55 protein-coding genes and 1 pseudogene (2 of these 56 only partly in view) are annotated in these 56,069 nt (G+C 62.7%); 29 read left to right on the top strand and 27 right to left on the bottom strand.

Annotated elements, in window-relative coordinates; genetic code table 11:
• The 10 genes from GTW25_RS08435 to GTW25_RS08390 all read right to left on the bottom strand — a co-directional run.
• A protein-coding gene (locus GTW25_RS08435; RefSeq protein WP_252911609.1) for a sensor histidine kinase crosses the window boundary here: on the bottom strand, window positions 1-1,666 show its 5' portion. Its footprint begins 224 nt before the window's first position; 1,666 of the gene's 1,890 nt are visible here — the first part of the coding sequence; the start codon lies at window positions 1,664-1,666; its stop codon lies off the left edge, out of view.
• A 38-nt stretch (window positions 1,667-1,704) separates the two neighbouring features.
• On the bottom strand, window positions 1,705-3,234 hold the full coding sequence (locus GTW25_RS08430; RefSeq protein ID WP_252911608.1) for a tripartite tricarboxylate transporter permease: 1,530 nt from the start codon (window positions 3,232-3,234) through the stop codon (window positions 1,705-1,707).
• Between the two features lie 12 nt (window positions 3,235-3,246).
• Window positions 3,247-3,696 carry a tripartite tricarboxylate transporter TctB family protein gene (locus GTW25_RS08425; RefSeq protein WP_252911607.1) on the bottom strand — a complete coding sequence of 150 codons (450 nt, stop codon included), beginning with the start codon at window positions 3,694-3,696 and terminating at the stop codon, window positions 3,247-3,249.
• Between the two features lie 66 nt (window positions 3,697-3,762).
• Window positions 3,763-4,740, bottom strand: coding sequence for a tripartite tricarboxylate transporter substrate-binding protein (locus tag GTW25_RS08420; RefSeq protein ID WP_252911606.1), 978 nt, complete (start codon window positions 4,738-4,740; stop codon window positions 3,763-3,765).
• Between the two features lie 208 nt (window positions 4,741-4,948).
• Window positions 4,949-6,292 (bottom strand): sigma-54-dependent transcriptional regulator, encoded by a 1,344-nt coding sequence (locus GTW25_RS08415; RefSeq protein ID WP_252911605.1) that lies wholly within the window; start codon window positions 6,290-6,292, stop codon window positions 4,949-4,951.
• Window positions 6,289-8,130: a sensor histidine kinase gene (locus GTW25_RS08410; RefSeq protein ID WP_252911604.1), complete on the bottom strand. Its 1,842-nt coding sequence runs from the start codon at window positions 8,128-8,130 to the stop codon at window positions 6,289-6,291. Before GTW25_RS08410 ends, GTW25_RS08415 begins: the two co-directional genes overlap by 4 nt.
• A gap of 94 nt (window positions 8,131-8,224) precedes the next feature.
• Window positions 8,225-9,076 (bottom strand): ABC transporter permease, encoded by an 852-nt coding sequence (locus GTW25_RS08405; RefSeq protein WP_252911603.1) that lies wholly within the window; start codon window positions 9,074-9,076, stop codon window positions 8,225-8,227.
• A complete protein-coding gene (locus GTW25_RS08400; protein ID WP_252911602.1) occupies window positions 9,073-9,954 on the bottom strand; it encodes an ABC transporter permease in 882 nt (293 codons plus the stop codon). The genes GTW25_RS08405 and GTW25_RS08400 overlap by 4 nt, the downstream gene beginning before the upstream one ends.
• 49 nt (window positions 9,955-10,003) lie before the next feature.
• On the bottom strand, window positions 10,004-10,726 hold the full coding sequence (locus tag GTW25_RS08395; RefSeq protein WP_252911601.1) for a transporter substrate-binding domain-containing protein: 723 nt from the start codon (window positions 10,724-10,726) through the stop codon (window positions 10,004-10,006).
• A 33-nt stretch (window positions 10,727-10,759) separates the two neighbouring features.
• Window positions 10,760-11,536 carry an ABC transporter ATP-binding protein gene (locus GTW25_RS08390; RefSeq protein ID WP_252911600.1) on the bottom strand — a complete coding sequence of 259 codons (777 nt, stop codon included), beginning with the start codon at window positions 11,534-11,536 and terminating at the stop codon, window positions 10,760-10,762.
• Between the two features lie 164 nt (window positions 11,537-11,700).
• On the opposite strand from GTW25_RS08390, the gene holA reads away from it, so the two are divergent.
• A complete protein-coding gene (gene holA / locus GTW25_RS08385; RefSeq protein ID WP_252911599.1) occupies window positions 11,701-12,735 on the top strand; it encodes a DNA polymerase III subunit delta in 1,035 nt (344 codons plus the stop codon).
• A 42-nt stretch (window positions 12,736-12,777) separates the two neighbouring features.
• Here holA and GTW25_RS08380 read toward each other — a convergent pair whose 3' ends face one another.
• The 8 genes from GTW25_RS08380 to hemE all read right to left on the bottom strand — a co-directional run bounded on the left by GTW25_RS08380 (window position 12,778) and on the right by hemE (window position 21,331).
• Entirely contained in the window at window positions 12,778-13,665 is an 888-nt protein-coding gene (locus GTW25_RS08380; RefSeq protein WP_252911598.1) for a ParB/RepB/Spo0J family partition protein, read from the bottom strand.
• A gap of 10 nt (window positions 13,666-13,675) precedes the next feature.
• Window positions 13,676-14,476: a ParA family protein gene (locus tag GTW25_RS08375; RefSeq protein WP_252912048.1), complete on the bottom strand. Its 801-nt coding sequence runs from the start codon at window positions 14,474-14,476 to the stop codon at window positions 13,676-13,678.
• The gene (gene rsmG / locus GTW25_RS08370) at window positions 14,476-15,111 is read right to left on the bottom strand and encodes a 16S rRNA (guanine(527)-N(7))-methyltransferase RsmG (protein ID WP_252911597.1); all 636 of its coding nucleotides are present in this window, start codon (window positions 15,109-15,111) and stop codon (window positions 14,476-14,478) included. Before rsmG ends, GTW25_RS08375 begins: the two co-directional genes overlap by 1 nt.
• On the bottom strand, window positions 15,108-16,982 hold the full coding sequence (mnmG, locus tag GTW25_RS08365) for a tRNA uridine-5-carboxymethylaminomethyl(34) synthesis enzyme MnmG (protein WP_252911596.1): 1,875 nt from the start codon (window positions 16,980-16,982) through the stop codon (window positions 15,108-15,110). The genes rsmG and mnmG overlap by 4 nt, the downstream gene beginning before the upstream one ends.
• Window positions 16,979-18,271, bottom strand: a complete 1,293-nt coding sequence (gene mnmE, locus GTW25_RS08360; protein ID WP_252911595.1) for a tRNA uridine-5-carboxymethylaminomethyl(34) synthesis GTPase MnmE — start codon at window positions 18,269-18,271, stop codon at window positions 16,979-16,981. Before mnmE ends, mnmG begins: the two co-directional genes overlap by 4 nt.
• An 83-nt stretch (window positions 18,272-18,354) precedes the next feature.
• A complete protein-coding gene (gene rho, locus GTW25_RS08355) occupies window positions 18,355-19,620 on the bottom strand; it encodes a transcription termination factor Rho (protein ID WP_252911594.1) in 1,266 nt (421 codons plus the stop codon).
• Window positions 19,621-19,772: 152 nt separating this feature from the next.
• Window positions 19,773-20,303, bottom strand: coding sequence for a protoporphyrinogen oxidase HemJ (gene hemJ, locus GTW25_RS08350; protein WP_252911593.1), 531 nt, complete (start codon window positions 20,301-20,303; stop codon window positions 19,773-19,775).
• Window positions 20,300-21,331, bottom strand: coding sequence for a uroporphyrinogen decarboxylase (hemE, locus tag GTW25_RS08345; RefSeq protein ID WP_252911592.1), 1,032 nt, complete (start codon window positions 21,329-21,331; stop codon window positions 20,300-20,302). The genes hemJ and hemE overlap by 4 nt, the downstream gene beginning before the upstream one ends.
• Window positions 21,332-21,736: 405 nt before the next feature.
• Between hemE and GTW25_RS08340 the strand changes: the two genes are divergently transcribed.
• Genes GTW25_RS08340 through dnaQ form a run of 5 tightly spaced genes read left to right on the top strand, consistent with a single transcriptional unit; the run spans window position 21,737 to window position 25,309 of the window.
• Window positions 21,737-22,570: a pyruvate, water dikinase regulatory protein gene (locus tag GTW25_RS08340; RefSeq protein WP_252911591.1), complete on the top strand. Its 834-nt coding sequence runs from the start codon at window positions 21,737-21,739 to the stop codon at window positions 22,568-22,570.
• On the top strand, window positions 22,567-23,166 hold the full coding sequence (locus GTW25_RS08335; RefSeq protein WP_252911590.1) for a Maf-like protein: 600 nt from the start codon (window positions 22,567-22,569) through the stop codon (window positions 23,164-23,166). The genes GTW25_RS08340 and GTW25_RS08335 overlap by 4 nt, the downstream gene beginning before the upstream one ends.
• Complete coding sequence (locus GTW25_RS08330; protein WP_252911589.1) at window positions 23,159-23,995, top strand: shikimate dehydrogenase; 837 nt, start codon at window positions 23,159-23,161, stop codon at window positions 23,993-23,995. Before GTW25_RS08335 ends, GTW25_RS08330 begins: the two co-directional genes overlap by 8 nt.
• Window positions 23,992-24,591, top strand: coding sequence for a dephospho-CoA kinase (gene coaE / locus GTW25_RS08325; protein ID WP_252911588.1), 600 nt, complete (start codon window positions 23,992-23,994; stop codon window positions 24,589-24,591). The genes GTW25_RS08330 and coaE overlap by 4 nt, the downstream gene beginning before the upstream one ends.
• Entirely contained in the window at window positions 24,584-25,309 is a 726-nt protein-coding gene (gene dnaQ / locus GTW25_RS08320; protein WP_252911587.1) for a DNA polymerase III subunit epsilon, read from the top strand. Before coaE ends, dnaQ begins: the two co-directional genes overlap by 8 nt.
• A gap of 51 nt (window positions 25,310-25,360) precedes the next feature.
• On the opposite strand, the gene secB is transcribed toward dnaQ, so the two are convergent.
• Together secB and GTW25_RS08310 are read right to left on the bottom strand one after the other, a co-directional pair.
• Window positions 25,361-25,894, bottom strand: a complete 534-nt coding sequence (secB, locus tag GTW25_RS08315) for a protein-export chaperone SecB (RefSeq protein ID WP_252911586.1) — start codon at window positions 25,892-25,894, stop codon at window positions 25,361-25,363.
• Window positions 25,895-26,018: 124 nt separating this feature from the next.
• Window positions 26,019-26,510, bottom strand: coding sequence for an FxsA family protein (locus tag GTW25_RS08310; RefSeq protein WP_252911585.1), 492 nt, complete (start codon window positions 26,508-26,510; stop codon window positions 26,019-26,021).
• Window positions 26,511-26,667: 157 nt separating this feature from the next.
• Between GTW25_RS08310 and GTW25_RS08305 the strand changes: the two genes are divergently transcribed.
• The 4 genes from GTW25_RS08305 to GTW25_RS08290 are packed head-to-tail and all read left to right on the top strand — an operon-like array spanning window position 26,668 to window position 29,365.
• Window positions 26,668-27,369, top strand: a complete 702-nt coding sequence (locus GTW25_RS08305; RefSeq protein WP_252911584.1) for a Tim44/TimA family putative adaptor protein — start codon at window positions 26,668-26,670, stop codon at window positions 27,367-27,369.
• 15 nt (window positions 27,370-27,384) lie between these two features.
• Window positions 27,385-28,449, top strand: a complete 1,065-nt coding sequence (gene mltA / locus GTW25_RS08300; protein ID WP_252911583.1) for a murein transglycosylase A — start codon at window positions 27,385-27,387, stop codon at window positions 28,447-28,449.
• A complete protein-coding gene (locus GTW25_RS08295) occupies window positions 28,446-29,000 on the top strand; it encodes a Smr/MutS family protein (RefSeq protein ID WP_252911582.1) in 555 nt (184 codons plus the stop codon). The genes mltA and GTW25_RS08295 overlap by 4 nt, the downstream gene beginning before the upstream one ends.
• Window positions 28,997-29,365 carry a helix-turn-helix domain-containing protein gene (locus GTW25_RS08290; RefSeq protein WP_252911581.1) on the top strand — a complete coding sequence of 123 codons (369 nt, stop codon included), beginning with the start codon at window positions 28,997-28,999 and terminating at the stop codon, window positions 29,363-29,365. Before GTW25_RS08295 ends, GTW25_RS08290 begins: the two co-directional genes overlap by 4 nt.
• Here the strand turns inward: GTW25_RS08290 and GTW25_RS08285 are convergent.
• The 4 genes from GTW25_RS08285 to hslV all read right to left on the bottom strand — a co-directional run bounded on the left by GTW25_RS08285 (window position 29,362) and on the right by hslV (window position 32,795).
• Window positions 29,362-30,324 carry a DUF1402 family protein gene (locus tag GTW25_RS08285; protein ID WP_372493096.1) on the bottom strand — a complete coding sequence of 321 codons (963 nt, stop codon included), beginning with the start codon at window positions 30,322-30,324 and terminating at the stop codon, window positions 29,362-29,364. The two genes, GTW25_RS08290 and GTW25_RS08285, sit on opposite strands and share 4 nt — an antisense overlap.
• Before the next feature lie 122 nt (window positions 30,325-30,446).
• On the bottom strand, window positions 30,447-31,745 hold the full coding sequence (hslU, locus tag GTW25_RS08280) for an ATP-dependent protease ATPase subunit HslU (RefSeq protein WP_252911580.1): 1,299 nt from the start codon (window positions 31,743-31,745) through the stop codon (window positions 30,447-30,449).
• Window positions 31,742-32,257, bottom strand: a complete 516-nt coding sequence (locus GTW25_RS08275; RefSeq protein WP_252911579.1) for a GNAT family N-acetyltransferase — start codon at window positions 32,255-32,257, stop codon at window positions 31,742-31,744. Before GTW25_RS08275 ends, hslU begins: the two co-directional genes overlap by 4 nt.
• Window positions 32,247-32,795: an ATP-dependent protease subunit HslV gene (hslV, locus tag GTW25_RS08270; protein ID WP_252911578.1), complete on the bottom strand. Its 549-nt coding sequence runs from the start codon at window positions 32,793-32,795 to the stop codon at window positions 32,247-32,249. The genes GTW25_RS08275 and hslV overlap by 11 nt, the downstream gene beginning before the upstream one ends.
• 144 nt (window positions 32,796-32,939) lie before the next feature.
• On the opposite strand from hslV, the gene hisB reads away from it, so the two are divergent.
• The 8 genes and pseudogenes from hisB (at window position 32,940) to GTW25_RS08230 (ending at window position 37,934) form a co-directional block, all read left to right on the top strand.
• A complete protein-coding gene (gene hisB / locus GTW25_RS08265; protein ID WP_252911577.1) occupies window positions 32,940-33,551 on the top strand; it encodes an imidazoleglycerol-phosphate dehydratase HisB in 612 nt (203 codons plus the stop codon).
• Window positions 33,552-33,557: 6 nt separating this feature from the next.
• Window positions 33,558-34,031 (top strand): DUF2628 domain-containing protein, encoded by a 474-nt coding sequence (locus GTW25_RS08260; RefSeq protein ID WP_252911576.1) that lies wholly within the window; start codon window positions 33,558-33,560, stop codon window positions 34,029-34,031.
• Window positions 34,031-34,681: an imidazole glycerol phosphate synthase subunit HisH gene (gene hisH / locus GTW25_RS08255; RefSeq protein WP_252911575.1), complete on the top strand. Its 651-nt coding sequence runs from the start codon at window positions 34,031-34,033 to the stop codon at window positions 34,679-34,681. The genes GTW25_RS08260 and hisH overlap by 1 nt, the downstream gene beginning before the upstream one ends.
• Complete coding sequence (gene hisA / locus GTW25_RS08250) at window positions 34,678-35,445, top strand: 1-(5-phosphoribosyl)-5-[(5-phosphoribosylamino)methylideneamino]imidazole-4-carboxamide isomerase (RefSeq protein WP_252911574.1); 768 nt, start codon at window positions 34,678-34,680, stop codon at window positions 35,443-35,445. Before hisH ends, hisA begins: the two co-directional genes overlap by 4 nt.
• Window positions 35,442-36,227, top strand: coding sequence for an imidazole glycerol phosphate synthase subunit HisF (gene hisF / locus GTW25_RS08245; RefSeq protein ID WP_252911573.1), 786 nt, complete (start codon window positions 35,442-35,444; stop codon window positions 36,225-36,227). Before hisA ends, hisF begins: the two co-directional genes overlap by 4 nt.
• A gap of 69 nt (window positions 36,228-36,296) precedes the next feature.
• Window positions 36,297-36,617 (top strand): phosphoribosyl-ATP diphosphatase, encoded by a 321-nt coding sequence (locus GTW25_RS08240; protein ID WP_252911572.1) that lies wholly within the window; start codon window positions 36,297-36,299, stop codon window positions 36,615-36,617.
• The gene (gene coaA, locus GTW25_RS08235) at window positions 36,614-37,615 is read left to right on the top strand and encodes a type I pantothenate kinase (protein ID WP_252911571.1); all 1,002 of its coding nucleotides are present in this window, start codon (window positions 36,614-36,616) and stop codon (window positions 37,613-37,615) included. Before GTW25_RS08240 ends, coaA begins: the two co-directional genes overlap by 4 nt.
• Window positions 37,612-37,934, top strand: a pseudogene (locus GTW25_RS08230) (YnfA family protein). Before coaA ends, GTW25_RS08230 begins: the two are co-directional and overlap by 4 nt.
• On the opposite strand, the gene GTW25_RS08225 reads toward GTW25_RS08230, so the two are convergent.
• The 3 genes from GTW25_RS08225 to GTW25_RS08215 form a co-directional block, all read right to left on the bottom strand.
• Entirely contained in the window at window positions 37,931-38,548 is a 618-nt protein-coding gene (locus GTW25_RS08225; RefSeq protein ID WP_252911570.1) for an alpha-ketoglutarate-dependent dioxygenase AlkB family protein, read from the bottom strand. The pseudogene GTW25_RS08230 and the gene GTW25_RS08225 sit on opposite strands and share 4 nt — an antisense overlap.
• Complete coding sequence (gene arfB, locus GTW25_RS08220; RefSeq protein ID WP_252912046.1) at window positions 38,548-38,985, bottom strand: alternative ribosome rescue aminoacyl-tRNA hydrolase ArfB; 438 nt, start codon at window positions 38,983-38,985, stop codon at window positions 38,548-38,550. Before arfB ends, GTW25_RS08225 begins: the two co-directional genes overlap by 1 nt.
• Before the next feature lie 79 nt (window positions 38,986-39,064).
• Complete coding sequence (locus tag GTW25_RS08215) at window positions 39,065-40,675, bottom strand: phosphoenolpyruvate carboxykinase (RefSeq protein ID WP_252911569.1); 1,611 nt, start codon at window positions 40,673-40,675, stop codon at window positions 39,065-39,067.
• 339 nt (window positions 40,676-41,014) lie between these two features.
• Between GTW25_RS08215 and GTW25_RS08210 the strand changes: the two genes are divergently transcribed.
• From GTW25_RS08210 to addA, 11 genes are all read left to right on the top strand, one after another.
• On the top strand, window positions 41,015-41,716 hold the full coding sequence (locus GTW25_RS08210) for a response regulator transcription factor (RefSeq protein WP_252912045.1): 702 nt from the start codon (window positions 41,015-41,017) through the stop codon (window positions 41,714-41,716).
• Between the two features lie 30 nt (window positions 41,717-41,746).
• Window positions 41,747-43,531, top strand: a complete 1,785-nt coding sequence (locus GTW25_RS08205) for a sensor histidine kinase (RefSeq protein ID WP_372493095.1) — start codon at window positions 41,747-41,749, stop codon at window positions 43,529-43,531.
• A complete protein-coding gene (locus GTW25_RS08200; protein WP_252911568.1) occupies window positions 43,531-43,956 on the top strand; it encodes an HPr kinase/phosphorylase in 426 nt (141 codons plus the stop codon). Before GTW25_RS08205 ends, GTW25_RS08200 begins: the two co-directional genes overlap by 1 nt.
• A 267-nt stretch (window positions 43,957-44,223) precedes the next feature.
• Window positions 44,224-44,625, top strand: coding sequence for a PTS sugar transporter subunit IIA (locus tag GTW25_RS08195; RefSeq protein ID WP_252911567.1), 402 nt, complete (start codon window positions 44,224-44,226; stop codon window positions 44,623-44,625).
• Window positions 44,622-44,915: an HPr family phosphocarrier protein gene (locus GTW25_RS08190; protein ID WP_252911566.1), complete on the top strand. Its 294-nt coding sequence runs from the start codon at window positions 44,622-44,624 to the stop codon at window positions 44,913-44,915. The genes GTW25_RS08195 and GTW25_RS08190 overlap by 4 nt, the downstream gene beginning before the upstream one ends.
• Before the next feature lie 145 nt (window positions 44,916-45,060).
• Window positions 45,061-46,458: an adenosylhomocysteinase gene (ahcY, locus tag GTW25_RS08185; protein ID WP_252911565.1), complete on the top strand. Its 1,398-nt coding sequence runs from the start codon at window positions 45,061-45,063 to the stop codon at window positions 46,456-46,458.
• Between the two features lie 200 nt (window positions 46,459-46,658).
• Complete coding sequence (locus tag GTW25_RS08180) at window positions 46,659-49,133, top strand: sensor histidine kinase (RefSeq protein WP_252911564.1); 2,475 nt, start codon at window positions 46,659-46,661, stop codon at window positions 49,131-49,133.
• Window positions 49,134-49,138: 5 nt separating this feature from the next.
• Entirely contained in the window at window positions 49,139-50,632 is a 1,494-nt protein-coding gene (gene tsaE / locus GTW25_RS08175; protein WP_252911563.1) for a tRNA (adenosine(37)-N6)-threonylcarbamoyltransferase complex ATPase subunit type 1 TsaE, read from the top strand.
• A complete protein-coding gene (locus tag GTW25_RS08170) occupies window positions 50,629-51,357 on the top strand; it encodes a nucleotidyltransferase family protein (protein ID WP_252911562.1) in 729 nt (242 codons plus the stop codon). Before tsaE ends, GTW25_RS08170 begins: the two co-directional genes overlap by 4 nt.
• Window positions 51,354-54,458, top strand: a complete 3,105-nt coding sequence (gene addB, locus GTW25_RS08165) for a double-strand break repair protein AddB (RefSeq protein ID WP_252911561.1) — start codon at window positions 51,354-51,356, stop codon at window positions 54,456-54,458. The genes GTW25_RS08170 and addB overlap by 4 nt, the downstream gene beginning before the upstream one ends.
• Window positions 54,455-56,069: the 5' end (the start) of a double-strand break repair helicase AddA gene (addA, locus tag GTW25_RS08160; protein WP_252911560.1), read on the top strand. Its footprint extends 1,907 nt past the window's final position; only the first 1,615 of its 3,522 coding nucleotides appear in the window; its start codon is at window positions 54,455-54,457; its stop codon lies off the right edge, out of view. Before addB ends, addA begins: the two co-directional genes overlap by 4 nt.

Genomic DNA, 56,069 nt, shown 5'->3' with positions numbered 1-56,069 from the left:
CGATCACCCGAACCTCGACACGCCCCGCCTTCCTTCGAACGGTGATCTCGATGCGGCCGCCCGACTTCGTCGCTACGGCGTCCATGGCGTTCCTGATCAGGTTTGCGGCAACCTGCTCGAAAGGAAGCGCGCTTCCCAGCGCCATCACCTGCTCGATGTCGGTCACGATTTCGACATCGACAGCATTCGACGCCTCGCGCGACAGATCGAGCGCGCGGCGCAGCGACCGGTCGACGGCGAAGGGTTCGCGCACGCCCGACCGGCCCTTGCGGGCGAAGTTGCGCAGATGCGCTGTAATCGCGGCCGCGCGGGCGGCCAGAGTTCCGATGCGCGACAGCGTTTCGGATGCCTCCACCGTCTCGCCCTGCCGAACGAGAAGCGCGGCGCTTGCGGCCGATGTCCGGATTGCGCCCAAAGGCTGGTTGACCTCGTGGGCGATCGCCGCCGACATGCGCCCCAGCGCGGCGAGCTTTTCGGCTTGCACCAGTTCGGCCTGCGCGGCGCGTAGATCGCGTTCGGCACGCTCTCGCTCCTCGATCTCGCTCACGAGCTGCCGGTTGGCGGCGGTCAGTTCGGCGGTGCGTGCCTCGACCCTGTCTTCCAGCAGAATTCGCGCGCGGCGTTCCTCGGCAAGCATGCGCTGGCGTTGAACGAAGGCAAGCACCAGCGCCAGCAAAAGAGCGGAAGCGCTGCCGCCGATGATCGCGCCGTCGCGCCGCGCCAGCGCCATGGGCTCGATGTCGGTCAACTGATGGACCATCCACCCGAGTTCGGCCAGCGGGGCCGATTGCGAGAGCAGCACCTTGTCCTGTCCATCGATCCGGATATGCGACGCCGTCTCGCTCCCGCCGACCGGATCGATTGCCATCGGCGTCAGCGCCTCGCCGGCATATTGCTGCGTGCGCGCGATCTCGTCCTGCACGTCTTCGCTCAAGGCCGACAGCGCACGGTATTTCCACGCGCCCGCGCTCGCCAGAAAGACGATGTCGTTGGCATCCGTGACCAGAACGGATTCATCCGCATCCGCCCAGACCTTCTCGACATCGTCGAACTCGATCTTGACGACGGCCACGCCGATAACCCGGCCCCCGTCCCTGACAGCCCGCGACAGGAAATAGCCGGCGCGGTTCGTCGTCGCGCCAATGGCATAGAAGGCGCCGCGCTCCCGTTCCAGCGCAAGCTCGAAATAGGAACGGAACGCGTAGTTCTGGCCGAGGAAGGAGCCCGGCTCGTCCCAGTTGCTGGCCGCGATGGTAAGCCCGGAAAGATCCATCACATAAAGCGCCGCGCCGCTCGACGCGTTGACGAGAAGGGAAAGCTTGCGATTGAGCAGATCGATCGCGTCGCTGTTCGCCGGCTGGCGCAGCGCAAGGCGCACATCCGGATCGAGGGCGAGGGCGAGCGGCAGATGGTCGTTCTGCAGGACGGCGGACCGCACTGACGCGACCACGAGGCTCAGCCGCTGCTCGCCGGCCTGAACGAGCGAACGCTCCGCCCGCGCCTGCCAGACGACGCTGGTCGCGAAAGACGAAACGGCCACGAACGCAAGGCCCGCAGCGACGAGTAGGGTTCGATTTTTCCAGGACCGGTCGAGCACCGGCGAACTATAGAGCAATTGCACCGGCGTTGCGTAGCCCTCCTGCGCCCAAAGCAAAAGGCCGCGCATCTGTCGCGCGGCCTCCTGGGATCGTCGGAAACCTTGCTTCAGGATGCCCCGGCGGGATCGGGGGCAAGGTTCGCGCGCGAGCGCTTGCGCTGCTTCAAGGCGGACCAGACGCCCCACACGAGCAACATCGCCGTCAAAGCCATGACGACGGCCGAGATCGGCCGGTCGATGAAGGTGGAGAAATTGCCCCGCGACAACAGCATGGCGCGCCGGAAATGCTCCTCCATCATCGGCCCGAGAACGAAACCGAGAAGAAGCGGCGCAGCCGGAAAGTCGAAGATGCGCATCGAATAGCCGAGGAAGCCGAAGAAGACGACGAGCCAGACCTCGAAACTCGAATTGTTGACCGAATAGGTGCCGATGCAGATGAACATCAAAACGGCCGGGAAAAGCAGATGATACGGGATCATCAAAAGTCGCACCCACACGCCGATCAGCGGCACATTGAGGATGACGAGCAGCACATTGCCGATCCAGAAGCTCATGATCAGGCCCCAGAACAGCGACGGCTGGTCGGTCATGAGGCTCGGACCGGGCGCGATGCCGTGGATCATCAGCGCGCCCAGCATCAGAGCCATGGTCGGGCTGCCGGGAATGCCCAGGGACAGGGTCGGAATGAAAGATGTCTGGTCGGCCGAGTTATTGGCCGATTCGGGCGCCATGATGCCTTCGATCGCACCCTTGCCGAAGCGTTTCGGCTCCCTGGCGACCCGCTTTTCCATCGCATAGGCCATGAAGGCGGCGACCGACGGGCCTGTCCCCGGCAGCGTGCCGAAGAAGGCGCCGATCGACGAGCCGCGCAGCATGGGGAACCACGAACGGCGCATATCGTCCTTCGTCGGCTTCATGGCCCGGAACGTTACGCTTTCGCGGTCGATGTCGCCAGGATGGACATTGCGCACCGACGCGATCACTTCGGCAACGCCGAAAATGCCCATGGCGAGCGCGATCAGGCTGATCGCGTCGGTCAGCTCCAGGACGCCGAAGGAAAAGCGCGGCGTGCCCGTATAGATGTCGGCGCCGACCGTGCCGAACATGATGCCGAGCACGACCATCGCGAGGCCCTTGACGGCGGACCCGTCGGAAATGGTCGAGGCGGCGACGAGGCCGAGCACCATGAGCGCGAAATACTCGGCCGAGCCGAAAGACAGCGCATATTTGGCGATCGTCGGCGCAAAAAGCATGAGAAGCAGAATGCCGATCGTGCTGCCGGTGAAGGAGGCGACCGTCGTCATCAAAAGCGCCACGCCGCCGCGGCCCTGACGGGCCATCGGGTAGCCGTCGAGGCAGGTTACGGCATTGGCCGGCGTGCCGGGAATGTTGAGCAGGATCGAGGCGGTATTGCCGCCATAAGACGTACCGTACCAGATGCCGGCGAGCATGATCAGCGCCGTGGTCGGATCCAGATAGAAGGTGATCGGGAACAGCATCGAGATCGCCGACAGGACACCGATGCCCGGAATGACGCCGACCAGCGTGCCCAGGAACACGCCGAGAAAGCAGTAGAAGAGGTTGTTCCAGGAAAGCGCGGTTTCGAGACCGATCGCGATATTGGAGAAGATATCCATCTCGTCGTTCTCCTAGAAGGGCCAGCGCCACATTGCGATCGGCAGGCCGAGCCCGACGCGGAAGGTGAGCCAGGCGATCAGGCACAGCACGATGCACAGGATGGCGAGGCTGACGGGCCGCACCTTCAGCTCCGCGAAGGAAGAAATGACGACGACCGCCAGAATCGCGGGAATCAGACCAAACGGACGAATCGTCATGGCGAAGGCGGCGACGCCGGCAAGGACGAAGAGCGGCGTCCAGATGCGGATGACCGGCATTTCTCCCTGACGGAAGAAGGCCGGAACCGCCATCAGGACGCCGAAGAGGGCGAGCGTCACGCCCAGACCCGTCGGGAACATGCCCGGCCCCATGCGCCGGAGCGTGCCGAGTTCGTAATGCGTGGCGGCATACCAGGTGAAAAGCAGGCCGCCCACGATCAGAAGACCGCCGCCGACGATGTCACGATAGTCGCGGGATAGCATCCGCGCCCCTCCTTGAAATGCGAAGGGGCCGCCCTTGCCGGACGGCCCCTGAATATCGTTGAAAGATCAGTTCGCGTAGACGCCGGCCGCTTCGATGATCGGACGCCACAGGTCGATCTCGCTTTGCACCTTGGCCTGAAGGGCCTCGGGCGTCGCATCCTCGGCCGGCGAGGGAACGGTGCCGAGGTCGCCGAAGCGCGCGATGACGGTTTCGTCGGCAAGCGCCACCTGAAGCGACTGGCTCAGGCGCTGCACGATTTCCTCAGGCGTTCCCTTGGGCGCATAGACGCCGTGCCAGATCGAGACTTCGAAGCCGTCGATGCCGGCTTCGGCACCGGTCGGAACATCAGGCAGGCTTTCGACGCGCTCCGGTACGGTCACCGCGAACGCCTTGATCGACCCTTCGTTGATCTGCGGCGTGGTGTTGGTCGTCTGGTCGCACATGAGGTCGACCTGTCCGCCCATCAAATCGGTGACGGCGGGACCGGTTCCCTGATAGGGAATGGTCGTCATCTGCGTGTCGATGGCTTCCATGAACAACAGGCCGCAAAGATGCGACGCCGCGCCGATGCCGGCATTGGCATACATCACGTCCTCGCCACCCTCGCGCACGAAATTGATGACATCCTCGAGCGTTTCCGCTTCGAGATCGGGCCGGCCGACCATGACCATCGGCACCTCGGTGACGAGGCCGACATATTCGAAGTCCTCGAGCGCGTTGAAAGGAAGCTCGCGGTAGAGCGTCGCGCTCGTCGCCATGCCGATATGGTGGAGAAGCAGCGTGTAGCCGTCGGGCTGCGCCTGCGCGACGCGTCCGGCACCGAGCGTGCCGCCCGCGCCGCCGACATTTTCGACCACGATCTGCTGGCCGAGGTCGGCGCTCATCGCCTGCGCGACGAGGCGGGTCACCGTGTCGGTCGGGCCACCGGCCGTGAACGGCACGACGATCGTGATCGGCTGGGTTGGATAGTCCTGCGCACCGGCCATCTGCGGCATGACGGCAAGGGCGGTCGCGAGTGTCAGGGATGCGGCAAGCGTCTTCATATGAATTCCTCCCGGTAGAATACTATTCTCGTTCGGCCGGCCGGGCTCGTACCCGTCGTTCCGATCGTGAACGATAGTTAGAGGTGGGTATTGACGGCGTCCGCAAGCCCTTGAGGGAAGTATCGGCGAATTTCATACCCTGAGATGTGTGGATCTCCACACATCGGCCGATCTTCATGTGTTAGATTCCACACATAAAGCGCGTCAGTCAGGCGTCGTGCAACTCATTCTTATCGATGTCATAGCGCTGCATCTTCTCGTACAGCGTCTTGCGGGAAATGCCGAGCGCTTCGTAGACGGCCTTCAGACTGCCGCCGTGAGCGCGCAATGCATCGGCGATCACGGCCCTTTCGAAGCGGGCGACGCGTTCGGCAAGCCGCAATCCGTCATCGCCGGCCGGCAGAGGGTCCAGCCCGTCGATGCCGAGCCCGAGCACATAGCGGTCGGCGGCGTTGCGCAATTCCCGGACATTGCCCGGCCAGTCGCGCCTAGCGATCTCGGCGAGTACGGGTTGCGGAATTTCGACCATATCGCGGCGATACCGGCCGGCCGCTTCCCGCGCGAGCTGGAGAAAAAGCACCGGTACGTCCTCGCGCCGCGCGCTCAAGGACGGGATACGCAGCGTGACCACGTTGAGCCTGTAGAGAAGATCGGCACGAAATCGGCCAGCGACCGCCTCGTCCTCCAGTTCCACCTTGCTCGTCGCGATGAAGCGAACGTCGAGTGGAATCGGTTCGTTCGAACCGAGCCGCACGATCATGCGGTCCTGAATGACGCGGATGAGCTTGGCTTGCAGGTCCGACGGCATCGAGCCGATTTCGTCGAGAAGCACGGTTCCGCCCCGCGCATGTTCGAACTTGCCGTATCTGGCCCGTATCGCGCCGGGAAACGCGCCCGCCTCATGCCCGAAAAGTTCGCTTTCGATCAGATTTGCAGGCAGTGCGGCGCAATTGATCGCCACGAACGGCTTGAGCGACCGGCTCGAAAGATCATGGATCGCGCGCGCGGCGACCTCCTTGCCGACGCCCGTGTCGCCGATGATCAGCACGTCAGCATCCGTGGCGGCGACGGCGCGCAGCCGGTAGCGCAGATCGATCATGGCCGGTGAACGGCCCAAAAGCCGCGACTCGACATCGTCCCGCTGACCCGCGGCAGCCCGCAAAAGCCGGTTTTCGAGAACCAGGCTGCGCCAGTCGACGGCGCGCAGGGCGACATCGGCAAGATGCTGGCCGTTGAACGGCTTTTCGATGAAATCATAGGCGCCTTCGCGCATCGCCCGCACGGCGAGTTGGACGTCGCCATGCCCTGTGACGAGGATGACGGGCACATCGGCATCGATCTCGCGAACTTTGGCCAGGAGCGTCATTCCGTCCATGCCAGGCATGCGGATATCGCTGATCACCACGCTCTTGAAGCCGGGCGTGATGTAGTCGAGCGCCGGTTCGGCGGCGGCGAATTCGCGCACGTCGAAGCCGGCGAGTTGCAGCGTCTGCGCGGTCGAGCGCCTGATCTCCTCCTCGTCGTCGATCAGCAGCAGCGTCGGCGGCGTCATTCGGCCGCCTCCCGAACGGCAAATTCGGCGGCGTCGAGCAGGATGGTGACGAGCGCTCCGCCTTGCGGATGGCGCTCGACCATCAGTTCGCCGCCGAAATCCTTGACGATGTTGTAGGAGATAGAAAGGCCGAGCCCCAGTCCCTTGCCGACGCCTTTGGTGGAGAAGAATGGATCGAAGATGCGCTCTGCGATGGCATCGGGAACGCCGGGGCCGCGGTCGCGAACTGTGATCGCGATGCGATCGCCGATGGAGCGGGCGCTGAGCTCGATGTCGCGATCGGGCAGCCCTTCCATGGCATCGGCCGCATTGGCGATGATATTGACCAGCACTTGCTGTAAACGGACCGAACCGGCGCGGACCACGAGCGGCTCCGGGCCGAGGTCGATGACGAGATTGGCATCGGCCGCCTTCAGGCGCCAGGCGATGATCTCCAGCGTGTCCCTGACGACGTCCTCCACGACGACGGATCCAAGTTTCTGGTTCGGCTTGCGGGCGAAATTGCGCAGATGCTTGCTGATCGAGCCAATCCTTTCAACCAGTTTGGAGATGCGCTGGACGTTGTCCCGCGCGTCTTCGAAGCGCCCGCGTTCGATCAGCACGGCGGCATTGTCGGCGTAGGCGCGCGCGGCGGCAAGCGGCTGGTTGAACTCGTGCGACAGTGCCGCCGACATCTGGCCGAGCGCGGCAAGCTTGCCGGCCTGGATGAGATCGGACTGCGTCTTTCGCAATGCACGTTCGGTCGCCCGCCGCTCGCCGACTTCCTCCTCCAGAAGGCGGTTGACGGCCGCAAGGTCTGCCGTGCGCTCCACGACGCGGCGTTCGAGCAGTTCCTGCGCCTCACGCTGCACCTGAAGCCGCTCGGCCAGCCGCGCGCGTCGTTGCAGCCATGTCATCGCCCCCATCGTTCCAAGGCCGATCAGGAGCATCAAAAGAGCGATCGTCGTCAATGCCTGCGCCCGCGCCGACGCCGTGTCGAGCAGGACCTTCACCGTCCAGTCCGCTTCCGGCATCGTCTCGGTTACGGCAAGATATTCGCGCGTCCCGTCCGCTCCCGCGATCGACAGGAGATCGAGCCCCTCGGGCGTCGTGCTGCGCGTGACCGGCAATTCGGTCAGTTCAGCATCGGCGTAGCGGCGTGTGGCGGATGTGCGCGCAAGGCGCTCGCGCGTCAGCGCCTCGACACCCGAATACATCCATTCGGGACGGCCGGTCATGAAGATGATGCCTTCCGGATCCATCACGACGATCTCGTAATCGCCGCCGCGCCAGGATCGCTCGATGCCGTCTATATCGACCTTGAAAACGACAACGCCCAGGATCACGTCGTCGACGCGAATCGGCGCGCCGAAATAATAGCCGCGCTTCAGCGATGTCGTGCCGAGGGCGAAAAAACGCCCGTGCCCGCCGGCGATCGCGTCCTGAAAATAGGGCCGGTAGTTGAAATTCTCGCCGATGAAAGGCGTCGGTCCGTCGAAATTCGATGCCGCGATCGTCGTTCCATCCGGCGTCATCACATAGATGTCCGACGATTCCAGAAGCGCGTTGATCGATTTCAGGTAGATATTGACCCCGTCGACAAGTGTTTGGTCGCGCGGACGCCCGGCAAGCTCCTTGATGGCATCCTGGTCGGCAATGAGCTGCGGCAATTTCTCGTAGCGGTCGAGCTGGCCACGAAGCGCCGTGACGGCCAGCCCGAGCGTATTGGCGCCGCGCATCTCCGCCTGGTCGAGATAGATCGCCGTCATGGCGCGCGTGCCGAACCAGGCGACGAGAACGCACAGGACCGCAGCGGCTAACGCCAACCCGATCGAATGTCGGCGCCAAGGCTCATTCATCTCGTGTGCCGCGTGTCTCCGGTTCCTGCCCGGCTCGACTATAGCGCGGCTCGCCAGCCGCTGTCGAACGCCGCAGATCCCGGCCGGGCTTCGCCTATCTTATATATTGCGGCCGGAAGCGGAATTTCGGGCGCACCGTCTGCGGAAGATGCCGGTTCAATCGCTTGTTGGCCATGCCGAACAGACCGATGACGACGAGCGTCAACACGATGAAATACGCAGCCACGATCGGATAGCTGACGAACGGATTGAAGGTCTGGTCGGCGAAGTAGCGCGCATAATAGAGCGCGTCGCCCGATTGCTGCCACGCGGGAAAACCGGAGAAGAATACCAGCGTCGTCGCATGGGTGAGGAAGATCGCCTCATTGGTGTAGGAGGGCCAGGCGAGCCTCATCATGGTCGGCCAGATGATCCGGCGGAACTTGGTGAACCCGCTCATGCCGTAGGCGTCGGCCGCTTCGAGGTCGCCTTTCGGAATCGCCCGCAGCGCGCCGTAGAAGATCTCCGCCGTATAGGCCGACGTGTTGAGCCACAGGACGACGAGGGCGCCGCTCGTCGCCCGCGCCAGCCAGCGCGTCTCGGCGGTGATGGTGGTGAAGATAAGGTTGATCTCAATGCCGGCGCGCGGCAAGAGGATGAAGACCTCGTAGGCGAAGAAGAACTGGATGAAGAGCGGCGAACCGCGAAATAGGAAGATGAATCCAGATGCCGGCTTGCTCAGGAACGGATTCTCGCTGAACTTCGCAACGGCCAGCGCCGTTGCCACGAAGAAGCCGGCGGCGAGCGCGAGGGCTGCGAAATAGACGTTCCAGATCAGGCCGGATGCGATCAGGAAGACCTGATCGCAAAGCGTTATGTCGACGCCCCGCGGCAAAAGGCGTTCGCCATAGTCTCCCCCGAGGGATCGCAGGATATAGGCGTCGAAACTCTCCTGGCAGCTTCTCATGCCGCTGCCCTTCTCTGGCGCTCGCCGGCCGCCGTCGCCTGCCCATGGCTGAACCGGCGCATCAGCCATTCGAAGACGCGCTCGCTGCATGCGGTCAGCACCAGGTAGAACACGAGCACGACGAGGAAATACCAGACCCGCCAGTCGGGATGCGGATAGGCGTAGAAGCCGGTCTTCTGGCCACCGAGCTCGCGCGCCCAATAGACGATGTCGCGAATGCCGAGCAGGAAGAGAAGCGGCGTGGCCTTGATCAGGATCATCCACAGATTCGACAGGCCGGGCAGGGCATAGACCCACATCTGCGGAAGCAGGACACGGCGGAACGCCTGCGGCTTCGTCATGCCGTAGGCTTCAGCGGTCTCCGTTTGCGATTTGGGAACAGCGTTCATCGCGCCGTAGAGCGTGTTGGCCGCGAACGCGCCGAAGACGAGCGCGAAGGCGAAAAGCGCCAGCGAAAACGCGTAGATATCATGCACCCAGGCGGGCGAGGACGAGAGCGGCACCTTGGCCTGCGCGCAGACGAGAAAGTCGTTTCCGCGCCGGATCGGCATGTCCCAGTCCGGGCAACGAACCTGATGCAGGATATATTCGAGTGCCTGATCGATCGCGATCGGGATGAAGAGAAAGAAGACGATGTCGGGAACGCCGCGCACCATCGACGTATAGGTGCGGCCGACAAGGCGTATAGGCGCCATGTGCGAGCGCGTCGCCAGCGCGCCGGCAAACCCGAACGCCAGCGCGAAGGGCGCCGCCAGAAGGATCAGCACCATGACGACCACGAACGACCAGTAGAACGCCAGATGCGTCCCGCTCGTCAGATAGCAGGCGAACCACTGCCAGTCCGGCAGGGTGCTCGGGTCGGTGCAAAATGCGAACATGGGCGGCATTCCGGGCGGCGCAAGCGCCACCCGGCTTCACATGCGAGGATCAGAAGGTCGGTGCGTCCGCGCCGAACCACTTGGTGATGAGCTCGTTCAGCGAACCGTCCGCCTTCATCTCGTCGATGGCGGCGTTGAACGTGTCGCGCAGTTCCTCGTCGGATTGACGCAGGCCGATGCCGAGGCCCTCGCCGAGCTGGATATCTTCGCCGACGAATTCGAAATCGCCCTGCTCGACATACTGGACCAGGAAGTCCTTGTCGGCCATGACGGCATCGGCTTCGCCCGAGCGCACGGCAGCGATCGTCTCGTCCGGGGTCGGGAATTCGACCAGCGTTGCGTCGGTTTCGGCAACGTAGCTCGCCTGCATCGTGTTCGACTGAACGACCACGACGCCGTCCCGCACGCTCTCATCCGCACCGACGGGGGCCATATAGGCCGACAGGTCCGGCGGCATATAGTTCTGGCTGAAACCGATGACCTGCTTGCGCGCTTCCGTGATCGACATACCGGCCATGATGGCATCGTAATTGCCGCCGACCAGGTTGGGGATGATCGTGTCCCAGTCGTTCAGCACCCATTCGCAATTCAGTTCCGCGCGTTCGCACAGCGCATCGCCGAACTCACGCTCGAAACCGTCGAGTTCGTTCTGGTCATTGATAAAGTTGTAGGGCGGGTAGGCGCCTTCCGTGCCGATGCGCACGACGTCCTGCGCAAGAGCGGTGCCCGATGCGAAGGCAAGCGCCACGCTGGCCAAAATCAGTTTTTTCATTGGTCTTTTTCCCTCTGTAGGTTGATGTTTTATTTATGCTTCAGTGGCGCGCAAAAATCCACGCAGCCTTTGCGTCTGCGGATTGCCGAAAAGCGCATCCGGTGGTCCTTCCTCCTCGATCCTGCCCTGATGCAGGAAGACGACGTGGTCGGAAACGTCCGCGGCAAGCCGCATATCGTGCGTGACGAGAAGCATCGTGCGGCCTTCCTCGGCCAGCGCCTTGATGACCCTGACGACTTCCTGTTCCAGTTCGGGATCGAGCGCGGAGGTGGGCTCGTCGAACAGGAGCGCGCGCGGCTCCATGCACAGCGCCCGCGCGATCGCCGCGCGTTGCTGCTGGCCCCCCGACAGCATCGCAGGATAGGCGTCCGCCTTTTCTGCGATGCCGACCTTGTCGAGCAGCTCGCGCGCGCGCGTCTCGACCTCCTCGCGCGACTGGTGAAGGACGGTGAGGGGCGCCTCCATGACGTTCTGCAGGATCGTCATATGCGCCCACAGATTGAACTGCTGGAACACCATCGAAAGGTTGGAGCGGATGCGGATGACCTGCCCCTTGTCGGCGGGGTGCCGATGAAGGCCGTGGCCCCGCCAGCGGACCGGCTCGCCTTCGAACCGGATTTCGCCGTCCTGGCTGTCTTCCAGAAGGTTGCAGCAGCGCAGCAGGGTCGATTTGCCCGATCCCGACGATCCAATGAGCGACACGACATGTCCGCGCGGCGCGGTCATATCGACACCCTTCAGGACTTCCAGATTGCCATAGCTCTTGTGCAGGTTGCTGATCGAGATGACCGGCGTTTCGTCGTTTGTCACGCGCGCCCTTTGCCGTGCTGTAGTCGATTAATCTGCAATAGGGCGCAAAAGGAGCATAAATGCAACGCCTTCCGGACAGGTCATGCTGTCGCGGCCGATGCCCCGGTTTGCCATATTGACTTGATCGTGTCGAACGGTGCCTTTGACGCGGCCAAGGAGATATGATGGCACAGAAGAAGGCACACGAAGTCGATGGCTGGCTGATACGGCCGCAAACCGCGTTTCCCATCGTTCTGGTCTATGGGCCGGATCGCGGGCTCGTGTCAGAACGCGCAAACCAGTTCGCCCTGCAGTCGGGTTTCAAGGCGAACGATCCGTTTTCCACAGTCAGGCTTGACGCTTCGGAACTTGAGGCCGACCCCGGTCGCCTTTTCGACGAGGCGCACACCGTCGCCATGTTCGCCGACCGCCGCCTGATATGGGTGCGCGGCGCCGGAGCCCAGAAGGCGCTGGGAACCGCGCTTAAAGATCTGTGCGCGCAGCCGCCGGAGACCACCGTCATCCTGATCGAGGGCGGAGACCTGAAGAAGGGATCGCCGATCCGCGCCGCCGTCGAATCCGGATCGGCCGGCATGGCCCTGCCCTGCTATGCGGATCAGGCGCGCACGATCGAGAGCATCATCGACGATGTCCTCGGCCGCGACGGCCTGGCCATTTCGCCCGAGGCGCGCCAGGCGTTGAAGGCATCGCTCGGTGGCGATCGGCTGGCGACACGCGGCGAGATCGAGAAGCTTTCGCTTTATGCGCGCGATCTGGGCCGCATCGAACTTGCTCACGTCACCGAAATCGTCGGCGACGTGTCGGCAAAATCGCTCGACGACGCCACGGATGCGATCCTCGTGGGCGATGTCGCAGCCTTTGACGGTGCCTATGCGGGATGGATCAAGGCCGGCAATGCGCCGTTTCAACTGCTCTCGGCCGTCATGCGGCAGTTTCAGCAACTGGAATTGTTGCGAAGTGCGGTCGATAATGGCGCTTCGGCGTCGGCCGCAGTCGCTTCATCGCGCCCTCCCGTATTTTTTAGCCGGCGAAATACGGTCGAAAATGCAGTTCGGCGCTGGAATGCTCGGGCCTTGTCTCGGGCCCTCGACCGATTGCAGGCAACCGTGCTGGCATCACGGACACGCGCCAGTCTGGACATGCCCACCATCCGGCAGGCGCTGCTTGCGATTACGATAGAGGCAAGCCGGCTGCGTTGATCGCGCCGTGTTTCACGTGAGTCCGAGGCGGGAGCCCAGGCTTCAGTGTGCTCGCTGCAGCTTGTGGCAGATGCCGTCCAGTTGTTCGAGGGTCGAATAACGGATCTTGATATCTCCGCCCTTCTGTCCATGCGTGATGGACACTTTCAGCCCGAGCGCATCGGACAAGGTCTTCTCGAGCGCAATCGTATCCGCATCCTTCTGGACGGTTCCGTCAGCTCGCGGCTTAGCTGGCTCGCCGATGCGGACGGGCTGCTGCGCAAGCGCTTCCGCCTGTCTCACGGACAAGCCTTCATCAACGATGCGGCGGGCGAGAAGGTCAGGGTCGATTGCGGTCACGAGCGTTCGCGCGTGGCCGGCAGACAAGGAACCATCGGTCACCATCTCGCGAACATGCTGCGAAAGCTTCAGCAGTCTCAATGTGTTGGCAACATGGCTGCGACTTTTGCCGATCACCTGTCCGAGGTCTGCCTGCGTGTAATTATGCTCGTCGATCAGTTGCTGATAACCAAGCGCCTCTTCCACGGCATTCAGATCAGCGCGCTGGACATTCTCGATAATGGCGAGTTCGAGCGCGACCCGATCGCTCACATCGCGAATCACGACCGGCACGTCGATCAGGCCGGCACGCTGTGCGGCGCGCCAACGACGCTCGCCGGCGATGATCTCGAATTTGTCGTCCGGCATACGCCTTACGACGACCGGCTGAACGATTCCGTGCTCACGGATCGATTGCGTCAAATCCTCAAGGTCGGGCTCCGCGAAAGCACGGCGTGGGTTTCGGGGATTCGGCGCGATACGTTCGATCGCCGCCATCCCGTCTGCGCGCACGGCAGAAAATTCGTCGCGCCCCGCATCCGGTCTGTCGAGGTCGCCGATCAGTGCGGCAAGTCCGCGGCCCAACCTTTTGCGTGAAAGATCTTCGCTCATCTCGTTCTCCCTAAGCCGCACGCAATAGACGTTCCCGACGGATAACTTCGGATGCCAACTGAAGATAGGCCTGGCTGCCCGAACATTTCAGATCGTAAAGAATAGCCGGCTTACCATAGGACGGTGCCTCCGAAACACGAACGTTCCGGGGAATCACTGTTTCATACACCTTGTCACCCATATGGGTCCGCACATCCTGCACGACCTGGTTCGCAAGATTGTTCCGCCCGTCGAACATCGTCATGACGATGCCCTGGATTGTCAGACGCGGATTGAGACTGCTTCGCACCTGATCGACGGTATGCAAAAGCTGACTCAAACCTTCGAGAGCAAAGAACTCGCACTGCAACGGGACGAGAACCGAATCGGCAGCGGCCATCGAATTCAATGTCAGAAGATTGAGCGACGGGGGACAATCGATGAGAATATAGTCATACGCCTCCGCCCCTCCGTTTGGCGCTTCGATCGCTTTACGCAATCTCAGCGCACGATCCGGAGATGCGGAAATTTCCATCTCCACACCTAGCAAATCGAGGGTCGACGGAACAACGGCGAGACCGGGGACCGCATTCTTGACGGCGGATTGGGCAATCGTGACGTCACCGATGAGGAGGTCGTAGGAAGATATCTCGCGCTCGCTGCGCTCGACACCCAAACCCGTACTCGCATTGCCCTGCGGATCGAGATCGACGATCAGAACGTTCTCGCCGATAGCGGCAAGGGCAGTCGCCAGATTGATGGCCGTCGTCGTCTTGCCGACGCCACCCTTTTGGTTTGCCACGGTGATAATTCTCGGACGCCTGGCGACCATCATGAATGCTCCAACCGCTTCACATTCGAGATCTCGAGAATCCGACTCATCGGATCGACCACGCTTTGATGCTCTATCAGATCAAATGCCCATCGGTCACGCGCTTCGACGATTTCTGCGGCGTAATCCCGTCCTTTATGGTAAAGCGCCCGCCCTGCACCCGGCCCGAGCCACCTGCTGGACATCGTCAGAAGCATGTTGAGATCGGCCAGCGCCCGCGCGGAAATAACATCGACGGTGTTTTTCGTATCAACGTTCTCGATGCGCTTGGTAAGCACGTCGACCGGCAACCCGTAACGCGACACGCATGTCCGCAAAAACGCGGCCTTCTTATTGTTGCTTTCTACCAGCGTGACATGCAAATCCTCGCCTACAGCAAGAATTCCAATGATCACACCCGGCAATCCACCGCCACTTCCTAGATCAAGCCAGTTTTTCGCGCCTTGCCGGTATCGCCAGATCTGTATGGAATCGAGCACATGTCGTTTCCAAAAATCTGCAAGCGTTGAAGGCGCTGCGAGATTGATCGACTTATTCCAGTGTTTGAAGAGTTCCTCAAAATCACGGAGCCGCTCCAGCGTTTCACGTGAAACCAAAACACCGGATAGATTTGTTACACCGTCCTGCCCGGTCATGCCGCTTCCGTATAACGCTTGCGATATGCCAGAAGTAGTGAGAGCGCGGCGGGCGTCATGCCTTCCATACGCGCGGCATGAGCGATTGTTACAGGCTTCTCGCGAGCCAGCTTGCTTTTGAGTTCGACAGACAGACCCGGAATCTGGTTGTAGTCGATATCGCTCGACAAAGAAGCCGCTTCCTGCTGCTTGATCCGTTCGATATCCCGTTCTTGCCGCTTCATGTAAACGGCGTACTTTGCTTCGATATCGATCAACCGGATTGTTTTGCTGTCGACCTCTTTCAATTCCGGCCAAATTGCGCCCAGGCGGTCGAATCCTATGGAGGGATATCCAAGCAGATCGAAAGCGGTCCGGCGACGTCCGTCGGCATTGATTGGAAGAGCAAGGTCGATGGCTTCGCTCGACGTCAGGCTCTTCGATTGAAGCAAACGTTTTGCCGTATCCAGCTTGCGACGGCGATTTTCATATGCGGATTGCCGCTTCGACGATACAACGCCGGCCGTTATTCCCAAGGAAGTCAGGCGTTCCTCTGCATTGTCGGCGCGTAGAGACAGGCGAAACTCGGCACGCGACGTAAACATGCGGTAAGGTTCACTGACACCTTTGGTCACAAGATCGTCGATCATGACACCGATATAGGCTTCACTTCGCGACAGGATCACCGGTGGAGCGCCCGAAGCGGAACGCGCCGCATTCATGCCGGCGAGGAGCCCTTGCGCACCAGCCTCCTCATAACCCGTTGTGCCGTTGATCTGCCCGGCAAGAAACAGCCCTTTCGAAGCTTTGGTTTCGAGCGAAAGCGTCAGCTCGCGCGGGTCGACGTGATCATACTCGATCGCATAGCCGGCCTGGACAAGCTGCGCATTGTGCAGGCCAGGAAGAGATCTTACGAAAGCAGTCTGCACGTCGAGCGGAAGCGAGGTCGATATCCCATTGGGATATACGAGATCGCTGTCCAAGCCTTCCGGTTCGAGAAATATCTGATGCCCGTCACGTTCGCCAAAGCGAACGATCTTGTCCTCGATCGACGGGCAATAGCGCGGGCCGACGCCTTCGATCGCACCGCTATACATCGCCGAACGCGCGATGTTTTCCTTGATTAATTTGTGGGTTTCGGCATTCGTTCGCGTGATGGCGCAAGCGATTTGCTCAACTTCGATCCTCTCCGTCAGCATGGAAAACGGCACAGGGTCCGTGTCGGCCTCCTGCTTCTCCAGCGCATTCCAGTCGATGGTCTGACGTGCCAAACGGGGAGGTGTACCCGTCTTGAGGCGACCAAGGCGAAGTCCCAGCGATCTCAATGTGTGGGCTAGACCCGACGTCTCCCGCTCACCCATCCGGCCGGCTGGAAAGCGTTGATCGCCTATGTGGATCAGTCCGCGAAGAAAGGTTCCCGTCGTCAACACCACTGCGCCGCAAGTGACGGCACCGCCATTTTTCAGAACCACGGATTTGACGCGCGCTGACTCGATGGCGACATCGACCACCTCGTCAGCAACGATCTCGAGATTAGCCTGCTCGGAAACGAGGTCGGCAACAGCCCGCGCATAGAGCCTGCGATCGGCTTGCGTACGAGGGCCCTGAACGGCTGGCCCTTTGCTCCGGTTGAGAAGACGGAACTGGATACCGGCACGGTCGGCCGCGCGCCCCATGATCCCGTCCAAGGCATCGATCTCTCGCACCAACTGACCCTTGCCCAGACCTCCGATAGCCGGATTGCAGGACATGACGCCGAGATTGTCGATGCTCATCGTGACGAGAGCCGTCTTTGCGCCCATACGGGCGGCGGCGGTAGCGGCCTCCACGCCTGCGTGACCTCCCCCGACGACTACGACATCATATTTTGAGCCATGTTTCACGTGAGTCATTTCCCTATGCAGAACCGGGAGAAGATATCGCCGAGCAATTCCTCGACGTCGACAGCGCCAGTCGTTCGCCCCAAGGCGTCCGCCGCCTTGCGGAGCTCCTCGGCAATAAGTTCCGGTTCCGCAAGCGTCGTAGCAGATTTCAGGCTTGAAAGGCAGCTTGTCAATTCCGCGACGTGCCGGGCACGCGAAGGAATGGTATCGAAAACGCCGATATGTTCATCGATCATGTCGGCTATATGCGTCACCAACGCCTCCACACCTTCCCCCGTCCGTGTAGATATACGGGGTGCGTGAATGTGATCCACGACATCGGCCTTCGTATAAACCTTCAGCATTCCCTCTTCCGGCACGTCGATCGGGGCGTTGCTCCCGTCATCGAGCAGCAGGACGAGATCGGCTTGTCGCATTGCGCTGTGGGCACGTTCGATACCGATGAGCTCGACCACGTCCTGCGCGTCGCGCAGTCCGGCCGTGTCTGTGATGCGTACCAGATGACCCCCGATTTCGATCCGTATGTCGATCAAATCCCGTGTGGTTCCGGCGATGTCGGTTACGATTGCAACTTCGCGTTTCGCTAAGTAATTGATAAGGCTTGACTTTCCAGAATTCGGCGGTCCGGCAACGACGATGTGATAGCCGTCATTGATGATCTCGGCCGCCGCAAAACCGCGCAGATGATCTTCGATCGCCGATATGAGCATGCCGATGGGTCCGACGAAGGCATTTCCGAATTCGTCCGGAACATCCTCCTGATCTGAAAAATCGAGATCGGCCTCAACCGAAGCCCAGATCGAGATCAATTGCTTGCGCCAGTCCTCGTAAAGACGGCGCTGCGCGCCGTCGGCATTGGCCAGTGCAAGTTTACGCTGTGCTTCGGTTTCCGCGACAATCAAATCCGAAAGTGCTTCGGCGGCGGTCAGGTCGATATGTCCGTTGAGAAACGCACGCATCGTAAAGGCGCCGGGCTCGGCGGGCTCGAACCCCTCCAGCGTGGCCAGCCGATCCAGCAGCGCCGTCACCACCGCCCGGCTGCCATGCAACTGGATTTCCAGAACGTCTTCGCCCGTGAAGCTCTTAGGCGCTGGGAAATGGATGCACAGAGCCTTGTCGATGACGGATCCGTCTTCGCCACGAATATCTGCCAGCGTCGCCACCCGCGGAGATAGTGTAGGACGCCCGGTCAGGGTTGGGATCGCATCGGGCACATGCGGCCCGGAAATGCGCACCACCGCGACGCCGGCGGGTAGCTTGCCGCTTGAAAGAGCATAGATGGTCGAGGCCTGAGCCATTCAAGTCTCCAATGCAAAACGGCGGACATGCCTGTCCGCCGATCCACCAGTCTTCAGCCGATCCCGGCGAATGTGTCGCCGGATCAGGTATTCATCGAATCGAAGAAATCCGAATTCGTCTTGGTCTGCTTCAGCTTGTCCATGAGGAACTCGATCGCGTCGGTCGTGCCCATCGGCGCGAGAATCCGGCGAAGGACGAAGATCTTCTGAAGGTCCTGGCGCTGGACGAGCAGGTCTTCCTTGCGCGTCCCGGACTTGAGGATGTCCATGGCCGGGAAGATACGCTTGTCGGCGACCTTGCGGTCGAGCACGATTTCCGAATTGCCGGTGCCCTTGAACTCTTCGAAGATGACTTCGTCCATGCGGCTGCCAGTGTCGATCAGCGCCGTTGCGATGATCGTCAGCGAGCCGCCTTCCTCGATATTGCGCGCCGCGCCGAAGAAGCGCTTGGGACGCTGCAGGGCGTTCGCATCGACGCCGCCCGTCAGGACCTTGCCGGAGGACGGCACGACGGTGTTGTAGGCACGGCCGAGACGCGTGATCGAATCCAAGAGGATGACGACGTCGCGGCCATGTTCGACCAGGCGCTTCGCCTTCTCGATGACCATTTCGGCCACCTGAACGTGACGCACGGCCGGCTCGTCGAAGGTCGAGGACACGACCTCGCCCTTTACCGAGCGCTGCATGTCGGTGACTTCTTCGGGCCGCTCGTCGATCAGGAGAACGATCAGATACGCTTCCGGATGATTCTGCGCGACCGAATGCGCAATGTTCTGCAGCAGCACGGTCTTGCCGGTGCGCGGCGGCGCGACGATCAGCCCGCGCTGGCCCTTGCCGAGCGGCGCGACGAGGTCGATGACGCGCGCCGACATATCCTTCGAGGTCGGAACGTCGAGTTCCATCTTGAAGCGCTCATTGGGATAGAGCGGCGTCAGATTGTCGAAATGGATCTTGTGACGAATCTTCTCGGGGTCTTCGAAATTGATCGTGTTGACCTTGAGAAGCGCGAAATAACGTTCGCCTTCCTTGGGGCTGCGAATCGGCCCCTCGACCGTATCGCCGGTCTTGAGAGAAAAGCGGCGAATCTGGGATGGCGAGATATAGATATCGTCCGGGCCGGGCAGATAGTTCGCATTCGCCGAGCGCAGGAAGCCGAAACCGTCCTGGAGAATTTCGACGACGCCTTCGCCGATGATCTCGATCTCCTGCGAGGCGAGCTTCTTCAGGATCGCGAACATCAGTTCCTGCTTGCGCATGACGCTGGCATTCTCGACCTCGAGCGATTCGGCAAACGCGATCAGGTCGGTCGGCGATTTGCTCTTCAGCTCTTGTAGTTTCATTTCCTGCATGGACGCACCGGCTTGGTGTGGGAGAATCGATGGAAAGTCGGAAGGTTGCGGCGCGGGGCGTGCCGTCAACGGAAGATCGCGCCGCGCTGCGTATAGGAAGGACTGCCCTTCTATCGCCGTGCGCCGGGAAGCGCAAGCGACATGCGGCATCGTTAGAACGGCTTTACCACGACGAGTACGACGATGACAATCATCAGCACTGTCGGCGCTTCATTCATGATGCGCCAGTGCCGGGCGGACTTCTCGTTACGGTCCTCGGCGAAGAGCCGAACCGCCTTCGAGAAATAGCCGTGCAGGCCGGACATGGCGACGACGAGCAGAATCTTCAAGTGCAGCCAGCCACCGGAAAATGAAAACCCTTTCCATGCCAGCCACAGGCCGAGCACCCATGTAATCGTCATCGCCGGGTTGATGATGATCTGCAAAAGACGCCGTTCCATCAGTTTGAAGGTTTCCGACTGCGGCGAACCGGTGGCGACCTCGGCATGATAGACGAACAGGCGCGGCAGATAGAGCATGCCCGCCATCCAGGCGATCACCGCGATGATGTGGATGGCCTTGGCCCACAGATAGAACTGGTCCGGAAAGAAAAGCGCCGCAAGAACAGCCAGCGCGCCTAAGACGGCTAGGCCGATCATCGCCCGGACGCCGGGTCCGGCCTGCTTTTTTTCCGTCCCGCTCATCCAGCCGTTCCCCTTACGAGTTCGATCATGCGCTCCACATGCGCGATCGGCGTTTGCGGTGTGATGCCGTGGCCGAGATTGAAGATGAAGGGGCCATCGGACAACTCGCTCAATATGCGTTTGACACCCTCGTCCAGAGCCCAGCCTCCGGCGACAAGCCTGAGCGGATCGAGATTTCCCTGGACAGGTCCCTCGGCTTGCAGGCGCTTCGCCTGGTTCCAGGGAACGCTCCAGTCGAGACCGAGAGCGGTCACGCCGGTTATGTTCCGGTAGCCCTCATATTGAGCGCCCGCACCCTTGGGAAAACCGATGATCGGCACATCTGGATAGGTTTTGCGCACCTTTCCAACGATGCGCTGGACGGGTCGCACGCAATATGCGTGAAACGAAGCTTCGTCGAGGACACCCGACCAGGAATCGAATATCTGCACGCAATCCGCGCCGGCCTCGATCTGGCGAATGAGATAATCGGCCGAGCAATCCGCAAGAAGATCGAGAAGCGTGCGCATCTCGGTAGGATGCCGGTAGGCGAAAAGACGCGCCGGCGCCTGGTCGGGCGTGCCGTGCCCGGCAATCATATAGGTCGCCACCGTCCACGGCGCGCCGCAAAAGCCGATCAGCGTGGTCTCGGCCGGAAGTTCGGCACGAAGCCGCCGCACCGTCTCGTAGACCGGCGCCAGATGCTCGTGGATGCGCGACGGATCGAGCCGTTCGATCTCGTCAGCCTCGATCGGCGTCATCAGCGGCCCACGCCCTTCCTCGAAGCGAAGGTCCCGGCCAAGCGCGTGAGGAATAACGAGAATATCGGAAAACAGGATCGATGCGTCGAAGCCGAAACGCCGGATCGGCTGGAGCGTTACTTCCACCGCGAAATCCGGGTTGTAGCAGAGATCCAGAAAGCTTCCGGCTGTTTTACGCGCTTCGCGATATTCGGGAAGGTAACGGCCGGCCTGACGCATCATCCAGATCGGCGGCGGCGAAACCGCTTCGCCTTTCAATACCCGCAGCATCTTGCGTTCGATCGACATTCTCGGCCTTTCCAGGGAGCGCCTTAACAAAGAAAAGAAATTTTTAACGAATCTTATGTTTCTTAGAGTCTGTTGGAATCGGGGTTTCCCGCTTCTCCCCGACGCCGTGCGCGTCGACCAGTGCTTATATCGCCGCAGGGCGGATCGCGAAACCTGTTGATGAACACCGGGGACGATCGCGATTCCGCCTTCCGATTCAGCACGTTCGATCGCTGCTGTCCGAATGCGCCTCTTTGCGCGTGCTTTGGACAACGCATCGCTTGCCCACGATCTTTTTCACAGGCGCGAATCCGTTCTCACAGCAGGGCGAATTGTGGAGAAACGGCGATCTGATACATTGCCGCCATCCACGCGCCGCCGCTCTCCAGCTTTATGCACAGGCGCCCACAGGCCAGGCAGAATCGCGTGAACAAGCCGCAAAACTTCTTTCATCTCCACCTGATTTCTGACGCGACCGGCGAAACGCTGCTCGCGGCCGGCCGTGCCGCTGCCGCCCAGTACAAGAATGCGCGCGCCATCGAGCATATCTATCCGCTGATCCGGACGGAAAAACAGCTCGAACGCGTTCTCGCCGACATCGAGGATGCGCCGGGGATCGTGCTCTACACCGTGGTCGACCAGGATCTTGCCGGGCGAATCGATTCCCATTGCCAGTCGCTGGGATTGCCCGCCGTCTCGGTTCTGGAGCCGGTCCTTCTGGTCTTCCAGTCTTATCTGGGAACGCCGGCCGGCCGACGGGTCGGCGCGCAGCATGTGCTCGATGCCGATTATTTTCGCCGTATCGACGCGCTCAATTTCACGATGGAGCATGATGACGGGCAATTGCCGCCCGATATCGAGGAAGCCGACATCATCCTGATCGGCATATCGCGCACCTCCAAGACGCCGACATCGATCTATCTGGCCAATCGCGGCATCAAGACCGCGAATGTCCCGATCGTCGTCGGCGTTCCCATCCCGCCCCAGATTGTAACGGCGAAGCGGCCCTTGACCGTCGGGCTGATCGCGACGGCCGAACGGATCTCGCAGGTGCGCCAGAACCGCATTCTCGGCGGGGCGGGATTCGATCACGGCGCCTATGTGGACCGGCTTTCGATTTCGGAAGAACTGGCCTATGCCCGGCAGATCTGCAACCGGCACGGCTGGCCGGTCATTGACGTGACGCGCCGCTCGATCGAGGAAACGGCGGCCGCCATCGTTGCCCTGCGCAACAGGACACTTCGCGAGGACACAGCATGACAAGACCGATCATATTGGCATCGGGAAGCCCCTTCCGAAAAAAGATACTGGAAGATGCCGGCATCGATTTCACGGTCGAGCGCCCCGGCATTGACGAGCGCGCGGTAGAAGATGCCGTTGCGTCATCCGGCATGTCTGCGGACGATCTTGCCCAGATCCTGGCCGAAGCCAAGGCCGTCGATGTCAGTCAGAATCATCCAGGCACGCTCGTCATCGGTTCGGACCAGACACTTTCGATGGATGGCGAACTGTTCCACAAGCCGGCCGACATGGAAGAGGCGCGCCGCCGACTCCTGAAACTGTCTGGCCGGACGCATCAACTGAACAGCGCAATCGTCATCGCGCTCGACGGCGAGGCGATCTGGCGACACGTCTCGATCGCGCAACTGACCATGCGGATGCTCGATCCCGGCTTTGTCGGTCGTCATCTGTCGTCCGTCGGGGATACGGCCTTGTCGTCGGTGGGCGCCTACCAGATCGAGGGCAGGGGTATCCAGCTCTTCGAAAAGATCGAGGGCGATCATTTCACCATCGTCGGCCTGCCGTTGCTGCCGCTTCTGGAAAAATTGAGGGAACTGGGCGCTATCGATGGCTGAACGCAGGCAGGCCTTCGTGATCGGCCATCCGATCGCGCATTCGCGCTCGCCGATGATCCATGGACATTGGCTGAAACAGCACGGGATCGATGGATCGTATGATGCGATCGACGTCAATCCGACTGGTCTCGACGCCTTTCTCGAACGGCTGTCGTCGGGCGAATTCGTCGGCGGCAACGTCACGATCCCACACAAGGAAGAGGTCTGGCGGCGTGTCGCGCGGCGCGACGAGGCGGCTGGCGCCATCGGCGCGGTCAACACCTTGTGGATGGAAAAGGACGAGCTCGTCGGTGGCAACACGGACGCCTACGGGTTCGCTGCAAATCTCGATGCCGGCGCGCCGCGATGGCGTGGGGCGGGTTCGGCGCTGGTATTGGGCGCGGGAGGTGCCGCCCGCGCCGTGCTTCATGCGCTGCGCTCTGCCCGAATCGGAAAGATCACCGTGGCGAACCGGACGGCCGAACGCGCGGGCGAACTGGCGCTGGCATTTCCCGGCGTGAAGCCCGCCGGGCTGGCTGCGGCGCAATCCCTTCTGTCGCGCACCGATATCCTGGTCAACACGACCTCTTTGGGCATGAAGGGCCAGCCGCCGCTCGACCTCGATCTGGAGGTGCTGGGCGATGACGCAATCGTCACCGACATCGTCTATGCTCCGCTGGAAACGCCGCTTTTGAAGCGTGCGCGGGACCGCGGACTGGCAAATGTCGACGGGCTGGGAATGCTTCTGCATCAGGCAGTTCCCGGTTTCGAACGCTGGTTCGGCGTGCGGCCCGAAGTCTCGCCTGACCTTCGCGCACTGGTCGTCGCCGATATCGAGGGCAAACGATGATCGTCGTCGGGCTGACAGGCTCCATCGGCATGGGCAAGTCCACCACAGCCCGCTTCTTCCTGGAGGCGGGCGTGCCGGTTCACGATTCGGATGAGGCGGTGCACCGGCTTTATGCCGGGAAGGCCGCGCCGCTGATCGAGGCGGCGTTTCCCGGCACGGTGACGGACGGCGTTGTCGACCGCACCGCGCTGGCAAGCCGCATTCTTGGCGACGGCGAGGCGATCAGGACGGTCGAGCGCATCGTTCACCCGCTGGTGCGCGCTGACGCCGACGCCTTTCTGGAAGTGCAGCGCAATGCCGGCCAGCCGCTTGCGGTTCTCGACATTCCGCTTCTGTTCGAAACAGGCGGCGAAGGCCGGGTCGACCGGATCGTCGTCGTCTCCGCACCGGATGAGGTGCAGCGCGCACGCGTCCTGGCCCGGCCGGGAATGACGGTGGAGAAGTTCGAAGCCATCCTTGCAAGGCAGGTTCCCGACGCCGAAAAGAGGGTGCGCGCCGATTTCGTCGTCGAAAGCGACGAGGGATTGGACGAGGCGCGGCGGTCGGTCGAGGCGATCGTCGAAAAGCTGAGAGAAGAAGCGAGATCCGATGCGTGAGATCATCTTCGACACCGAAACGACCGGCCTCGATTCGACCGAAGACCGGATCATCGAGTTCGGCGGCATCGAACTCGTCAATCGCTTCCCGACCGGGCGCACCTTCCACGTCTTCATCAACCCGCAAGGGCGCAAGGTCCATCCCGACGCGCTCGCGGTTCACGGCATCACCGACGCGTCCCTTGCCGACAAGCCGGTTTTCAGCGGCATCGCCACCGAACTGGTGGACTTTCTCGACGGCGCGGACCTGATCGCGCACAACGCCAATTTCGACATCGGCTTCTTGAATGCCGAGTTTTCCCGGCTCGACATTCCAATGGTCGAACCATCGCGCGTTGTGGATACATTGGCGATCGCCCGGCGCAAGCATCCGATGGGACCGAACTCGCTCGATGCGCTGTGTCGGCGCTACGGCATCGACAATTCCCACCGCACCAAGCACGGCGCGCTCCTGGATTCGGAGCTTCTGGCGGAAGTCTATATCGAACTGATCGGTGGCAAGCAGGCAGCGCTGATGCTCGACGTTCAGAACAGCGACGGCGGCGACGCTTCGGGTGGCGGTACGATCGTCGTCATCAAGCCGCGCCCGCGTCCCTTGTCGCCGAGGCTGACGGATGGAGAGATCGAAGCGCACAGGCAACTGGTCGAAACGCTCGGCGAAAATGCGGTCTGGCGCGTGGTCGAACCCTCCTATGCAGCAGCGGCCCGCGGATCATAGAAAAACCCGGCTCCGAGCCGGGTTTTTCTTCGATTTCTCGATGCGATCGGATCAGGCGGTGCCTGTCGGCTGGGCGACCTTTGCCTTGGCCTGTTCCTCGGCCATGCGGCGCTGGAACATCTGGGCGAAGTCGATCGGGTCGATCATCAGGGGCGGGAAGCCGCCCTGACGGGTGATGTCGGCGACGATCTGGCGCGCGAACGGGAAGAGCAGGCGCGGGCACTCGATGAAGAGCAGCGGCAGCATGTGCTCCTGCGGGAAACCGTCGACGCGGAAGATGCCGCCATAGACGAGCTCGACATTGAACAGGACGGCGTTTTCGGCTTCCGCCTTGGCATTGAGCGTCAGGACGACGTCGTATTCCTTGTCCGCGATCGGATTCGCGTTGACATTGACGTTGATATTGATGCCGGGCGGCTGGGTACGGTTGCGCAGCGAAGCGGGCGCGCCCGGGTTTTCGAAGGACAGATCCTTCACATATTGGGCGACGACGTTGAACGTCGCGCCTTGCGCCGTCTGCCCGGTGGGCTTGGCTGCGGCGGCAGCGCCGTTTTGACCATTGGTGTTTTCGGGCGTGTCGGCCATCGGGGTTTTCCTCTCATCGCGCGCAGGACTGAACCACGCGGCTCATTCGTTCAAAAATCGCGCGTTTCCCAACACGCAGGCAAAATCGCGCGTTCGCTAACACGCAGGCTCAAGCGTGACAAGTTCACCGCGGCGGAAGGCGCGGGTCGAAGGGCGGGCGTCGTTGCGGATCGTTGTCGAGATCGTGATAATCGTCTTCGTCGAGATCGACGACATCCTCTCGTGCGCGCCGATATCCCGAACCGGTCTGGACCGTCGCCACCTTGATGCGGCTTTTGAGAAGCCTCCAGCCCAGATCGCGCACCGGCGGCAGGAACAGGAGGAGCCCGATCGCGTCGCTGACGAAGCCGGGGATGATCAACAGCACGCCTGCGACCAGGATCATCATGCCGTGCACGAGGTCGCGGCCGGGCGAGCCGCCCCGATCGAGCTCGGTGCGGATGCGCTGCACGGTGCTGAAACCCTGGATGCGGACCAGGACGACGCCGAGCACTGCCGAGGCGAAAAGAAGTCCGAGCGTCGCCAGGACGCCGATCTCGCTGCCGACGGCGATGAGGACTGCGATCTCGACCGCAGGCATGGCGAGGATAAGGAGAGGAATGACAGGAAATCGCACGTTGGGCCTCGACATGAGTTCGTCATCATATAGGGAAGACACAAGCGCATTTGAATGCGGCGGGGTCGCGATCTATATGCAGGGGAAACGCGGCGCTTGATTTCGCGCCGGAAGACTTCACCATAGCGTAACGACAATAGGGTCTTTGGCGGACGACATGGAATTTTTCGATTTCGGAACCATCTTTTTCGTCGTTGCCGCCGCGGTTATCTTTTACCAGCTCCGCAGCGTCCTCGGCCGTCGTACGGGCAGCGAGCGTCCGCCGCACGATCCCTATACGCGGCCCGAGAACGACCAGCAGCAGCCCGCTCCCGAAAATGTCGTGTCGCTGCCGCGCCGCAAGACGGCCGCCGGCGCGCCCGATGTCGACTATTCGGCGATCGATTCGATCTCGCCGGAAGGTACGCCGCTCAACGACGGCCTTCGCGAAATTCGCCAGACGGACCCGACTTTCGATCCGAAGGAATTCGTAAACGGGGCGCGCATGGCCTACGAGATGATCGTCATGGCCTATGCGGATGGCGACCGCCAAACCCTCAAGAACCTTCTCTCGCGCGAGGTCTATGACGGCTTCGTGCAGGCGATTTCGGATCGCGAGGCGCGGAACGAGAAGGTCCAGTCGTCCTTCGTCGGCATCGACAAGGCCGACATCGTTGCGGCCGAGCAGAAGGGGTCGGAAGCCCACATCACCTTGCGCATCGTCAGCGAGTTGATCTCCGCGACCCGCAACGACGCCGGCGAAGTCGTCGATGGCGACCCGGAAACGGTGGTCGAGGTCAAGGACGTGTGGACCTTCGCCCGCGACACGAGGTCGCGCGACCCGAACTGGAAGCTGGTCGCGACCGAAGCGGAAGAATAGAGCGAAAAAGCTGGCATGGACGCGCCGGCAGCCCTGAGCTTCATTGCATTCGAAGACATCGCGGGATGGCCCGGCGACCACCACCGCGCCGCCTTCGAGGCATTTCGCAGGTCGGCGTTTCGCGCTCTCGAAAAGCCGTATCGAACAGGCAGCTTCGGCATCTCGCATGAAGACTTCGCCCCGGCCTTCGCGGCCGCACGGGCGAATGACCGTGTGGACTGCCGCGATTTCTTCGCGCGGCATTTCATCCCAGCGCGGATAGCCACGACAGGCTTCGTGACAGGCTTCTACGAGCCGATCATCGCTGCGAGCCCTGTTCGCACGGCTTCCTTCCAGTTTCCGATCCTGTCGCAGCCCGGCGACCTTGCCGACATTGACGACGTCAACCGGCCCGCCGGCTGGGACGAGACCGTCGTCTTCGGCCGAAAGACGGATCAAGGTTTTCAACCTTACTTCGATCGCGGCGAGATCGAGCGCGGCGCGCTTCAGGGTCGTGGTCTCGAACTCGCCTGGGTCGCCGACAAGGTCGACCTGTTCTTCATTCACGTCCAGGGCGCGGCCCGCCTTCGCATGACCGACGGCACGGAACGTCGCGTCACCTATGCCGCAAAGACCGGTCATCCCTTTACCGCGCCGGGTCGCATTCTTGCAGAAAATGGTGAAATTCCCCGCGAAAACGTGACGATGCAATCCATTCGCGCGTGGCTCAAAGCCAACCCGCGCCGGATCGATGAGATTCTTTGGCAGAACCGCTCGTTCATCTTCTTCCGCGACGCGCCGGTGGCGGACCCGGCGCTCGGGCCGGTCGCGGCGGCCAAGGTGCCTTTGACGGCCGGGCGTTCGCTGGCCGTCGACCGACTGCTGCACAGCTTTGGGACGCCGTTCTTCATCGACGTTCCAGATATGGATTTCGCCCGGCTGATGATCGCGCAGGATACCGGTTCGGCGATCGTCGGACCGGCGCGCGGCGATATCTTCTGCGGGTCGGGTGACGCGGCAGGCGAGGTTGCGGGCGTCATCAAGCATGCCGCGACATTCACCATGCTCGTTCCGCGAACCGCAGCGGAGCGCATGCGATGAGTCGGCGGTCGAAAGGATTGACCCGCGAAGATCAGATTCTGTGGTCGAAGATCGCGCGCTCCGTCGTGCCGATGAGGGGAAAGGCAGTCCCCGAAGTGCCGCAGGAAGACGATGCCGTTGCCGGCAGCGAGGCGACGGCGCCGCAACTGCCGCAGGTGATGGCCGATGCCAGGGATCGGGCGCAGGCCCTGCGTGGCCACCCGCAACAGCATGGCGTCATCGACAGGCCGACCAGGAAGAAGCTCGCCAAGGGTCGGCTCGCGATCGAGGGCAAGGTCGACCTGCACGGCATGACGCAGATGCAGGCCCACGGCACGCTTTTGTCTTTTCTCCACGGTGCCTATGCGCAGGGGCGTCGCCATGTGCTGGTCGTTACGGGGAAAGGGTCGTCGATGGGCAGTGACGGCATTTTGCGCCGTCAGGTACCGCAATGGTTCGCAACCCCCGCCTTTCGCGGCCTCGTTTCCGGTCATGAAGACGCCGCGCGCCATCATGGCGGGCAGGGCGCGCTCTATGTGCGGCTGCGCCGGCGACCGGGAGACGCGCTGTGACGCCCTTCGGCGAAAAACTGCGCCAGATGCGGCGCGAGCGCGGCGTTGCGCAAAAGGACATGGCGGCGGCGATCGGCGTCAGCGCGGCCTATCTTTCCGCACTCGAACATGGTCGGCGCGGGGTGCCGAACTGGGCGATGGTCCAGAAGATCATCGGCTATTTCAACGTGATCTGGGACGAGGCCGAGGAATTGGAGGCGCTTGCCTGGACATCCGATCCGCGCGTCGTGGTGGACACGGCGGGCCTCTCGCCGCGCGCCACGATGCTGGCCAACCGGCTCGCCGAACGGATCGGCGCACTCAGCGAGGACGATATTGCGCGGCTGGCCGCCCTGCTCAACGAGCTTGCGGCGAAAAAGAGCTAGAACAGCGCCTTCAGATCGTCGATCCGATCGTTGATCAGCCAGCCGTAATAATTCTCCTGCGGCAGGCGCGGGCTTTGTCCGCTCGCGCGGCGCTGGTCGTTCTCGCGCTTAAGGCGGCGCGCACGTTCTTCAGGGCTGCCGATATTGTAGAGCGTCGAGGTAACGCCCGGATTGTCCGAAATGTCGAAGCCGGCGATCTGGCGATAGGCATCGATCGACGTTTTCAGCGTCGCGGCCACATAGGCCAGCGTCAAATCCGGGTCCATGATCGTGCGATAGACCGCCTGCGGATCGGACGCGTCGAGCCGCGGCAGGCCGGAGACCTTGTGCACCATGTCGCTCATCTGAAGCGCCGTCAGCGGATTGAGTTGGCCGATGCCGAAGGTCTGCCCGGCATAGAAGGGCTGGAAGAACACCGCGCCGAAGCGGTTGTCGGGAAAAGAGGTGCCATCCACCATTTGTCCGCGAAACTTCCCATCCCAGACCCGTTCGCGGCAGGCCCATAGATCGTAGCTGTCGCCTAGGAACTTGTCGCATTCGGAAAATTGCGGTCGTTCAACGAAAGCACCGACCAGTTCGCCGCCATGGCCGAACTGGAAACTCGTGGTGAGGTAGGAGACGGCCTTCACATAGTAAGTCTGAAGCCGATCGTAGGCATCGACATTATAGGTATGCTCACCGACGATCGCGCCGGCCATGTGGACGGGATCGAGGCCGTAAAGGGCTGAAACCTGCCGGATTTTGGAGCGCAGGGCGTCATCCTGACGGAACAGGCGCATCACCCTTTGATACTTGCCTTCATAAGTCGTCGCCATGGCCCGCGTGCGGCTGGCCGATCCGCCGGGTATCGCCGGCTGCTCCGCGTTGCGGTTGCCCGGAGGAACCTTGACCTGCGCCCATGCCGGCATGGCGGCGAACGCGATCGACAGGGAAAGGGCAAGCCCTATGGCGCGAATCATGAAAAACCCGGTGAAGTGTCAGGAGCGGCGCGACCATAGGTGCGGCCTCCATGTCCGTCGAGCGCGAACAGGGCTCGAAGGGCATGGAGGTTTTCAAATGATTGCGAGGTGTTGCAGATCACCTACAGGATGAAGCGCGACAAATCCGTGTTTCGGGCCAGATCGCCGACATTCTTCTCCACATAGGCGGCGTCGATCGTCAGCGTCTCACCGGATTTGTCCGGCGCATTGTAGGATATGTCGTCGAGCACCCGTTCCATCACGGTCTGGAGCCGGCGCGCGCCGATATTCTCGACCGTGGAATTGAGATCCACCGCGATCCCGGCCAGCGCATCGATCGCGTCGTCGGTGAAATCGAGCGTCACGCCCTCGGTCGCCATCAGCGCCACATATTGCTTGATGAGGCTCGCCTCGGTCTCGGTCAGGATGCGGCGAAAATCGTCCTTTTCCAGTGCGCGCAGCTCGACCCGGATCGGCAGGCGGCCCTGAAGCTCGGGCAAAAGGTCCGACGGCTTGGCGACATGGAACGCGCCGGAGGCGATGAACAGGATGTGATCCGTCTTCACCGGCCCGTATTTCGTGGCGACCGTGGTGCCTTCGACGAGCGGCAGGAGATCGCGCTGCACGCCTTCGCGCGACGGACCCATCCGCGAATCCGAGCCGGCCACCTTGTCGATTTCGTCGAGGAAGACGATGCCGTCATTTTGCGTCACGTCGAGCGCGCGGGCGATCACCTCGTCATTGTCGAGAAGCTTGTCGGACTCGTCATTGATGAGCTGACCGTAGGATTCCTTGACGGTCGTCTTGCGCGTCTTGGTGCGCTGGCCGCCCATCGCCTTTTGCAGCATGTCGTTGATGTTGAGCATCTGCGCGCCGGGCATGCCCGGAATCTCGAAGCCGCCCGCCGGTGTTCCGGTGTCGGCGACCTCGACCTCGATCTCCTTGTCGTCGAGTTCGCCCGCGCGCAGCTTCTTGCGGAAGGAATCGCGGGTGGCCGGGCTCGCCGTCTTGCCGACCAGGGCTTCGAGAACGCGCTCCTCGGCATTGACATGTGCGCGCGCCTTCACGTCCTCGCGCATCTTTTCGCGCGTCAGGCCGATGGCGGTTTCGACGAGATCGCGAATGATCTGTTCGACGTCGCGGCCGACATAGCCGACCTCGGTGAACTTGGTCGCCTCAACCTTGATGAAAGGTGCGCCGGCGAGCCTTGCGAGGCGGCGCGAAATCTCCGTCTTGCCGACGCCGGTCGGTCCGATCATCAGGATGTTCTTCGGCATCACCTCCTCGCGCAGCCCACTGTCGAGCTGCTGGCGCCGCCAGCGGTTGCGCAGCGCGATGGCGACGGCGCGCTTGGCGTCCTTCTGGCCGATGATGTAGCGGTCGAGTTCGGAAACGATCTCGCGGGGGGAAAAGGTGCTCATGTGGTTTCCATGTCTTGCGGTGCGTCCAGCGCCATCAAATGGGCCGGACCATGTTGGGAATTGCGCGTGTCGATGTGGCGGAAGCCCGCTTTTTCGTAAGCGCGGATCGCCTGTGCGTTGTCGGGATGCGGATCGATGACGAGTCGCGGCGCGCCTTCCTCGAACAGTTCCGCTGCGAACTGCGAAAGGATCGCGCTGCCATGGCCCTTGCCGATCAGATCGGCATCGCCGATGGAGATGTCGAGCCCCAACGTTCCGGTAGGCTGGTCGGCATAGGGATGGTCGTCTTCCAGATGCGGGTCGTAGGACTGGAGATAGGCGATCGGCTTTCCGTCCAGTTCCACGATCAGTGGCTCGACGGAAATCTCGTCCATCGCCGCTTCGATCTCGGCGACGCCCTTTTCGGGATCGCCCCACCATTGCCGCACATGCGGCTGGCGCAGCCATTGCCCCAGCATCGGCAGATCGTCCGGCTCGACCGCGCGGAAGCTATAGAACTGCCTATTCGGCATCCAGCACTTCCATGACGACATTGTCATTGGTGTAGACGCAGATCTCGCCGGCGATTCTCATCGCCCTTTTGGCGATTTCCTCGGCATCCATGTCGGTGTCGATCAGCGCACGAGCGGCGGCGAGCGCGTAATTGCCGCCGGAGCCGATCGCCATGACGCCCTGTTCGGGTTCGAGAACGTCGCCGTTGCCGGTCAGCGCCAGCGTCACCGATTTGTCCGCAACGAGCATCATCGCTTCCAGCCGGCGCAGATAGCGATCCGTGCGCCAGTCCTTGGCAAGTTCCACGCAGGCGCGCGTCAACTGGTCGGGATATTGTTCGAGCTTGGCTTCGAGCCGCTCCAGCAACGTGAAGGCGTCGGCCGTCGCACCCGCGAAGCCGGAAATCACATTGCCCTTGCCGATGCGGCGCACCTTGCGGGCATTGCCCTTCATGATGGTCTGGCCGAGCGAAACCTGCCCGTCGCCCGCGATTACCACCTTGTTGCCCTTGCGCACAGTGACGATGGTCGTCGCGTGCATGGAATTGTCGTTGGACATATCTTCTCCGATACTGTCTGCGGCCGGCCCGATGGCGCCCGCCACTCGGCTCGTTATGTATGCTGCCGTGAAGCGTTTGCAATCGGGCGCGCTGGACTGGTATGAGGCATGCGTTTTCATATCCAAGGGCAAGGACGCCACGACATGGCGAAGGGCAGTGCGGCGCGCAGCGCCACCATCGAGCGCAAGACGAAGGAAACCGGGATCACTGTTACGGTCGATCTCGACGGAACGGGCCGTGCCGAGATCGCGACCGGCGTCGGCTTTTTCGATCATATGCTCGACCAGCTCGCCCGCCATTCCCTGATCGACATGAAGATCGACGCCAAGGGCGATCTTCACATCGACGATCACCACACGGTCGAAGACACCGGCATCGCCATCGGCCAGGCAATCTCGAAGGCGCTCGGCGAGCGCCGCGGGATCACGCGCTATGCGTCGATCGACCTTGCCATGGACGAAACCCTGACCAAGGCGGCCATCGACGTGTCGGGCCGACCGTTCCTCGTCTGGAATGTCGAGTTTTCCAGCCCGAAGATCGGCACGTTCGACACCGAACTCGTGCGCGAATTCTTCCAGGCGCTCGCGCAGAACGCCGGCATCACGCTGCATGTGATGAACCATTACGGCGCGAACAACCACCACATCGCCGAAACCTGCTTCAAGGCCGTCGCGCGCGCGCTCCGCGCTGCCGTCGAGCCCGATCCGCGGCAGGACGGCATGGTCCCTTCGACCAAGGGAACGCTGAAAGGCTGAACGCCCATGGCAAGCTATATGGTGATGGAACCGCCCTTGCGTGACCGGGCGGAAAAGGCCGTTCTGGTGCGCGACGGATTTCACGTCCTCGCTTTTCTCGTGCCGTTTGTCTGGTTCGCCTTCCATCGGATGTGGCGCGAGGCGGGGATTGCGCTCGCCGCAGGCATCGCATTGTCGATTGCCGGTTCGTTTGCGGGCCTGGGGGCCGCAGGTAGCTGGCTGTCGGTGCTCGTCGGCATCTATGTCGGGCTGGAGGGCGCGGCCTTGCGCATCGCGTCCCTGAAACGCGCGGACTGGCTTGAATGGGGGATCGTCGAGGCCCAGAACCCGACCGATGCCGAAATCCGCTATCTGAACGAGCGCGACGAAACAGCCGAGCCGGAACCACCGCGCGTAATAGTGCCATGGTCGCGTACGTCGCCAAGCGCCCGGCACAGTGGCCCGGCGCTCGGCCTTCTCGGCTATCCGGGCGCGCGATAATGCGGGTTGCGATCATCGACTACGGCTCCGGCAATCTGCGTTCAGCCACGAAGGCGTTCGAGCGCGCCGCGCGCGAGGCGGGCATGTCCGCCGAGATCGACCTGACCGACGATGCCGGCCGCGTTGCGAGCGCCGACAGGATCGTCCTGCCGGGCGTTGGGGCCTATGCCGACTGCCGACGCGGTCTCGACGCCGTGCCGGGCATGGTGGAGGCGCTCAATGAGGCGGTGACGGAAAAAGGCCGGCCCTTTCTCGGCATCTGCGTCGGCATGCAGCTTCTGTCGACACGCGGTCTGGAAAAGACGATCACGCACGGGCTCGACTGGATCGGCGGCGACGTCGTCGAGATGACGCCGTCAGACCCGACCCTGAAAATCCCGCAGATCGGATGGAATACGATTCACGTGAAACAAAACCACCCGCTTTTCGACAGAATTGCGACCGGAAACGACGGGCTGCACGCCTATTTCGTGCACTCCTATCATCTCGCGGCGAACGATTCCGCCGATGTGCTGGCCGAAACCGACTATGGCGGCCCGGTCACCGCCGCCGTTGCGCGCGGCAACGTTGCCGGCACGCAGTTCCATCCCGAAAAGAGCCAGGCGCTCGGCCTCGCCCTGATCGCCAATTTCCTGAAGTGGAAGCCATGATCCTCTTTCCCGCCATCGACCTGAAGGACGGTCAGTGCGTCCGCCTGAAGCTTGGCGAGATGGACTCTGCCACCGTCTACAATCCCGACCCGGCGGCGCAGGCGAAGTCGTTCGAGGATCAGGGGTTCGAGTGGTTGCATGTCGTGGATTTGAACGGCGCGTTCGAGGGGCAGTCGGTCAATGGCGCGTCCGTCGAGGCGATCCTGACGGCGACGAAGAACCCGGTTCAGCTCGGTGGCGGCATCCGCACGCTTGCCCACATCGAAAGCTGGCTCGAAAAGGGTCTGGCCCGAATCATCCTCGGGACGGTCGCCGTGCGCGATCCTGAGCTGGTCAGACAAGCCTGCCGCCTCTTTCCCGGCAAGGTCGCCGTCGGCATCGACGCCAGGGGCGGCAAGGTCGCAGTGGAAGGTTGGGCCGAAGCGTCCGAACTCGGCGTCGAGGAAATGGCGAAGAGCTTCGAGGGCGCGGGCGTTTCGGCGATCATCTACACCGATATCGACCGCGATGGCGTTCTGACCGGCATCAACTGGGAGTCCACCATCGCGCTGGCCGACGCCGTCTCGATCCCCGTCATCGCTTCCGGTGGCCTTGCCTCGCTCGCCGACATCGTGCGCATGACCATGCCGGACGCCCGCAAGCTGGAAGGCGCAATCTCCGGCCGCGCGCTCTATGACGGCCGCATCGACCCGGCCGAGGCGCTTGCGATCCTGAAAGGCGAAACGTCAGCGGCTCCGGCGCTGTTCGAGGAACCGCGCCCGTGACCCTCAAAGCTCGCGTCATACCCTGCCTCGACGTCCATAACGGCCGTGTCGTCAAGGGCGTGAACTTCGTGGATCTGATCGATGCCGGTGATCCGGTGGAGGCGGCGAAGGCTTATGATGCGGCCGGCGCGGACGAGTTGTGCTTCCTCGACATCACCGCGTCGTCCGACGATCGGGAGACGATTTTCGACGTCGTCGCGCGCACGGCCGAGCAATGCTTCATGCCGCTGACGGTCGGCGGCGGCGTACGGGCGGTTGGCGATATCCGCAAGCTGCTGCTTGCCGGCGCGGACAAAGTGTCGATCAACACGGCGGCCGTGAAGAACCCGGATTTCGTCGCCGAAGCGGCCGACAAGTTCGGCAATCAGTGCATCGTCGTCGCCATCGACGCCAAGAAAGTGTCGGGTGCGGGCGAGACGGCGCGTTGGGAAATCTTTACCCATGGCGGGCGTGAGCGCACCGGCATCGACGCGGTCGAGTTCGCACGCAAGGTCGTCGATCTCGGTGCGGGCGAAATCCTTTTGACCTCGATGGACCGCGACGGCACCAAGATCGGCTACGACCTCGACCTGACGCGCGCGGTTGCGGATGCCGTTCGTGCGCCCGTCATTGCCTCGGGCGGCGTCGGCAATCTCGATCACCTGGTCGAAGGCGTGCGCGATGGTCACGCGACGGCGGTTCTGGCCGCCTCCATCTTTCACTTCGGCACCTATACGATTGCGCAGGCCAAGGCCCATATGGCAAAAGCGGGTCTGCCCATGCGGCTCGATCCGGCTGCATAAAGCAATTCCAGGAAAAGTGCCTTGCGGTTTTCCGTCCGGAATTGCGGCATAACTGATCTGGAGGGACATTTGGCGGATTTCACGCTCGCCGATCTCGAACGCATCATCGCCGAGCGCGGCCGCTCGGGTGATCCCGATTCCTGGACGGCGAAGCTCTTTTCAAAAGGGCAGGAACGCGCGGCCAAGAAGCTGGGTGAGGAGGCGGTGGAAACCGTCATCGCGGCCGTCAAGGGCGACCGCGCCGAGCTCGTCGCCGAAAGCGCCGACCTTCTTTATCACCTGACAGTCGTGCTTGCGCTCGGCAAAATTCCCCTCGATGAGGTGATGTCCGAACTGGAGCGCCGCACCGGGCAGTCCGGCATTGCCGAAAAGGCGTCGCGAGCGAAATGAGCGCAAGCCGCAAGGTCGCCCGGACGGGTGGGAAAAAGGACGCATCCGGCAATCCGGACCAGTTCTACTCGCCCTATCGCCGCTTTTCGGCCGAGGAGTGGGCCGGTTTTCGCGCCGATACACCGCTGACGCTGAGCGGCGACGAAATCCGCCGCCTGCGCTCGATGGGCGATCCGATCGACCTCGAGGAAACGCGGCGCATCTATCTGTCGCTGTCGCGGCTCCTTTACGCGCATGTGGAGGCGAGCCAGCTTCTGTTTCGCCAGCGGCAGGTCTTCTTTCGGTCCGAGGCGGTCCAGAAGACGCCCTTCATCATCGGCATCGCCGGTTCGGTCGCTGTTGGAAAATCGACCACCGCGCGCGTCCTGAAGGAACTTTTGCGCCGCTGGCCGTCGAGCCCGAAGGTCGATCTGGTCACGACCGACGGTTTCCTCCTGCCCAATTCCGAACTGCGCCGTCAGGGGCTGATGGAGCGCAAGGGCTTTCCCGAAAGCTACGATGTCGGCGCCCTTCTACGCTTCCTGTCCGGCATCAAGTCCGGTATTCGCGAGATGAAAGCGCCGCTCTATTCGCATTTCAGCTATGACGTTCTTCCCGGCGAATTCGTCACCATCGACCAGCCCGACATCCTGATCTTCGAGGGCATCAACGTCCTTCAGACGCGCGACCTGCCGAAGGATGGCAAGGCGGTGCCGTTCGTGTCGGACTTTTTCGATTTCTCGATCTATGTCGATGCCGAGGAAAGCCAGATCAGGCAGTGGTATATCCAGCGCTTCATGCGCCTGCGCGAAACGGCCTTCCTCAATCCCGAGGCGTTCTTTCACAAATATTCGCAGCTTTCCGAAACCGCTGCGCTCGCCGTCGCGGAAGGGCTGTGGGCGAACATCAATCTGAAGAACCTGCACGAGAACATCCAGCCGACACGCCCGCGCGCCGACATCATCTTGAAGAAGGGCGCGGACCATCTGGTCGAGGAAGTGGCCCTGCGCCGGCTATGACCGCGTTCATCTATATCGGCGCGGCGCTGGCCGAGATTGCCGGCTGTTTCGCCTTCTGGGCGTGGCTGCGCTCGGCAAGTCGGCGCTGTGGCTGGTGCCGGGCATGCTGTCACTGGCGCTGTTCGCCTATCTCCTGACACTGGTTGAAGTGGAGGCGGCCGGTCGCGCCTACGCCACCTATGGCGGCGTCTACATCGCGGCGTCGCTCGTCTGGCTGTGGATGTTCGAGGGCATGCGCCCCGATCGCTGGGACGTGACCGGCGCCGCCATCTGCCTCGTCGGCGCCGGCGTCATCCTGTTCGGCCCGCGTCCTGCCTAGCCCGTCACGCGCCTCAATGTCAGATTGATCCGTCCGCCGTTCTTCAAAAGCGTCGAGGTGCCTGGATAAATCCGGTCGACGCCATGAAAGGCAAGGCGGCTCGCCCCGCCGAGAATGACGACGTCCCCGCTTTTGAGAGGCAATGAGCGTATGGGATCGGAGCGTTCGCGCCCGCCGATGCGAAACAGGCAATCGTCTCCGAGAGACACCGAGACGACAGGCGCGGCGAACTCCTGCTCGTCCCTGTCCTGATGCAGGCCCATTTTCGCGTCGGCATCGTAGAAATTGACGAGACAGGCTTGTGGATCGGCATCGAAACCGGCTTCCTCGCGCCACAAATCCAGCAGCATCGGCGGAATGGCGGGCCACCGGTTCCTGGTTTCGGGATGGGTTGCCTGATAACGATAGCCGCGCTCCTTGTCCGTCACCCATCCAAGAGCGCCGCAATTCGTCATGCGCACGCTCATTTCCTTGCCGGTGCGCGGCATGCGCGGCACATAGAGCGGAGCCGCAGAAACCACCGCGCGGATGTCCGTGACCAGTCTTTCCTGAGCCGCCCGATCGAAACGACCGGGCAGATGGCGAAAACCGGCGGGGAGCGAAAAACCCGCCATCAGTCGAAACCGACCTTGCCGCGATTTTTCTTGATCGTGGAGCGCCCGGATTTCGCCTTCAGCCGGCGCTCGATCGAGCCTTTCGTGGGCTTCGTCTTCCTGCGCGGTTTGGGCGGCGGTTCGGCGGCTTTCGCGATCAGTTCGGCAAGACGCGCGCGCGCGTCGTCGCGGTTCTGTTCCTGCGTGCGGAAGCGGCCGGCCTCGATGACGATCACGCCGTCCTTTGTCGCGCGCTGGCCGGCAAGCTTGATGGTACGGTCGCGCACACGCTCGGACAGAGCAGGCGAGTTCGCCGCGTCGAAGCGAAGCTGAACGGCGGTCGCGACCTTGTTGACGTTCTGGCCGCCCGGCCCCGACGAGCGGATGAACTGCTCCTCGAGTTCGCTCTCGGGTATCTCGATATTCGGTGGAATTTGCAGTCCGTCGCGCGTGCTCATGATGTCCATGTGCCGCGCCGGCGCGCAAAAGAAAAGGCCCGGACGATGCCGGGCCTTGTCGTTTTCGTCTTCGAAACGCCTATTCCGCCGCTTCCTGATAGCGCGGCGCGGCGCCCATGACGCTGGCGTCGACATGGCTTTCGAACTTGGTGAAATTGTCCGTGAACATGGTCGCGAGCTTTTCGGCCTGCCGGTCGTAGGCTTCCGTGTCGGCCCAGGTCGAGCGCGGATCGAGAATTTTCACATCGACGCCGGGGACCGATACCGGCACGGCGAAGCCGAAATTCGGATCCGTGCGGAACTCCGCGTCCTTCAGAGAGCCGTCGAGCGCGGCTGCGAGCAAGGCGCGCGTCGCCTTGATCGGCATGCGATGGCCGACGCCGTGTGCGCCGCCGGTCCAGCCGGTATTGACCAGCCAGCAATCGACCTCGTGGCGGGCGATCAGGTCCTTGAGCAGATTGCCGTATTCGGATGGATGGCGCGGCATGAACGGTGCGCCGAAGCAGGTCGAGAATGTCGCTTCCGGCTCGGTCACGCCCTTTTCCGTGCCGGCGACCTTGGCGGTGTAGCCGGACAGGAAGTGATACATGGCCTGCGCCGGCGTCAGCTTGGCGATGGGCGGCATGACGCCGAACGCATCCGCCGTCAGCATGATGATGTTCTTCGGGTGCGGCGCGACACCGGTGGCGCTCGCATTGGGGATGAAATCGAGCGGATAGGCGCAGCGCGTGTTTTCGGTGAGCCGGCCGTCATCGAAATCGGGAACGCGGTGCTCGTCGAGTACGACATTTTCCAGCACGGTGCCGAAGCGCCGGGTCGTCGCGAAGATTTCAGGCTCGGCTTCGGCCGAAAGCTTGATCGTCTTGGCGTAGCAGCCGCCCTCGAAATTGAAGATGCCGTCCTCGCCCCAGCCGTGCTCGTCGTCGCCGACCAGCGTGCGGGTCGGATCGGCCGACAGCGTCGTCTTGCCGGTGCCCGACAAGCCGAAGAACACGGCCGAATCGCCCTCGCGGCCGACATTGGCCGAGCAGTGCATCGGCATGACGGCTTTTTCAGGCAGGAGATAGTTCAGTGCGGTGAAGACGGACTTCTTCATCTCGCCCGCATAGGACGTGCCGCCGATCAGAACGATCATGCGCGAGAAATCGACCGCGATGACCGTTTCCGTCCGCGAGCCGTGACGCGCGGGATCGGCCCTGAACGAGGGAAGGTCGATGATCGTCAGCTTCGGAACGAAGCCGGCGAGATCGGCGCGATCGGGACGAATGAGCAGGTTGCGGATGAACAGCGAGTGCCAGGCATATTCGGTCACGACACGCGTCGGCAGCGCATGGCCGGTGTCCGCTCCGCCGATCAGATCCTGCACGAAAAGGTCCTTGCCCTTGGCGTGGTCGAGGAACTCGGCGTGAAGGCGGTCGAAATTCTCGCGCGACATGGGCTTGTTGTTGTCCCACCAGATGCGTGGCTTCGTCGTCTCGTCCTCGACGATGAACTTGTCCTTTGGCGAGCGGCCCGTGTGCTGGCCGGTCCGCGCCAGAAGCGCGCCGTGAGCCGTCAGTTCCGCTTCGCCGCGACGCAGCGATTCCTCATAGAGTTCGGCAGCGCCGAGATTGTAATGGACCTTGCCGAGGTCGCTGAGACCGCTGGCATCGATCCCGCAGGCGGGGTTGCGCTTACCGATTTCCGTCATGTTCAATCCACCAAAAGAAAGTCAGAATCGTAAAAAGCCGAAACCCTCTTGCCTCTCGGCCGGAACCGGGTTCGTACGGGCTTTCAGGTGGAGAACCAGAAAAACATAGCGATATCAAATCATTAATCGATTTAGAATTTTGTAACGATGGTTAAATCGGTTATATCTGCTTCGATCGGGCGGGATCGGGACCATATAGCCCGGTAACCGGGGTCGCAGTTGCTGGGGGGTCTGTGACAAATCACGCAAACTGTGCCACATTTTGTACCAGATTTGTCCCGCATGAGGCGGCACGTTTGTGTCAGCCAGGGACGACCGCCCATGAAGGAGCCGCTAGAGATGGCAACGATCGCGCTTGTCGATGACGACCGCAATATTCTCACATCGGTCTCGATCGCGCTGGAATCGGAGGGCTATCGCGTCGAGACCTATACGGACGGCGCGTCCGCGCTGGAGGGGCTTGGCGCCCGTCCGCCCAACCTTGCGATCCTCGATATCAAGATGCCGCGCATGGACGGCATGGAGCTTCTGCGCCGCCTGCGCCAGAAGACCGATCTTCCGGTCATCTTCCTGACGTCGAAGGACGACGAGATCGACGAATTGTTCGGCCTGAAGATGGGGGCCGACGATTTCATCCGCAAACCGTTCTCGCAGCGCCTTCTGGTCGAGCGCGTGCGCGCCGTTCTGCGTCGGGCGAGCGCGCGTGAGGCGGGTGTGAAGCCCGCCGCCCAGCAGGCCCGCTCGCTCGAACGCGGCCAGCTCGTCATGGACCAGGAGCGCCACACCTGCACCTGGAAGGGTGAACCCGTGACCTTGACGGTGACCGAGTTCCTGATCCTCCATTCGCTGGCCCAGCGCCCCGGCGTCGTCAAAAGCCGTGACGCGCTGATGGATTCGGCCTATGACGAACAGGTCTATGTCGACGACCGCACGATCGACAGCCACATCAAGCGGCTGCGCAAGAAGTTCAAGTCGGTGGACGACAGTTTCGACATGATCGAAACGCTCTACGGCGTGGGATATCGCTTCCGAGAAGCCTGATATCGAGCGCCGCGAATGTTCGGATGAGAAATGGCGGCTGACACGGATCGATCCATGACGTCTCTGCCGCGCGCTGCGCGGCCGGGCGTCGTGCGTTGGACGCGGTCCTGGCGGGCTATCCGTCGTGTGCTCGGACAATATATGTTTTCGAGCCTGACCAAGCGCATCCTGTTTCTCAATCTGGCCGCCCTTGGCGTTCTCGTCGTCGGCATTCTCTACATGAACCAGTTCCGCGACGGGTTGATCGACGCCCGCGTGGAAAGCCTGATGACGCAAAGCGAGATCATCGCCGGTGCCATCGCCGCGTCGGCCACGGTCGAGACCGATTCGATCACCATCGATCCGGAGCGTCTTCTCGAACTTCAGGCCGGCGAAAGCCTGCCGCCGGACCAGCGTGCGCTCGACAGCCTCGAATTCCCGATCAATCCCGAAAAGGTTGCGCCGGTTCTCCGGCGACTGATATCGCCGACCCATACACGCGCGCGCATCTTCGACCCAGACATGAACCTCCTGCTGGATTCGCGGCATCTTTATTCGCGCGGACAGATCCTGCGCTACGACCTGCCGCCCGTCGAGCCTGCCGAACCCACCTTCCTCGACCGTGTCCGGGTGATCTTCGCCGAGTTCTTCCGGCGAACCGACCTGCCGATCTACCGCGAGCAGCCCGGCGGAACGGGAGCGGCCTTTCCCGAAGTGGTCGCCGCCGCACGGGGCACGCCGGGCTATCTGGTGCGCCTGTCCGAACAGGGCGAGCAGATTATTTCCGTGGCGGTTCCCATCCAGCGCTTCCGCGCGGTTCACGGCGTTCTGATGCTGTCGACGCAGGGCGGCGACATCGACCGGATCGTGGCGGCCGAGCGCGGCGCGATCCTGCGCCTCTTCGGCGTGGCGGCGCTGGTGACGGCGATCCTGTCCATGCTCCTCGCCTCGACCATCGCCAATCCGCTGCGCCGTCTTTCCGCGGCCGCCGTCCGGGTGCGGCGCGGCGGCAAGGATCGCGAGGAAATCCCCGATTTCTCCGACCGGCAGGACGAGATCGGCAATCTGTCGGTGGCGCTGCGCGACATGACCAACGCGCTCTACGCGCGCATCGAGGCGATCGAGAGCTTCGCGGCCGATGTCAGTCACGAATTGAAGAACCCGCTGACCTCGCTCAGAAGCGCGGTCGAGACCCTGCCTTTGGCGAAGAACGAAACCTCGCGGGCGCGGCTGATGGAGGTCATCCAGCACGATGTGCGTCGCCTCGACCGGCTGATCACCGATATTTCCGACGCCTCGCGCCTCGATGCGGAGCTTGCGCGCGACGATGCCGAGCGCATTGACGTCGAAAAGCTCGTCGGCGATCTGACGCGGCTGCTGGCCGATCACGGCCGCAACATCGACAAGAAGGTCGCGGTCGAGTTCAAGGTCGAGAAGGCTCCGCAGCAACAGCACAAGGGCTTCTTCGTGACGGGGCACGATCTGCGGCTCGGCCAGGTCATCACCAATCTGGTGGAAAATGCCCGTTCGTTCGTTCCGGACGCCGGCGGCCGTGTTCTGGTGACGCTGGCCCGCACGCAGCGTTCCGTTCTCGTGACCGTCGAAGACAACGGACCGGGCATCCGCATCGACAATATCGACCGCATCTTCGAGCGCTTCTATACCGACCGGCCCGCATCTGAGGCGTTCGGGCAGAATTCCGGGCTTGGCCTGTCGATCAGCCGCCAGATCGTCGAGGCCCATGGCGGGACGATCACCGCAGACAACATCCCCGGCGGCAAGCCCGGCGATATCCGTGGCGCGCGCTTCGTCGTGCGTTTGCCGGCCGACGGCTGATGGAGACGGGGAACCGTCATGCTACCCTCGTTCTCATCGGTGACCGGGGCGTTCTGATCACCGGACCGTCCGGCGCGGGAAAATCCACGCTCGCGCTCGATTTGATCCGTCATTCGGATGGCTTTTCCATGCTTGTCGGGGACGATCGGGTGATCGTCGAAAAGCGATCGCACGGCCGTTACGTCGGAAGCGTGCCGCAATCGATTTCAGGGCGGATCGAGGTGCGCGGCGTCGGCATCGGCATTCGGTCGCACGAAAGCCATGCGGTGATCGACCTGATCGTCGATCTCGTCGATGGGAGTACAATCGACAGGATGCCCGAACCGCGTATGTGTGACGGCGTCGCGATGATCGAGGTGCCCCGGCGCGATTGCCTTTCGGCGCGTCAACGTGTCGCTGAAGCGCTTAGTCGGTTGAATTCGTGATTTTTAGCCACACTTCGCGATCGAATAACGCGTAAAGCGCAGTCGGTTTGCCGATTCGACCTTGTCAACGGCTCAACTCGTGACAAGGATACCGCCTTTGTCGGACGCGGCATCGCCGCAAGACTGACGATGAGAAGGTTCGATCGGCCTGCAGGCATCGGCACGACGCAAGTTTACGGAGCACCAATTGACTGAAACATGCACCGCGCGCGGGGGCCGGCGGATACATGCGGACCAGAAACGGAACCGAAAACCGGTTCATGTGGCATGATCGGTATTGTTCTTGTGACCCACGGGCGTCTCGCCGACGAGTTTCGAAACGCCGTTCAACATGTCGTCGGCCAGCAGGACCAGCTCGAAACGGTCTCGATCGAGGCTGAGGACGATATGGAGCAGCGCCGCCGCGATATCGTCGATGCGGTGGCGCGTGCCGACAGCGGCGAAGGCGTCATCATCCTCACGGACATGTTCGGTGGCACCCCGTCGAATCTGGCCATCTCGGTCATGGCGGCGGGCAATGTCGAGGTCGTCGCGGGCGTCAATTTACCTATGCTGATCAAGCTGACCAGTGTTCGCAAATGCGACGACATGGCCATGGCGCTCGAAGAGGCACAGAATGCCGGGCGCAAATACATCAATGTCGCAAGCCAGGTCCTCAACGCCAAATGAGCGAAGCCGACGCCAAAGCCCCCATCGTCCGTGACCTTGCCATCATAAACCAGCGTGGGCTTCATGCGCGCGCTTCGGCCAAGTTCGTCCAACTCGCAGGCTCCTATGATGCCGTCATCGAGGTGGAGAAGGACGGTACGACGGTCGGCGGCACCTCCATCATGGGCCTGATGATGCTGGCCGCCAGCCCCGGTTGCAGCATCCGCGTGTCGGTGAGCGGACCGCAGGCCGAAGACGCGATGCGCGCGATCGAGGAACTGATCGCCAATCGCTTCGGCGAGGAAATCTGAACCCTCGCCAGACTTCGATGCCCTGGCATATAACGATGTCTTTATATCCCATTGCCCACTGGCGACGGGTTTGCTAGTTACGCGCCAAGACGGGCGCGTTTCGCCCGGCCGCATTGTGCGAAGTTCAAGACCGGGAGCCCATTCCATGGCCGTCAATGACTATGTAGTTGCCGACATTTCCCTTGCCGACTGGGGCCGCAAGGAAATCGAAATCGCCGAAACCGAAATGCCGGGCCTCATGGCCTGCCGCGAGGAGTTCGGAGCCGACCAGCCGCTCAAGGGGGCGCGCATCACCGGCTCGCTCCACATGACGATCCAGACAGCCGTGCTGATCGAGACGCTTAAAAGCCTCGGGGCCGATATCCGCTGGGCCTCGTGCAACATCTTTTCGACCCAGGACCATGCGGCTGCCGCGATCGCTGCCGGCGGCACGCCGGTCTTCGCGATCAAGGGAGAGAGCCTCGAGGATTACTGGACCTACACGGACCAGATCTTCCAGTGGCCGGACGGCGAGCCCTCGAACATGATCCTCGACGATGGCGGCGACGCCACGATGTACATCCTGCTCGGCGCGCGCGCCGAGGCGGGCGAGGACGTTCTGAAAAACCCCGGTTCCGAAGAAGAGGAAATCCTGTTCGCCCAGATCAAGAAGCGTCTTGCCGCGACGCCGGGCTTCTTCGCCCGTCAGCGCGACGCCATCCGGGGCGTGACGGAAGAGACGACGACCGGCGTCAACCGTCTCTACCAGTTGCAGAAGAAGGGACTTCTTCCGTTCCCGGCGATCAACGTCAATGACAGCGTGACCAAGTCGAAATTCGACAACAAATATGGCTGCAAGGAATCGCTGGTCGACGGCATTCGCCGTGGCACCGACGTCATGATGGCCGGCAAGGTCGCCGTGGTGTGCGGCTATGGCGATGTCGGCAAGGGCTCCGCAGCGTCGCTCGCCGGCGCCGGCGCGCGCGTCAAGGTGACCGAGGTTGATCCGATCTGTGCCCTTCAGGCGGCGATGGACGGCTACGAGGTCGTCACCCTTGAGGATGCCGCCCCGACCGCCGACATCGTGATCACCACGACCGGCAACAAGGATGTCGTCCGGCTCGATCACATGCGCGCTTTGAAGGACATGGCGATCGTCGGCAATATCGGCCATTTCGACAACGAGATTCAGATTGCCGCGCTGCGCAACCTGAAATGGACGAATGTGAAGCCGCAGGTGGATATGATCACCTTCCCGGACGGCAAACGCATGATCCTTTTGTCGGAAGGACGTTTGCTCAACCTGGGCAATGCGACCGGCCATCCGAGCTTCGTCATGAGCGCGTCCTTCACCAATCAGGTGCTGGCTCAGATCGAATTGTGGACCAAGGGCGAAGCCTACGGCAACGAGGTTTATGTTCTGCCCAAGCACCTCGACGAGAAGGTGGCCCGCCTGCATCTCGACAAGCTTGGCGCGCGGCTTTCCATCCTGTCGGACGAGCAGGCGTCCTATATCGGCGTCACGCCGCAAGGACCGTTCAAGCCGGAACACTACCGGTACTGACACGCCCAAACGCGACATTTCGCAAAATCTTCGGCGGCCTGCGGGCCGCCGATTGCGTTTCAAAGGAAGACGCAAGCTTCACGCAGTCCCGCGCAGGCGATACATTGTCATGATTCGCGGGATCGGGTGCGTCGCGGGGGTGGCGGGCTTTGATTTCCAATGTCCGCGAAGCGGCAAGAGGTGGGACGTCGATGTCAGGCATGGAGCCAGCGCAAAAGGCCGATTCGCGCCGATCGCCGATATGGCGGCGCGGCGCCTCGTCTGCGCTTCTCTTCGCAACGACCGCGCTGGTGCCGACACGCGCTTTTGCGCAGGACACCGCGTTGGACGTTTCGTCCGTCACCCAGTTCGCGCTGCTCGCCGGCGTCATGTCGGCCGCCTTCATTTCGGCCATTCTTCTCATTCGCGAGCGCGGGCGCATCGATCGCGAGAACGGTCAGCTCAAGGCGCGGCTCGCCGAGCTTGGCGGTGCACTGCGCCGATCCGAGGCGTTGCTCAATCTGCGCGACCAGCGCATCGTCGTCTGGGACGATCGGAATGCGCGCCCCGAACTTGTTGGCTCGCTGGGTGCGGAAACCGGCGCGCCGAATGACCGCGCCACCTTTCTGGCCTTCGGCAGATGGCTTGCGCCGCATTCGGCTTCGGCGCTCGAAGGCGCCCTGAGCGGTCTGCGTGACGCCGGAACCCAGTTCGAAATGGTGGCGGAAACCGTGTCCGGCGCCGTCCTCGAGGTGCAGGGGCGCAGCAGCCTGTCGCATTGTCTGGTCCGGTTTGCCTCCGTCGCGAAGCGCCAGCAGGAATTCGCCGAGCTGAAGCTCGACCACCAGCGACTGGTTCGCGATCACGAGACGACGCTGGCATTGCTCGATTCGGTGCCGATGCCGTTCTGGCTGCGCGACGCGCGCGGCAGGCTGGAATGGGTCAATCAGGCCTATGCGGCAAGCGTCGATGCGCCTGAACCGGGTATCGTGATCCGCGAGCAGCGCGAACTTCTGTCGGAAACGGCGCGCGACGCGCTCGAACGCCATCATGCGTCGAAGCCGCTGTTCGAACAGACCTTGTCCGTGGTCATCGCAGGCGAGCGCCACATGTATGCCGTCACCGATTTCGCGGCGAAGGAGGCATCCGCCGGCATCGCTGCCGACCGGACCGAGGTCGAGGCGATCCGCGAGGAATATCAGCGCACGATCATAAGCCATGCCGACACACTCGACCAGCTTCAGACGGCGGTCGCCATTTTCGATGCGGACCAGAAGCTTCTGTTCTTCAATCAGGCGTTCCAGAAATTGTGGGATCTCGATTCCGCTTTTCTGGAAAGCATGCCGGATCAGACGCTGCTTCTCGACCGGTTGCGCAGCGAGGGAAAGCTTGCCGAACAGCCCGAATGGCGGCGCTGGAAGGAAACGATCCTGGCCGCCTATCGCGCGATCGATCCGCACGAACATGTCTGGCATCTGCCGGACGGGCGCACATTGCGCGTGGTCGGAAATCCGCAGCCGAAGGGCGGCGTGACCTGGGTATTCGAAAACCTCACCGAACAGCTCAGTCTCGAAAGCCGCTATCAGACCGCGGTGCGGGTGCAAGGCGAGACGCTCGACAATCTGGCCGAGGGCGTCGCGGTGTTCGGGCCGGACGGCAAGGTGCGGCTGGCCAATCCGGCCTTTTCGAATCTGTGGAGCCTGCCGGACGATCTGGTGCGGTCGGGCACCCACATCGCCGTTATCCGCGCGGCCTGCGAAGACAATGCCGTCCTCAGCCCGTGGAGCGAACTCATCGCGCTCGTGACCGGCTTCGACGACGAGCGGCGCGACCGCAATGGCCGCGCCGAGATGCGCGACGGAACGGTTCTTCGCTATGCGGTCATCCATCTGCCCAACGGGCAGGTCATGACGACCTTCGTCGACGTAACGGACAGCGTGAACATCGAGCGTGCGCTTAAGGACAAGAACGAGGCGTTGCAGCGGGCGGACCGCCTGAAGAACGATTTCGTCCAGCACGTTTCCTATGAATTGCGCTCGCCGCTGACAAACATCATCGGTTTCACCGAGCTACTGTCCTTCGACGGCACCGGCCCGCTCAACGAGCGCCAGCGTGAATATGTCGGCCATATCGGCTCGTCCTCGTCCGTTCTTTTGACCATCGTCAACGACATCCTCGACCTGGCGACGGTCGATGCCGGCATCATGCAGCTCGATATCGGCCGGATCGTCGTCGAGGAAGCGGTGAGTTCGGCGGCCGATCTCGTCGTGGACCGCTTGCGGGAGCACAACATCAAGCTTGCCGTGGACCTGTCCCGCGCGCCCGCGACGATCCATGCGGACGGGCACCGGCTGCGCCAGATTCTCTACAATGTCCTCAACAACGCCGCGAACTATGCGCCGGAAGGATCGACGGTGCGGCTGGAGGTGGACGAGGCGAAGGAAATCGTCGAATTCCGCGTTCACGACGATGGGCCGGGCATGTCTCCCGAAGTGCTGGAAACCATCTTCCAGCGTTTCGAGACGCACGCCAATGGCGGCCGCAAGCGCGGCGCGGGCCTCGGCCTGTCGATCGTCAAGAGCTTCATCGAGTTGCATGGCGGAACGGTCGAGATCAGGACCGGCATGGATCGGGGCACCTCCGTCGTCTGCCGCCTGCCGTCGGTGGCGACGCCGGTTCGCGCGGCGGCGGAGTAGGACAGGTGATCGAACGCCTGCTCGGCGACGAGGCCGCAACGCTGCAGGCCGGCAACGATCTCGCGGCGGCCTTACGCCGGGGCGACGTGCTGGCGCTTCACGGCGATCTGGGTACCGGGAAGACGACGTTGGCGCGCGCGATCATCCGTTCACTGGCCGGCGACCGGATGCTCGAAGTGCCGAGCCCGACTTTCACGCTGGTCCAGCTTTACGATGGGCGGCTGCCCGTCGCCCATTTCGACCTTTACCGCATCGAAGACGCCGGCGAGGTGACGGAACTCGGGCTGGAAGATGCCGTGCGCGACGGGGTGGCGCTGATCGAATGGCCGGAAAAGGCGGGTGTTTACCTTCCCGAAACCACGATTCACGTGAAACTTTTGGAAGAGGGATCAGGGCGGCGCATGGTCATTGACGGACCGTTCGAGCCGCTTGCGCGGTTCGAACGCTCCTTTTCCATCAGGGACTTTCTGGCCGAAGCCGGTCGGTCAGCCGCGACGCGCCTCTATCTGGTCGGCGATGCCTCGGCGCGCAGCTACGAGACGATTAAGAGCGCGGAACGCTGCGAACTTCTGATGAACGCGCCGCGCCAGCCGGATGGCCCGCCGATCCGCGACGGCAAGCCCTATAGCCGCATCGCGCATCTGGCCGAATCGGTCGAGCCGTTCGTCGCGGTGGCGCAAACGCTGCGCGAGCATGGTTTCGCCGCGCCGCAGATTCATGCGGCCGATCTCGATAGCGGGCTTCTGCTTCTCGAAGATCTCGGCCAGGGCAGCATTCTCGATGACAATGGGCGTCCGGTCGCGGAGCGTTACCGCGCGGCGGCCGAAACCCTCGCTGACCTGCACCATGACGCATGGTCGGACACGATCGAATTCGCGGACGGCCCGACCTACGATGTGCCGGCTTATGATCGCGTGGCGATGGGCATAGAGACCGAGCTTCTGCTCGACTGGTACCTTCCCTACGCCATGGGCCGCGCCGCGACAGCGGATGAGCGGGCCGAGTTTCACGCATGCTGGGACAGGCTTTTCGACCATCTGGCACGAGCCGAAAAATCCATCGTCCTGCGGGATTATCACTCGCCCAACATCATCTGGCGCGACGGAGCGGTTGGTACGGACCGCATCGGCATCATCGACTTTCAGGACGCGCTGATGGGGCCGTCCGCCTACGACGTCGCGTCGCTCGCGATGGATGCGCGCGTGACGATTCCTGAGGAGCTGGAAGCCGACATTCGCAGCGCGTATCTCGAACGCCGTACGGATGCCGGGTTCGACCGAGCGGCCTTCGAAACTGCCTATGCGATCATGGCGGCGCAGCGAAACTCGAAGATACTCGGCATTTTCGTGCGCCTGAACGAGCGCGACGGCAAGCCGCATTATCTGAAGCACCTGCCGCGCATTCGCGATTATCTGGAGCGCGCGACGCGGCACCCGGACCTTGCGATGCTGCGGGCGCTCTACGGGCGCATGAACGTCCTGCCGGACGGGGCGCAATGAATCCGGCTAACATGAGCGCAATGGTGCTTGCCGCCGGCCTTGGAACGCGCATGCGCCCGATCACGGATACGCTGCCGAAGCCGCTGGTCACCGTGGCTGGCCGGACGCTTCTCGACAGGTCGCTCGACGCGCTCGAAGCTGTCGGCGTGGGGCGGGCGGTCGTCAACGTCCACCATCTCGCCGATCAGATCGTTACCCATTGCGCGTCGCGGGTGACACCGGAGATCGTCATCTCGGACGAGCGTGAAGAACTGCTCGATTCAGCCGGCGGCATCGTCAAGTCATTGCCGCTTCTGGGTGATGCGCCTTTCTTTCTCCTCAACGCCGATACGTTCTGGATCGACCGGGGAGAGGCGAACCTTGCGGCGCTGGCCGATGCGTGGGACGCTTCGCGTATGGACATGCTTTTGATGCTGGTCCCTGTATCCGATACGACAGGGCATGGAACCAAGACGGATTTCTGCCGCGATGCCGATGGCCGGCTCGATCGCGCCAGGGGAAATCGGCAGGGCTTCGTCTATGCGGGCGCGGCGATCCTCGACCCAGGAATCTTTTCGGACGCGACGGCGACGCCGCATTCGCTCAACCTTTATTTCGACCGGGCAATCGAGCGGGGGCGTCTCTTCGGCCATGTGATGGACGGACACTGGATCACCGTCGGCACGCCCGAAGCGATCGGCGAGGCCGAGCGCGCCGTTGAGCGTTTCGGTTCGCAAGCTTCATGACGCAGCATCCGCATGTCCTGAACATCGCGGCGGCTTCGCCCTTCATTCCCACGCTGATCGATGCGCTGCTCGACGGCCATCTGGTTAAGGGTTTTCGATACGATGGATCGCCGCTCGCGCTTGCAGACGTGACGATCTATGTGCCGACGCGCCGCGCCGCGCGCGAGTTGCGCTCCGGCTTTTTGGAAAGGCTCGGCGAGCGCTCCGCGATCCTTCCCGTGATCCGCCCCCTGGGGGAATTCGACGACGATAGCTGGATCTCCGGCGCGTCCGATCTCGATCTTTTGCCGGCAATAGAACCGCTTGAACGGATCGTCCGGCTCGCGCCGCTGGTTCAGGCGTGGAAACGCCGTCTGCCTGCGCATCTGGCTGCGCTCTACGGCGAAGACTTGGCAATTCCCGCCTCGCTGTCCGATGCCATCTGGCTGTCCCGCGATCTGTCCGGCCTGATCGACGAGATCGAGACGGAGGGCGGCGACTGGACGCGTCTGTCCGAACTCGTGCCCGCCGAGCTCGCCGGCTGGTGGCAGGTCACGCTCGATTTCCTTCAGATCGTGACGGGCGCATGGCCGCAATATCTGACGGGGGCCGGGCGTGTGAATCCGGCTCATCACCGCGACGTCCAGATCAGGGCCGAGGCCGAGCGCCTCAAGACGCGCGTTCTGAACGGCCCGGTCATCGCGGCCGGCTCGACCGGCTCAATCCCCGCGACCGCGCAGCTTCTGGCGACGATCAGCCGTCTTGATCTCGGGGCCGTGGTGTTGCCGGGCCTCGACCGTCAGATGGACGATGCTGCCTGGGAGGCGATCGGCCGCGAGAACGCATCGCCCGCGATCCATGGACATCCGCAGGCGGCCTTGAAGAAACTGCTTCGCCGGCTCGGCATCCATCGACGCGACGTCGCCGAACTTGGCGTATCCGATCCAGCGATCGCCGCGCGGATCGCGCTTGTTGGCGAAGCGTTGCGGCCGGCCGAGACGACGGAAGCCTGGGCGCAGGGTCGCGATAGGCTCAAGGCAACGGTCGAACGCGGCGCGCTCGACGAGGTGACGCTGATCGAGGCGGCGAATGAGCGCGAGGAAGCGCTGGGGATCGCGATCGCCTTGCGTCTTGCGGTGGAGGAACCGGAGAAGACGGCGGCGCTGGTCACCACGGATCGCGATCTCGCAAGGCGCGTCGCGGCAGAGTTGCGCCGCTTCGGCATCGTGGCCGACGATTCGGCCGGCGCGCTGCTCGCCGAAGCGCCGCCTTGCGTGCTCATGCGCCTTGCGGTCGAGGCGACCTTGCGGCCGGGTGATGCGGTGACGGCGCTTTCTCTTCTCAAGCATCCGTTGCTGCATCTTGGCCGTCCGCGCGGGCGTGTCCGCCGCGCAAGCGAAACGATCGATCTTGTCACGTTTCGCGGCGGCACGGGGCGGCCGGACATCGCCGCGATCGGGCATGATTTCAAGGACCGTCTCGCCGTGCATGAGGATGCGGATCGCAAGCCGTTCTGGCTCGCACGGCTGGATTCGGAGCGTCGCATGGAAGCCGGCGAAATAGCCGATCGCCTCGCGCATGCGGTCGGCCCGCTTGCCGATTTGCGCGGGCATGAGGAGATCGATCTGAAGCAGGCGGTCCGGGCGACCGTCGAAGTGATCGAAGCGCTCGGCTGCGACGAAACGGGCCGGCTCGATCCGGTCTATGGCGGCGATGCGGGCGGCAGGCTTGCGGATTTCCTGCGCGGTCTTGCCGGGCTCGATGCGCCGCTTTCCTTCAACCCGGCGGAGTGGCCCGACATATTGGCGGCACTGATCGCCGGCGAGACGGTGAAGCCGACCCCGGCCGGCGATCCGCGCGTTTCGATCTGGGGGCCGCTCGAAGCGCGTCTTCAGACGGTCGATACCATGGTCATCGGTGGCTTGAACGAGGGGAACTGGCCGCGTAAGGCCGAGGCCGACCGCTTCATGTCGCGAATGATGAAGCAGGGGCTCGAACTGGAGCCGCCCGAACGCCGCATCGGCCAGTCCGCGCATGATTTCGTCATGGCGATGGCCAATCCGCGCGTGATCGTGACGCGTTCGGCGCGGGCGGGCGAAGCGCCGGCGGTGGCTTCGCGCTGGCTCCAGCGGCTTTTGACCTGCGCCGGGCCGGAAGCGGCCGAGGCGATGCGTGCGCGCGGCCGCGACCATATCGCCTGGACGCGCCGGATCGATGAGCGGGACGACGTGGCGCTGGCCGGACGCCCGGCACCGAAACCGCCCGTTTCCGCCCGCCCGGTGCATTTTTCTGTCACCGAAGTGGAGACGCTTCGGCGCGATCCCTATGCGATCTATGCGCGCAAGATATTGCGACTTCTGCCCGTAGATCCGTTGTTGCGCGATCCGGGCGCTGCGGAGCGCGGAACACTCTTCCACGCGATCCTGCACGGCTTTGCCGTCGCCGACATCGACCCAGGCGCGCCGGACGCGGTGGATTGGCTGCTGAAGATCGGCCGGGAAAAGTTCGACGAAGTCGCGCTTCCGCCCGATGTGGACGCCGTCTGGTGGCCGCGCTTCGCCAAGATGTCGAGCCGTTTCGTTGCCTGGGAGCGCAGCCGCGCAGGTGTGATCCGGCGTGTCGCCGAGGCCCGCGCGGAGGCAATTAAGGTCGGCGCGACGGGCGTCACGCTGTCCGGCTATGCCGACCGGATCGATCTGCTCGCGGCGGGCATGGCCGACATCATCGACTTCAAGACCGGCACCAATCCTTCCAAAGGCCAGGCCCACAGCCTGCTCGCGCCGCAACTCGCGCTCGAGGCGGCCCTGCTCGTGCGCGGTGCGTTTGCCGGAATCGGCGAGGCGATGCCCGCGGAGCTCGCTTATGTGCGGCTGAAGGCGAACGGCGATGTCGAGCACGACGCCATTCACGAGTTCAGGAAGGAGCTCAAGTCCGGCCCCGACCTCGCGCACGAAGCATGGGAACGGCTGGAGCGTCTGATCGCGTATTACCAGAAGCCGGAAAACGGCTATGTCTCGCGTGCGGTGCCGTTTCGCGAAGGCGATTTCAGCGGTGATTACGACCATCTGGCCCGCGTCCATGAGTGGTCGGCCGGCGGCGACGACGGGGGAGGCGAGGAATGAGGCCGGCTTTCGTCATTCCCGAATCGACCCGGCTGGATCAGGCGCGCGCCTCCGATCCGAAGAATTCGGCGTGGGTGTCGGCCAATGCCGGCTCGGGCAAGACGCATGTCCTGTCGCAACGCGTCATCCGCCTGCTGCTCGACGGAACCGACCCGTCGCGCATCCTGTGCCTGACCTACACGCGCGCGGCGGCGGCGAACATGTCGAACCGCGTCTTCCAGACGCTGAGCGCGTGGACGGCGCTCGACGACGACGCCTTGAGGGTGACGATCGCCGGGCTTGACGGTCGGCCGCCGTCGCCGGCCCGGATGACGCGCGCGCGTCGCCTGTTCGCCGAGGCGCTCGAGACGCCGGGCGGCCTCAAGATCCAGACTATCCATGCCTTTTGCGAGGCGATCCTGCACCAGTTCCCGCTCGAGGCGAATGTCGCGGGTCATTTCGAACTTCTCGACGGCCAGATGGAGGCGGCCCTCATCGCCGAGGCGCGGCGCTCGATGATCGCGGGCGCGGCCGACAACGCCGATCCGGAACTTGCCGCCGCCTTTGCCGACATCCTCGACATAGCCGGCGAATCGGGTCTGGAGCATCTCCTGAGCGAGATCGTGCGCCAGCGCGACGATCTGGGCGCTTTCGTTTCCGAAGTCGGCATGCCGCCCGAAAACTTCGCGCCGTTCTTCGCCGCCTTCGGCTTCACCGGTGCGGAGACGATGGACGAGATTTTGGGCGGGGTCTGGCCCGATGCCTATTTCGACCGCGATCTTTCCGAACGCTTCGCCGACCGCGCGGCAGCCGCCGGCAAGGTCAGGGCGTCGCAATTCGCCGAGGATCTGACCTTTGTTTGCACGGCGCATGATGCGGACGAACGCTTTGCGGTCCTTCGCAAGACGTTCCTGACGAAAAAGGGTCCCGTCTACGAGGCGCGCTCGACGAAACAGATACTCGCCAAGGGCGTAGCCGAGCATTTCCCGGAATTCGAGGCCGAATTCGCGCGCATGGCCGACGCGGTGCGCACCGCGCTCGACCGGGCGGCGCTATTTGCGATGCTGCGTGCGTCGCGGTCCGCGCTCACGCTCGCCGAATGGCTGATCGCGCGTTACGAGCGGCTGAAAAGCGCGCGCGGCTTTCTGGATTTCAACGATCTGATCCGCCGCACCGCTGCGCTTCTGGCGCGAAAGGATGCCGGCGCCTGGGTGCATTACAAGCTCGACAAGGGCATCGATCACATCCTGCTCGACGAGGCGCAGGATACGAGCCCGGATCAGTGGCGGGTGGTCAGGCAGCTTGCCGACGAGTTCTTCGCCGGCGAAACGGCGCATGAGGGTCTTCGGACGGTCTTTGCCGTCGGCGACGAGAAGCAGTCGATCTATTCGTTTCAGGGCGCGGAGCCGGAAGCCTTCGCGGTTTCCGGGCGCGAGTTCGGCCGGCGCGTCGAAAGCGCGCAGAAGACCTTCGAACGGGTGCGCCTCAGCCATTCCTTCCGCTCCACGCAGGACGTGCTATCAGCGGTCGATCTCGTCTTTGCCGAGCCGTCTTCGCGCGAAGGGCTGACGCGCGACATCGAGGATATAAGGCACAGCGCGATCCGCACGGATGCACCCGGACAGGTCGAGA

Source organism: Aliihoeflea aestuarii (assembly GCF_024105665.1).
Lineage (GTDB): Bacteria > Pseudomonadota > Alphaproteobacteria > Rhizobiales > Rhizobiaceae > Aliihoeflea > Aliihoeflea aestuarii.
This window is presented reverse-complemented; position numbering and strand designations above follow the sequence as displayed.

What these genes read in the sequence shown, in the direction of transcription:
- GTW25_RS08215 (WP_252911569.1), bottom strand. Translation starts at nt 40,675, where the DNA reads ATGACGGAAATCGGTAAGCGCAACCCCGCCTGCGGGATCGATGCCAGC.
- hisB (WP_252911577.1), top strand. Translation starts at nt 32,940, where the DNA reads ATGGCGAAGGGCAGTGCGGCGCGCAGCGCCACCATCGAGCGCAAGACG.
- GTW25_RS08410 (WP_252911604.1), bottom strand. Translation starts at nt 8,130, where the DNA reads ATGAATGAGCCTTGGCGCCGACATTCGATCGGGTTGGCGTTAGCCGCT.
- GTW25_RS08415 (WP_252911605.1), bottom strand. Translation starts at nt 6,292, where the DNA reads ATGACGCCGCCGACGCTGCTGCTGATCGACGACGAGGAGGAGATCAGG.
- ahcY (WP_252911565.1), top strand. Translation starts at nt 45,061, where the DNA reads ATGGCCGTCAATGACTATGTAGTTGCCGACATTTCCCTTGCCGACTGG.
- GTW25_RS08225 (WP_252911570.1), bottom strand. Translation starts at nt 38,548, where the DNA reads ATGGCGGGTTTTTCGCTCCCCGCCGGTTTTCGCCATCTGCCCGGTCGT.
- hemJ (WP_252911593.1), bottom strand. Translation starts at nt 20,303, where the DNA reads ATGAGCGGGACGGAAAAAAAGCAGGCCGGACCCGGCGTCCGGGCGATG.
- GTW25_RS08405 (WP_252911603.1), bottom strand. Translation starts at nt 9,076, where the DNA reads ATGAGAAGCTGCCAGGAGAGTTTCGACGCCTATATCCTGCGATCCCTC.
- secB (WP_252911586.1), bottom strand. Translation starts at nt 25,894, where the DNA reads ATGGCCGACACGCCCGAAAACACCAATGGTCAAAACGGCGCTGCCGCC.
- GTW25_RS08190 (WP_252911566.1), top strand. Translation starts at nt 44,622, where the DNA reads ATGAGCGAAGCCGACGCCAAAGCCCCCATCGTCCGTGACCTTGCCATC.
- hisA (WP_252911574.1), top strand. Translation starts at nt 34,678, where the DNA reads ATGATCCTCTTTCCCGCCATCGACCTGAAGGACGGTCAGTGCGTCCGC.
- GTW25_RS08170 (WP_252911562.1), top strand. Translation starts at nt 50,629, where the DNA reads ATGAATCCGGCTAACATGAGCGCAATGGTGCTTGCCGCCGGCCTTGGA.
- rsmG (WP_252911597.1), bottom strand. Translation starts at nt 15,111, where the DNA reads ATGACCGGGCAGGACGGTGTAACAAATCTATCCGGTGTTTTGGTTTCA.
- hemE (WP_252911592.1), bottom strand. Translation starts at nt 21,331, where the DNA reads ATGTCGATCGAACGCAAGATGCTGCGGGTATTGAAAGGCGAAGCGGTT.
- arfB (WP_252912046.1), bottom strand. Translation starts at nt 38,985, where the DNA reads ATGAGCACGCGCGACGGACTGCAAATTCCACCGAATATCGAGATACCC.
- GTW25_RS08380 (WP_252911598.1), bottom strand. Translation starts at nt 13,665, where the DNA reads ATGAGCGAAGATCTTTCACGCAAAAGGTTGGGCCGCGGACTTGCCGCA.
- mnmG (WP_252911596.1), bottom strand. Translation starts at nt 16,982, where the DNA reads ATGACTCACGTGAAACATGGCTCAAAATATGATGTCGTAGTCGTCGGG.
- rho (WP_252911594.1), bottom strand. Translation starts at nt 19,620, where the DNA reads ATGCAGGAAATGAAACTACAAGAGCTGAAGAGCAAATCGCCGACCGAC.
- GTW25_RS08420 (WP_252911606.1), bottom strand. Translation starts at nt 4,740, where the DNA reads ATGAAGACGCTTGCCGCATCCCTGACACTCGCGACCGCCCTTGCCGTC.
- addB (WP_252911561.1), top strand. Translation starts at nt 51,354, where the DNA reads ATGACGCAGCATCCGCATGTCCTGAACATCGCGGCGGCTTCGCCCTTC.
- GTW25_RS08425 (WP_252911607.1), bottom strand. Translation starts at nt 3,696, where the DNA reads ATGCTATCCCGCGACTATCGTGACATCGTCGGCGGCGGTCTTCTGATC.
- GTW25_RS08305 (WP_252911584.1), top strand. Translation starts at nt 26,668, where the DNA reads ATGGAATTTTTCGATTTCGGAACCATCTTTTTCGTCGTTGCCGCCGCG.
- coaE (WP_252911588.1), top strand. Translation starts at nt 23,992, where the DNA reads ATGATCGTCGTCGGGCTGACAGGCTCCATCGGCATGGGCAAGTCCACC.
- coaA (WP_252911571.1), top strand. Translation starts at nt 36,614, where the DNA reads ATGAGCGCAAGCCGCAAGGTCGCCCGGACGGGTGGGAAAAAGGACGCA.
- dnaQ (WP_252911587.1), top strand. Translation starts at nt 24,584, where the DNA reads ATGCGTGAGATCATCTTCGACACCGAAACGACCGGCCTCGATTCGACC.
- mltA (WP_252911583.1), top strand. Translation starts at nt 27,385, where the DNA reads ATGGACGCGCCGGCAGCCCTGAGCTTCATTGCATTCGAAGACATCGCG.
- GTW25_RS08375 (WP_252912048.1), bottom strand. Translation starts at nt 14,476, where the DNA reads ATGGTCGCCAGGCGTCCGAGAATTATCACCGTGGCAAACCAAAAGGGT.
- GTW25_RS08200 (WP_252911568.1), top strand. Translation starts at nt 43,531, where the DNA reads ATGGAGACGGGGAACCGTCATGCTACCCTCGTTCTCATCGGTGACCGG.
- GTW25_RS08195 (WP_252911567.1), top strand. Translation starts at nt 44,224, where the DNA reads ATGATCGGTATTGTTCTTGTGACCCACGGGCGTCTCGCCGACGAGTTT.
- GTW25_RS08335 (WP_252911590.1), top strand. Translation starts at nt 22,567, where the DNA reads ATGACAAGACCGATCATATTGGCATCGGGAAGCCCCTTCCGAAAAAAG.
- hslU (WP_252911580.1), bottom strand. Translation starts at nt 31,745, where the DNA reads ATGAGCACCTTTTCCCCCCGCGAGATCGTTTCCGAACTCGACCGCTAC.
- GTW25_RS08180 (WP_252911564.1), top strand. Translation starts at nt 46,659, where the DNA reads ATGGAGCCAGCGCAAAAGGCCGATTCGCGCCGATCGCCGATATGGCGG.
- holA (WP_252911599.1), top strand. Translation starts at nt 11,701, where the DNA reads ATGGCACAGAAGAAGGCACACGAAGTCGATGGCTGGCTGATACGGCCG.
- GTW25_RS08400 (WP_252911602.1), bottom strand. Translation starts at nt 9,954, where the DNA reads ATGTTCGCATTTTGCACCGACCCGAGCACCCTGCCGGACTGGCAGTGG.
- hisH (WP_252911575.1), top strand. Translation starts at nt 34,031, where the DNA reads ATGCGGGTTGCGATCATCGACTACGGCTCCGGCAATCTGCGTTCAGCC.
- GTW25_RS08205 (WP_372493095.1), top strand. Translation starts at nt 41,747, where the DNA reads ATGGCGGCTGACACGGATCGATCCATGACGTCTCTGCCGCGCGCTGCG.
- GTW25_RS08275 (WP_252911579.1), bottom strand. Translation starts at nt 32,257, where the DNA reads ATGCCGAATAGGCAGTTCTATAGCTTCCGCGCGGTCGAGCCGGACGAT.
- GTW25_RS08395 (WP_252911601.1), bottom strand. Translation starts at nt 10,726, where the DNA reads ATGAAAAAACTGATTTTGGCCAGCGTGGCGCTTGCCTTCGCATCGGGC.
- GTW25_RS08330 (WP_252911589.1), top strand. Translation starts at nt 23,159, where the DNA reads ATGGCTGAACGCAGGCAGGCCTTCGTGATCGGCCATCCGATCGCGCAT.
- GTW25_RS08210 (WP_252912045.1), top strand. Translation starts at nt 41,015, where the DNA reads ATGGCAACGATCGCGCTTGTCGATGACGACCGCAATATTCTCACATCG.
- hslV (WP_252911578.1), bottom strand. Translation starts at nt 32,795, where the DNA reads ATGTCCAACGACAATTCCATGCACGCGACGACCATCGTCACTGTGCGC.
- GTW25_RS08285 (WP_372493096.1), bottom strand. Translation starts at nt 30,324, where the DNA reads ATGATTCGCGCCATAGGGCTTGCCCTTTCCCTGTCGATCGCGTTCGCC.
- mnmE (WP_252911595.1), bottom strand. Translation starts at nt 18,271, where the DNA reads ATGGCTCAGGCCTCGACCATCTATGCTCTTTCAAGCGGCAAGCTACCC.
- GTW25_RS08260 (WP_252911576.1), top strand. Translation starts at nt 33,558, where the DNA reads ATGGCAAGCTATATGGTGATGGAACCGCCCTTGCGTGACCGGGCGGAA.
- GTW25_RS08430 (WP_252911608.1), bottom strand. Translation starts at nt 3,234, where the DNA reads ATGGATATCTTCTCCAATATCGCGATCGGTCTCGAAACCGCGCTTTCC.
- GTW25_RS08295 (WP_252911582.1), top strand. Translation starts at nt 28,446, where the DNA reads ATGAGTCGGCGGTCGAAAGGATTGACCCGCGAAGATCAGATTCTGTGG.